The sequence below is a fragment of the Vibrio sp. 10N.286.55.E10 genome, assembly GCF_002872555.1.
GTDB lineage: Bacteria > Pseudomonadota > Gammaproteobacteria > Enterobacterales > Vibrionaceae > Vibrio > Vibrio crassostreae.
Map to the genome: position 1 here is coordinate 57,672 of NZ_MCSD01000020.1, position 57,671 is coordinate 115,342.

Annotated in this window: 45 protein-coding genes (2 of these 45 cut by a window edge); 24 read left to right on the forward strand and 21 right to left on the reverse strand. The window is 44.0% G+C overall.

Annotated elements, in window-relative coordinates; translation table 11 throughout:
* Positions 1 to 870: the 5' portion of a fumarate hydratase gene (locus BCV39_RS12830; RefSeq protein WP_009847029.1), read on the reverse strand. 648 nt of this gene lie to the left of the window's left edge; the window shows 870 of its 1,518 coding nt (coding positions 1-870); it begins with the start codon at positions 868 to 870; the stop codon falls past the left edge of the window.
* A 254-nt stretch (positions 871 to 1,124) separates the two neighbouring features.
* On the opposite strand from BCV39_RS12830, the gene pabB reads away from it, so the two are divergent.
* Positions 1,125 to 2,504 (forward strand): aminodeoxychorismate synthase component I, encoded by a 1,380-nt coding sequence (gene pabB, locus BCV39_RS12835; protein WP_102432742.1) that lies wholly within the window; start codon positions 1,125 to 1,127, stop codon positions 2,502 to 2,504.
* A 162-nt stretch (positions 2,505 to 2,666) separates the two neighbouring features.
* Here pabB and BCV39_RS12840 read toward each other — a convergent pair whose 3' ends face one another.
* The gene (locus tag BCV39_RS12840; protein ID WP_102432743.1) at positions 2,667 to 4,385 is read right to left on the reverse strand and encodes an ATP-binding protein; all 1,719 of its coding nucleotides are present in this window, start codon (positions 4,383 to 4,385) and stop codon (positions 2,667 to 2,669) included.
* Position 4,386: 1 nt separating this feature from the next.
* Positions 4,387 to 4,929 carry a heme NO-binding domain-containing protein gene (locus tag BCV39_RS12845; RefSeq protein ID WP_102432744.1) on the reverse strand — a complete coding sequence of 181 codons (543 nt, stop codon included), beginning with the start codon at positions 4,927 to 4,929 and terminating at the stop codon, positions 4,387 to 4,389.
* A 304-nt stretch (positions 4,930 to 5,233) separates the two neighbouring features.
* On the opposite strand from BCV39_RS12845, the gene BCV39_RS12850 reads away from it, so the two are divergent.
* From BCV39_RS12850 to BCV39_RS12860, 3 genes are all read left to right on the forward strand, one after another.
* Positions 5,234 to 5,833: a CoA pyrophosphatase gene (locus tag BCV39_RS12850; protein ID WP_081228700.1), complete on the forward strand. Its 600-nt coding sequence runs from the start codon at positions 5,234 to 5,236 to the stop codon at positions 5,831 to 5,833.
* A 309-nt stretch (positions 5,834 to 6,142) separates the two neighbouring features.
* On the forward strand, positions 6,143 to 7,396 hold the full coding sequence (locus BCV39_RS12855; RefSeq protein ID WP_048658418.1) for an aromatic amino acid transport family protein: 1,254 nt from the start codon (positions 6,143 to 6,145) through the stop codon (positions 7,394 to 7,396).
* Between the two features lie 120 nt (positions 7,397 to 7,516).
* Positions 7,517 to 8,878, forward strand: a complete 1,362-nt coding sequence (locus BCV39_RS12860) for an L-serine ammonia-lyase (RefSeq protein WP_048609201.1) — start codon at positions 7,517 to 7,519, stop codon at positions 8,876 to 8,878.
* A 119-nt stretch (positions 8,879 to 8,997) separates the two neighbouring features.
* Here BCV39_RS12860 and BCV39_RS12865 read toward each other — a convergent pair whose 3' ends face one another.
* Both BCV39_RS12865 and BCV39_RS23015 read right to left on the reverse strand, forming a co-directional pair.
* Positions 8,998 to 10,140 carry an aromatic amino acid transport family protein gene (locus tag BCV39_RS12865; protein WP_102432745.1) on the reverse strand — a complete coding sequence of 381 codons (1,143 nt, stop codon included), beginning with the start codon at positions 10,138 to 10,140 and terminating at the stop codon, positions 8,998 to 9,000.
* Between the two features lie 81 nt (positions 10,141 to 10,221).
* Positions 10,222 to 10,419, reverse strand: coding sequence for a hypothetical protein (locus BCV39_RS23015; RefSeq protein WP_123923953.1), 198 nt, complete (start codon positions 10,417 to 10,419; stop codon positions 10,222 to 10,224).
* 447 nt (positions 10,420 to 10,866) lie between these two features.
* On the opposite strand from BCV39_RS23015, the gene BCV39_RS12870 reads away from it, so the two are divergent.
* Positions 10,867 to 12,489: a methyl-accepting chemotaxis protein gene (locus BCV39_RS12870; protein WP_102432763.1), complete on the forward strand. Its 1,623-nt coding sequence runs from the start codon at positions 10,867 to 10,869 to the stop codon at positions 12,487 to 12,489.
* Between the two features lie 88 nt (positions 12,490 to 12,577).
* Here BCV39_RS12870 and BCV39_RS12875 read toward each other — a convergent pair whose 3' ends face one another.
* Positions 12,578 to 14,068 (reverse strand): SulP family inorganic anion transporter, encoded by a 1,491-nt coding sequence (locus tag BCV39_RS12875; protein WP_102432746.1) that lies wholly within the window; start codon positions 14,066 to 14,068, stop codon positions 12,578 to 12,580.
* Positions 14,069 to 14,626: 558 nt separating this feature from the next.
* Between BCV39_RS12875 and asnS the strand changes: the two genes are divergently transcribed.
* Complete coding sequence (asnS, locus tag BCV39_RS12880) at positions 14,627 to 16,027, forward strand: asparagine--tRNA ligase (protein ID WP_017060416.1); 1,401 nt, start codon at positions 14,627 to 14,629, stop codon at positions 16,025 to 16,027.
* A 151-nt stretch (positions 16,028 to 16,178) separates the two neighbouring features.
* Here asnS and BCV39_RS12885 read toward each other — a convergent pair whose 3' ends face one another.
* Together BCV39_RS12885 and BCV39_RS12890 are read right to left on the reverse strand one after the other, a co-directional pair.
* Entirely contained in the window at positions 16,179 to 16,385 is a 207-nt protein-coding gene (locus tag BCV39_RS12885; RefSeq protein ID WP_004734707.1) for a hypothetical protein, read from the reverse strand.
* 127 nt (positions 16,386 to 16,512) lie between these two features.
* Positions 16,513 to 17,916 carry a PLP-dependent aminotransferase family protein gene (locus BCV39_RS12890; protein ID WP_048658414.1) on the reverse strand — a complete coding sequence of 468 codons (1,404 nt, stop codon included), beginning with the start codon at positions 17,914 to 17,916 and terminating at the stop codon, positions 16,513 to 16,515.
* Between the two features lie 218 nt (positions 17,917 to 18,134).
* Between BCV39_RS12890 and BCV39_RS12895 the strand changes: the two genes are divergently transcribed.
* The 3 genes from BCV39_RS12895 (at position 18,135) to BCV39_RS12905 (ending at position 21,605) form a co-directional block, all read left to right on the forward strand.
* Positions 18,135 to 18,434 carry a hypothetical protein gene (locus tag BCV39_RS12895; RefSeq protein WP_017060414.1) on the forward strand — a complete coding sequence of 100 codons (300 nt, stop codon included), beginning with the start codon at positions 18,135 to 18,137 and terminating at the stop codon, positions 18,432 to 18,434.
* Between the two features lie 275 nt (positions 18,435 to 18,709).
* Complete coding sequence (locus tag BCV39_RS12900) at positions 18,710 to 20,212, forward strand: HD domain-containing phosphohydrolase (RefSeq protein WP_102432747.1); 1,503 nt, start codon at positions 18,710 to 18,712, stop codon at positions 20,210 to 20,212.
* Positions 20,213 to 20,414: 202 nt separating this feature from the next.
* Positions 20,415 to 21,605 (forward strand): amino acid aminotransferase, encoded by a 1,191-nt coding sequence (locus BCV39_RS12905; protein WP_102432748.1) that lies wholly within the window; start codon positions 20,415 to 20,417, stop codon positions 21,603 to 21,605.
* A 123-nt stretch (positions 21,606 to 21,728) separates the two neighbouring features.
* On the opposite strand, the gene BCV39_RS12910 is transcribed toward BCV39_RS12905, so the two are convergent.
* A complete protein-coding gene (locus BCV39_RS12910; protein WP_048664801.1) occupies positions 21,729 to 22,370 on the reverse strand; it encodes an outer membrane beta-barrel protein in 642 nt (213 codons plus the stop codon).
* Between the two features lie 150 nt (positions 22,371 to 22,520).
* Between BCV39_RS12910 and BCV39_RS12915 the strand changes: the two genes are divergently transcribed.
* Both BCV39_RS12915 and BCV39_RS12920 read left to right on the forward strand, forming a co-directional pair.
* The gene (locus tag BCV39_RS12915; RefSeq protein WP_048658410.1) at positions 22,521 to 24,410 is read left to right on the forward strand and encodes a DUF294 nucleotidyltransferase-like domain-containing protein; all 1,890 of its coding nucleotides are present in this window, start codon (positions 22,521 to 22,523) and stop codon (positions 24,408 to 24,410) included.
* Positions 24,411 to 24,415: 5 nt separating this feature from the next.
* Complete coding sequence (locus tag BCV39_RS12920) at positions 24,416 to 25,132, forward strand: 3'-5' exonuclease (RefSeq protein WP_048658409.1); 717 nt, start codon at positions 24,416 to 24,418, stop codon at positions 25,130 to 25,132.
* 79 nt (positions 25,133 to 25,211) lie between these two features.
* Here BCV39_RS12920 and BCV39_RS12925 read toward each other — a convergent pair whose 3' ends face one another.
* The gene (locus tag BCV39_RS12925; RefSeq protein ID WP_102432749.1) at positions 25,212 to 25,904 is read right to left on the reverse strand and encodes an MOSC domain-containing protein; all 693 of its coding nucleotides are present in this window, start codon (positions 25,902 to 25,904) and stop codon (positions 25,212 to 25,214) included.
* A gap of 136 nt (positions 25,905 to 26,040) precedes the next feature.
* Between BCV39_RS12925 and BCV39_RS12930 the strand changes: the two genes are divergently transcribed.
* Complete coding sequence (locus BCV39_RS12930; RefSeq protein ID WP_102432750.1) at positions 26,041 to 26,853, forward strand: helix-turn-helix transcriptional regulator; 813 nt, start codon at positions 26,041 to 26,043, stop codon at positions 26,851 to 26,853.
* Positions 26,854 to 26,939: 86 nt separating this feature from the next.
* Here BCV39_RS12930 and serC read toward each other — a convergent pair whose 3' ends face one another.
* The gene (gene serC / locus BCV39_RS12935; RefSeq protein ID WP_102432751.1) at positions 26,940 to 28,034 is read right to left on the reverse strand and encodes a 3-phosphoserine/phosphohydroxythreonine transaminase; all 1,095 of its coding nucleotides are present in this window, start codon (positions 28,032 to 28,034) and stop codon (positions 26,940 to 26,942) included.
* A 163-nt stretch (positions 28,035 to 28,197) separates the two neighbouring features.
* Positions 28,198 to 29,460, reverse strand: coding sequence for a DUF945 family protein (locus BCV39_RS12940; RefSeq protein ID WP_048658405.1), 1,263 nt, complete (start codon positions 29,458 to 29,460; stop codon positions 28,198 to 28,200).
* A gap of 183 nt (positions 29,461 to 29,643) precedes the next feature.
* Here BCV39_RS12940 and BCV39_RS12945 point away from each other — a divergent pair, with 183 nt between their 5' ends.
* The 3 genes from BCV39_RS12945 to BCV39_RS12955 all read left to right on the forward strand — a co-directional run bounded on the left by BCV39_RS12945 (position 29,644) and on the right by BCV39_RS12955 (position 32,907).
* On the forward strand, positions 29,644 to 31,587 hold the full coding sequence (locus BCV39_RS12945) for an ATP-binding protein (RefSeq protein ID WP_102432752.1): 1,944 nt from the start codon (positions 29,644 to 29,646) through the stop codon (positions 31,585 to 31,587).
* Positions 31,580 to 32,077: a response regulator gene (locus BCV39_RS12950; RefSeq protein WP_048664795.1), complete on the forward strand. Its 498-nt coding sequence runs from the start codon at positions 31,580 to 31,582 to the stop codon at positions 32,075 to 32,077. The genes BCV39_RS12945 and BCV39_RS12950 overlap by 8 nt, the downstream gene beginning before the upstream one ends.
* Positions 32,078 to 32,364: 287 nt before the next feature.
* On the forward strand, positions 32,365 to 32,907 hold the full coding sequence (locus BCV39_RS12955; protein ID WP_019822601.1) for a hypothetical protein: 543 nt from the start codon (positions 32,365 to 32,367) through the stop codon (positions 32,905 to 32,907).
* 131 nt (positions 32,908 to 33,038) lie between these two features.
* Here the strand turns inward: BCV39_RS12955 and BCV39_RS12960 are convergent, their stop codons facing one another.
* Positions 33,039 to 33,620, reverse strand: coding sequence for a TfoX/Sxy family DNA transformation protein (locus BCV39_RS12960; RefSeq protein ID WP_017060401.1), 582 nt, complete (start codon positions 33,618 to 33,620; stop codon positions 33,039 to 33,041).
* A gap of 358 nt (positions 33,621 to 33,978) precedes the next feature.
* Between BCV39_RS12960 and BCV39_RS12965 the strand changes: the two genes are divergently transcribed.
* The 5 genes from BCV39_RS12965 to BCV39_RS12985 all read left to right on the forward strand — a co-directional run bounded on the left by BCV39_RS12965 (position 33,979) and on the right by BCV39_RS12985 (position 39,538).
* A complete protein-coding gene (locus BCV39_RS12965; RefSeq protein WP_048664794.1) occupies positions 33,979 to 34,899 on the forward strand; it encodes an HDOD domain-containing protein in 921 nt (306 codons plus the stop codon).
* Positions 34,900 to 34,953: 54 nt separating this feature from the next.
* Positions 34,954 to 35,859, forward strand: a complete 906-nt coding sequence (locus BCV39_RS12970; RefSeq protein WP_102432753.1) for a lysine exporter LysO family protein — start codon at positions 34,954 to 34,956, stop codon at positions 35,857 to 35,859.
* A 174-nt stretch (positions 35,860 to 36,033) separates the two neighbouring features.
* Positions 36,034 to 36,561 carry a hypothetical protein gene (locus BCV39_RS12975; RefSeq protein WP_048658401.1) on the forward strand — a complete coding sequence of 176 codons (528 nt, stop codon included), beginning with the start codon at positions 36,034 to 36,036 and terminating at the stop codon, positions 36,559 to 36,561.
* Between the two features lie 119 nt (positions 36,562 to 36,680).
* Positions 36,681 to 38,324 carry a pyridoxal-dependent aspartate 1-decarboxylase PanP gene (gene panP / locus BCV39_RS12980; RefSeq protein ID WP_102432754.1) on the forward strand — a complete coding sequence of 548 codons (1,644 nt, stop codon included), beginning with the start codon at positions 36,681 to 36,683 and terminating at the stop codon, positions 38,322 to 38,324.
* 359 nt (positions 38,325 to 38,683) lie between these two features.
* Positions 38,684 to 39,538: a MurR/RpiR family transcriptional regulator gene (locus BCV39_RS12985; protein WP_004734686.1), complete on the forward strand. Its 855-nt coding sequence runs from the start codon at positions 38,684 to 38,686 to the stop codon at positions 39,536 to 39,538.
* 139 nt (positions 39,539 to 39,677) lie between these two features.
* Here BCV39_RS12985 and BCV39_RS12990 read toward each other — a convergent pair whose 3' ends face one another.
* On the reverse strand, positions 39,678 to 40,967 hold the full coding sequence (locus BCV39_RS12990) for an iron-containing alcohol dehydrogenase (protein ID WP_102432755.1): 1,290 nt from the start codon (positions 40,965 to 40,967) through the stop codon (positions 39,678 to 39,680).
* 406 nt (positions 40,968 to 41,373) lie between these two features.
* Here BCV39_RS12990 and BCV39_RS12995 point away from each other — a divergent pair, with 406 nt between their 5' ends.
* Together BCV39_RS12995 and BCV39_RS13000 are read left to right on the forward strand one after the other, a co-directional pair.
* Entirely contained in the window at positions 41,374 to 41,637 is a 264-nt protein-coding gene (locus tag BCV39_RS12995; RefSeq protein ID WP_009847069.1) for a GrxA family glutaredoxin, read from the forward strand.
* Positions 41,638 to 41,887: 250 nt separating this feature from the next.
* Positions 41,888 to 43,570 carry an aspartate:alanine antiporter gene (locus tag BCV39_RS13000; protein ID WP_017630384.1) on the forward strand — a complete coding sequence of 561 codons (1,683 nt, stop codon included), beginning with the start codon at positions 41,888 to 41,890 and terminating at the stop codon, positions 43,568 to 43,570.
* A 308-nt stretch (positions 43,571 to 43,878) separates the two neighbouring features.
* On the opposite strand, the gene fabV is transcribed toward BCV39_RS13000, so the two are convergent.
* From fabV to BCV39_RS13020, 4 genes are all read right to left on the reverse strand, one after another.
* Positions 43,879 to 45,081 carry an enoyl-ACP reductase FabV gene (gene fabV / locus BCV39_RS13005; protein ID WP_081228717.1) on the reverse strand — a complete coding sequence of 401 codons (1,203 nt, stop codon included), beginning with the start codon at positions 45,079 to 45,081 and terminating at the stop codon, positions 43,879 to 43,881.
* Positions 45,082 to 45,290: 209 nt separating this feature from the next.
* Complete coding sequence (locus BCV39_RS13010) at positions 45,291 to 47,573, reverse strand: acyl-CoA dehydrogenase (protein ID WP_102432756.1); 2,283 nt, start codon at positions 47,571 to 47,573, stop codon at positions 45,291 to 45,293.
* A 55-nt stretch (positions 47,574 to 47,628) separates the two neighbouring features.
* A complete protein-coding gene (locus BCV39_RS13015) occupies positions 47,629 to 48,258 on the reverse strand; it encodes a TetR/AcrR family transcriptional regulator (protein WP_017065403.1) in 630 nt (209 codons plus the stop codon).
* 446 nt (positions 48,259 to 48,704) lie between these two features.
* Positions 48,705 to 51,800 (reverse strand): VCBS domain-containing protein, encoded by a 3,096-nt coding sequence (locus tag BCV39_RS13020; protein ID WP_102432764.1) that lies wholly within the window; start codon positions 51,798 to 51,800, stop codon positions 48,705 to 48,707.
* A gap of 302 nt (positions 51,801 to 52,102) precedes the next feature.
* Here BCV39_RS13020 and BCV39_RS13025 point away from each other — a divergent pair, with 302 nt between their 5' ends.
* Entirely contained in the window at positions 52,103 to 53,410 is a 1,308-nt protein-coding gene (locus tag BCV39_RS13025) for a TolC family outer membrane protein (protein WP_102432757.1), read from the forward strand.
* Entirely contained in the window at positions 53,410 to 54,021 is a 612-nt protein-coding gene (locus BCV39_RS13030; protein ID WP_048658395.1) for an OmpA family protein, read from the forward strand. The genes BCV39_RS13025 and BCV39_RS13030 overlap by 1 nt, the downstream gene beginning before the upstream one ends.
* A gap of 191 nt (positions 54,022 to 54,212) precedes the next feature.
* Here the strand turns inward: BCV39_RS13030 and nhaA are convergent, their stop codons facing one another.
* From nhaA to BCV39_RS13045, 3 genes are all read right to left on the reverse strand, one after another.
* Positions 54,213 to 55,376 (reverse strand): Na+/H+ antiporter NhaA, encoded by a 1,164-nt coding sequence (gene nhaA / locus BCV39_RS13035; RefSeq protein ID WP_048664785.1) that lies wholly within the window; start codon positions 55,374 to 55,376, stop codon positions 54,213 to 54,215.
* 276 nt (positions 55,377 to 55,652) lie between these two features.
* Positions 55,653 to 56,801 (reverse strand): lipocalin-like domain-containing protein, encoded by a 1,149-nt coding sequence (locus BCV39_RS13040; RefSeq protein ID WP_102432758.1) that lies wholly within the window; start codon positions 56,799 to 56,801, stop codon positions 55,653 to 55,655.
* On the reverse strand, positions 56,791 to 57,671 hold the 3' portion of the coding sequence (locus BCV39_RS13045; RefSeq protein WP_102432759.1) for an ABC transporter permease. It continues 1,573 nt past the right edge of the window; the window shows 881 of its 2,454 coding nt (coding positions 1,574-2,454); its start codon lies off the right edge, out of view; its stop codon occupies positions 56,791 to 56,793. The genes BCV39_RS13040 and BCV39_RS13045 overlap by 11 nt, the downstream gene beginning before the upstream one ends.

Genomic DNA, 57,671 nt, shown 5'->3' on the forward strand with positions numbered 1-57,671 from the left:
GCCGCTGCCGTCTAATGTGAAATGTACGTGACGTGTTGCTGCACAGTTCGGGATCAAGCAGACAGGCTTAGAGGCTGCGTGCGTTGGCGCTGTTTTGATTTTCACGTCAACCACAGTTGTTAGACCGCCAAGACCTTGTGCGCCAATACCCAGTTTGTTTACACGGTTGAAGATATCTAAACGAAGCTCTTCTTCAGCGTTCTCTGGACCTTTGTCGATAAGCTCTTGAATATCGATGTGCTCCATCAGAGATTCTTTTGCTAGTACTGCTGCTTTCTCTGCCGTACCGCCAATACCTATGCCTAGCATGCCCGGTGGACACCAGCCCGCACCCATGGTTGGTAAGGTCTTCTCTACCCACTCTGCAATATCGTCAGAAGGGTTCAGCATAACCATCTTAGTTTTGTTCTCAGAACCACCGCCTTTCGCTGCGATTTGGATTTCAACTTTGTTGCCCGGAACCATATTAATGTGAACAACCGCTGGCGTGTTGTCTTTAGTATTAATACGCTTACCTGCAGGGTCCATTAGGACAGATGCACGCAATGGGTTATCTGGGTTGTTGTAAGCTTGACGAACGCCTTCATCAACCATCTGTTGTACTGTTTGATCCGTTTCCCACCTAACATCCATACCGATGTTCACGAAACAAGTAACAATACCCGTATCCTGACAAATTGGACGATGGCCTTCCGCAGACATACGCGAGTTGATAAGAATCTGAGCGATCGCATCTTTAGCTGCTTGGCTCTCTTCTTTCTCGTACGCTTTTTCTAGGGCTTGGACAAAGTCTAAAGGGTGATAATAAGAAATGTACTGAAGTGCGTCAGCGACACTGCTGATCACATCTTGCTTACGAATAACCGTCATTGCATGCCTCTTTATTGTTCTGGTTCCATGTGGGTTCACAGTTTGGCTATATATGCCAAATCGAATTAGGTGGTTTAGCTTTTTATTGTGTTGAGCTGTATTTAGTTGCTTTAGCAATCGCTTGCATAGCTTTAAACTAAACCACTTGGATTACTCCGTTCTAATCAAGAACCCATTTTATTTTCAATTTATGATACTCTTGCTTCCTCTCACACGCCATGCAGTGATCGAACTCTTTGTCACAAATTAAACAAATGAATAACAACGAATTTCGCTCTATCCAAATCAAGCCGCTTGAATATCAATCAACTTTAGCTAAACAGCTGTTTTCCCATATTGAAAACCTGCCGTGGGCAATGCTATTACGCTCCGCTTCAGAAAGCCACGTTGATAGTCGATACGATATTTTAGTTGCTCAACCCATCGCCACCTTCGAAACAATCGGTGCAAAAACCACCGTTAATGTTAATGAGACGTGCGAGGTTTCAGACTCCGATCCTTTCGAACTACTCGACCAATATCAGCAGCAATTATTGCCTGCGACTAAAGAGCACACTGAGTTGCCATTCGTTGGCGGCGCTTTAGGCTATTTTAGTTATGATTTAGGGCGCAGAGTCGAGACACTTCCATCACTCGCAACGCGTGATATTGAAGCACCTGACATGGCGGTTGGCTTGTATGAATGGGCTGTTATCGTTGATCACCAACTGAAAACGGCGTGTATTGTCGGTAACAATATCGATGAACATCATGATTGGCTGATGCAGAAAATGGGTCAATCACACCTAACACATGCGCCCTTTGGATTAACCACACCGTGGAAATCCAATATGAGCGAAGAGAGCTACGCCACCAAGTTCGATAGCGTTCAAGAATACCTGTTATCCGGGGACTGCTATCAGATCAACTTAGCTCAGCGCTTCAATGCTCAATACCAAGGCAGTGAATGGCTGGCTTATGACAAGTTAGAGCAGTACAACTCAGCACCCTTTTCGGGTTTCATCCGTTTGGCCGACTGCGCAATCATCAGTGTTTCGCCAGAGCGTTTCTTAGAACTCAAAGACAACGTCATTGAAACCAAGCCAATTAAAGGCACACGACCTCGTTCTGAGAACCCGATGATTGATGATGCTAACGCGCAAGATCTGGCAAGCGCCGATAAAGATCAGGCGGAAAACTTGATGATCGTCGACCTACTTCGTAATGACATTGGCCGAGTGGCAAAATCGGGCACAGTGCATGTACCAAAGTTGTTCGATATTGAGAGCTTCCCTGCCGTGCACCACTTGGTAAGCACGATACGAGCAGACCTTGATGAACAATATTCTGCGACTGACCTTCTGAGAGCGTGTTTCCCTGGCGGTTCGATTACTGGCGCACCAAAAGTTCGCGCGATGCAGATCATTGAAGAGTTAGAACCGCATCGACGTTCAGCGTACTGCGGCAGTATTGGCTACATCAGCCGAAATGGAAGAATGGATACCAGTATTACCATTCGTACATTAGTCGCCGAGAACAATACGCTTTATGCATGGGCTGGCGGTGGTGTGGTATTTGATAGTGATTGTGCTTCTGAATACCAAGAAACTCTGGATAAGCTGAGTCGAATTCTACCGGTACTTGAAGATTGCTAAACCTAGCGTCATTAACTGCGAGTTCCGCGATTTAATGACGAGTTCTGCGGCTTAACGCTCAGCAAAAACTCGATATAAAAAGAAACCGAAGGATCGCAAGATCACTTCGGTTTTTTAGTCTTTGAACTAGAGTGCATTGCTCACAACGCATTATTAGCGTGTTTAAGCGACCTTCACCGCAGAGACACCCCACTTCTTAAGCATCTCTTTAAGATCATTGGCGGTGTAAGGTTTACTCAAAATGTCATCCATTCCACACTGAATACAACGTTCCCGCTCTTCAAGTGTCGTTCCGGCGGTCAGTGCCACAATAGATTTAACGTAACCCTTCTCTCTTAGTTTCTCTGTCGCTTCAAAGCCGTCCATAACGGGCATTCTGCAATCCATGAATACAATGTCGTATTCATTGTCTGACGCGAGCTCAAACCCTTCGACACCATTACTTGCGATAGCCGGTTCAATCTCATGTTTACGAAGCATTTGCTGGATGATGATCTGGTTCATCTTAATATCATCAACCACCAACACTTTAAGTAGTGACAATTCCGCCTCAGACTCAAAGCCCTTGGTAACACTATCACTCTCAGCCGGAACATCGACAACTTGAAGAGGAATCGAGATGGTAAAAGTCGTGCCTGAGCCAACAACACTGGTCACGCTAATATCACCGTGCATCAAACCTACTAGCTTACGACAGATGGCGAGACCAAGCCCAGTCCCTTCGTAGTTTCGGCTACTTGAATTATCCGCTTGAGTAAAAGGTTCAAACAGCGTCTTATGAGAGGATTGAGCGATCCCAACTCCAGTGTCCTCTACGGAAAAAATAAATTGGTCTCTCAACCATTTAATCTCAACGCTCACATGTCCTTTATCCGTGAACTTGATGGCGTTTCCAATCAAGTTTACGAACAGTTGAGTAATACGCTCTAAGTCACCATAGAAATGGCTCGGTACACCTTTGTCTACATCAACATCAAACTTAAGCTGCTTTTCAAGTGCTCGATTGGTAAAGATACTATCGATAGTATTTCTCAAATCATGAAGCGCGAACTTCTTCGGTATTAACTCCAACATTCCCGCGTTGATTTTACTGTAATCCAATAGGTCATTAATGATGGTTCTGAGAAACTCTCCAGATTGACTTAAGTTGTTCACTATTTCACGTTGAGAACTATTCAGTTCGGTATCGCTAATCAATTCGGCACTACCTAGTAGGCCATTAAGCGGGGTTCTTAATTCATGGTTGATCATTGCGACAAAGTCACGCGTTGCTCTTTCAGATTCTTCTGCTCGTTTACGTGATTCAATGTTTCGATTGATAGCAAGCTGGTGGGTTAAGGCACTACAAATAAGGTCGGTAACTAACAACAGTTGGCTTTGGATGAATTCGAAATCTTGGTCTAATACCCTGACCTTCACAATTAACGCGCCGACTATGACCTTTTCAACCTCTAATGGTACGGTAAGGTGGTTGCCTTGCCAATGAGGCTCTTGAATATCTTGCTCTATCACCTCGACGGTTTCGTCACCATAGTCATAAGTGTGTAATTGAGGGAGCAGCTTGGGAGGCAAAATCAAACGACTGGCTTCAATCAGATAACTGTTGGTCACACTTGTCGTCAATTGTGACAACATGACGTCATCAAGATCATTACTCAGAAAAGCGCGTCCGAAATCAATCAACAGGTTGTCGATTTGTTCTTGGAATTCAATGCGACGTATGTTTGCATTGGAACGCTTCTCTAACTGACGCAGTGCAAGCTCGAGTTGGTGGTTGGCCTCAAAAAGTTCAAGGCTCTTTTGTTCCAACAAGGCTTCTGCTGCTTTTCGCGCAGCAATTTGGCGTTTAAGTTTTTTCTCTAGGGCTGAGGCCAGATCCATATCACTTTTCTACTTTGAGATTAAACCTAACCACGCTCTGGTCATCATTTTGTGGCGTCATCTCCACCGCAATAGATTCACCGTGGTATTCAGCGCACCCTTCGATAAGCCCTAAACAAACATGAGACATACATCTTGCGCTTTTGTAGTCAAAAACAAGTTGTGCTTCGGTCGTGGTGATAAAACTGAATTCAGGTGGCTCAGCATCTGGATAGAGCTTCTTCACTTCAACGTGAATGTAGCGCTCTACGTGCTGAATAAATTGAAAGGTGGTATTGCTGTGAGCAATGCTAGCTTTATTCGGCAATGAGGCTAATAAGTTCTTAAATACGGACTGCCCGAAAACGCGTTGCAAGCTTGCTGCATCTATATCGGTTTTTTTGCTCAGATTAATGATGAGTTTAACCAGATCTTTGTGGTCGTAACTTCCGACAGATGTGTAGATCCCTTCATCTTCTGACGTCTCTAGAACTTCTTCCAAAAGCTCTAACCCAAACTTGTCTTCAACAAGCTCTAAAAATTCGGTGAATATGATTCCTTTCATCTCATACCTTTTCTTCTATTTCTTTTTAGAATGGTTCACTAAGTCATTGTTATCAAATTCTTAAACACAAAATCTACGCTCCGTAACCCAATTTTATGACATGGGTAACGCTTACTCGCAGATGCGTACATATTGAATATAGCAAAAACCGGCATTTTAAGGATGTCAGTAACTACGTGGCCCTTAATTACGCCTAGTTAATAGCTAAACTAAAGGTAAGTAAATGAAGACACACTCAAAATTGGTAATCAGCCCACTGTTATGTCTATACTTAAAATCATAATAATCAATATATTGGCTTGATATGAATAAAGAAAACTTCCTTCAACAATTCCAACTAAACCCTACCGTTGGCTATCACCCAGAGTCAGTAGAGCGTGTTTCGCATATCAGTGGCGATCAATTACGTAAAGCGGCAGTGGTGGTAGGTTTAGTTGAAAGAGAAGATGGTTTACATGTCATTTTTACTAAAAGAGCCGCTCATTTAAAGCATCATCCTGGCCAAGTCAGTTTTCCTGGCGGTAAACATGAACTCTCTGACCCTTCTATGCAATTTACTGCACTTAGAGAGCTCCATGAAGAGGTAGGAATTCGATCGGATCAAGTTAAAATTGTTGGGCAATTACCCGCTTTGAGTACTATTAGTAAATTTTCTGTGACACCGATTGTTGCTCTGGTCGATCCTGACTATGAAGCCATCATCGATGAGAATGAAGTTGCCTCTATTTTTGAGGTGCCTGCCACCTATGTTTTAGACCAAGCCAAGTTACACAGCCACACTGTTAACTTCAAACAAATCAAGCATCGTGTTTTTGCGATGCCCTTCCAAGAGCACCTAATTTGGGGCGTTACGGCGCAAATTATCCAATCTCTGCAGCAGCATGTAGTGCAACAAATCACATAGCAACTACGTTTTGTTTAATCTCTGTTAACAAATCGCAAGCTTTGTATGGAACAGAATTATTAATGCAATTTTACGCAAACGTTTCCCTGGTATAAATCTGAACAACCCCGCCTTTCGCATAATAAAAACTAATACCTAGCATGAGCATAAATCACCTGTAGCACGCCAATTTCGTGATCAAAAATCCGTTTTTCGCATATCATGTGACACGCCGTTTCATTACATGATTTAGATCTATTTTTTGTAGAAGAAAATTCTGCAGAATTAGCCCCGACTTATTTCCTGTTCCCAAAAAATGAGTAATTTAACATGAACACAACAACTTCTTCGGCAAATGCCGTTAAAGATTCAAGCAAGTTTAACTATAAAGATTTTACCTGGTGTTTATCACTATTCGGTACAGCAGTTGGTGCTGGCGTACTATTTCTTCCAATCAAAGCTGGTGCGGGTGGTTTTTGGCCATTAGTTATCCTAGCTCTAATCGCGGCACCGATGACTTGGTTCGCACACAAATCTCTAGCTCGCTTCGTACTGTCAGCTAAAAACCCTGAAGCAGATATTACAGACACAGTTGAAGAGCACTTCGGTAAGACTGGCGCAAACATTATTACTTTTGCTTACTTCTTCGCTATCTACCCAATCGTTCTTATCTACGGTGTTGGTATCACAAACACGGTTGATTCTTTCCTAGTAAACCAAATGGGTATGGAATCTATTCCACGTCCTCTTCTTTCTGGTGCACTTATCCTTGCTATGACAGCAGGTGTTGTATTCGGTAAAGAGCTGATGCTTAAAGCAACGTCAGCGATGGTTTACCCACTAGTATTCATCCTACTAGCACTATCTTTCTACCTAGTTCCTGATTGGAACACTTCAATGATGGACGTAAGCCCAGAATGGTCAACAATGCCTTCTATTATCTGGCTTGCTATTCCAATCATCGTGTTCTCTTTCAACCACAGCCCAATCATTTCACAGTTCTCTAAAGAGCAACGTCGTGTATACGGTGAAGACGCAGTTAAGAAAACTGACCAAATCACTGGCGGCGCAGCAATGATGCTGATGGGCTTTGTAATGTTCTTCGTATTCTCTGTAGTACTTTCTCTATCTCCAGAGCAACTAGCAACAGCACAAGCACAGAACATCTCTGTTCTTTCTTACCTAGCTAACGTACATGAGTCTCCACTTATCTCTTACATGGGTCCTCTAGTAGCGTTCGCAGCGATTACTTCAAGCTACTTCGGTCACTTCCTAGGTGCTCACGAAGGTCTTGTTGGTCTAATCAAGTCTCGCTCTGGTTCTTCAATCTCTAAGATTGAGAAAGCTTCTCTAGCGTTCATCGTTGTTACAACTTGGATTGTTGCGGTAGTTAACCCAAGCATCCTAGGTATGATTGAAACAATGGGTGCTCCAATGATTGCAGCTATCCTGTTCCTAATGCCTGTATTCGCAATGAACAAAGTACCAGCAATGGCTAAGTACAAAACTTCAGCACCTGTACAAATCTTTACAGCTTTATGTGGTCTAGCGGCTATTAGTTCTGTAATCTACGGCGCTCTTTAATCTCAAGCCCTTTTTATAAGATGGCATCCATCTTATATCGCGAGATTAAACAAAAAATATAATGATAATAAATGAGCCTCCCTACTCCCCTTGGGAGGCTCTCTTTTTGAGGTAATCGCTATGATTAGTGTATTTGATATCTATAAAATCGGTGTTGGTCCATCGAGCTCACACACAGTTGGACCAATGAAAGCGGGTAAAGAGTTTATTGATGACCTACGTTCAATGGGAAAATTGCGCGACATCACTAAAATCACCGTGGACGTATATGGATCACTATCACTGACAGGGAAAGGTCACCACACAGATATCGCAATCATCATGGGTCTTGCTGGCAATACTCCTGAGCGTGTTGATATCGATTCTATTGCAGGCTTCATTGCTCGCGTAGAAGAAACTGAGCGCCTTCCTGTTGGCATGCACTGTCATACAGTATCGTTCCCACGCGATGGCGGTATGAACTTCCACACTAGCAACCTTTCTCTACACGAGAACGGCATGAGCATCCATGCATGGGTTGGTGACGAAGTTGCATACTCAAAAACGTACTACTCAATTGGCGGCGGTTTCATCGTTGACGAAGAAAACTTCGGCAAAGAAGAAGAAAACCCAATCAAAGCACCTTACGAATTCACTACAGCTGAAGAGCTGGTTAATCAGTGTAAAGAAAGCGGTCTTTCTATCAGTACACTGGTTATGAAAAACCAAGCAGCATTCCACTCAGACGAAGAGTCTCGCACTTACTTCGCTAACATCTGGAAAACGATGCGTGAGTGTATGGATCGCGGTATGAATACTGAAGGTATCCTGCCAGGTCCACTGCGTGTACCTCGTCGTGCAGCAGCACTTCGCCAACAGCTGATCACTTCAGAAAAAACAACTAACGATCCAATGACGGTTGTTGACTGGGTGAACATGTTTGCTTTCGCAGTAAACGAAGAAAACGCAGCGGGCGGTCGTGTAGTAACTGCACCAACAAACGGCGCATGTGGCATCATCCCTGCGGTATTGGCTTACTACGATAAGTTCATCCAAACAGTGACAGAGAAAGACTACATCCGTTACTTTGCAGCTTCTGGCGCGATCGGTGGTCTTTACAAGCGTAACGCTTCTATCTCTGGTGCCGAAGTTGGCTGTCAGGGTGAAGTTGGTGTGGCATGTTCTATGGCTGCTGCTGGTCTTGCTGAGCTTATGGGTGGTAGCCCTGAGCAAGTATGTATGGCTGCAGAAATCGGCATGGAGCACAACCTAGGTCTAACGTGTGACCCAGTAGCTGGCCAAGTACAAGTACCATGTATCGAGCGTAACGGTATTGCTGCAGTTAAAGCAATCAACTCGACTCGTATGGCACTTCGTCGTTCTTCTGCTCCTACTGTTTCTCTAGATAAAGTTATCGAAACAATGCTAGAAACAGGCAAAGACATGAACGCTAAATACCGTGAGACTTCTCAAGGTGGTTTGGCTGTTAAAGTTGTTTGTTAATCACTCTGAATTAATAAACCGATAATAAAAAAGGAACGCCGAGGCGTTCCTTTTTTGTACCTAAAGCTTTTGGAGCTAAAGCTTGGTGACTGATTGATTCACCCAACCAAATTGCTTTGCTAAATCACTTGCGAGATAAGCAAGAAGCAACCAAACAACAATGAGAAAAGCATCATCGGCTTGCCACCTTCCGCGCTGTATCTATCTTCGGCTACTTTCATAAAGCGTTGCTTGTGAACCATCACCAGAGGAACGAACACAGCTAAGAACACTAAGATGATACCTGCGTAGTTCAACACTTGTAGGAACTTGTCTGCAGCAAGCAATGAACCTGCCAACGGTAAGATAAAGCTAATACAGTACGTTACTGCAGTATTTTGGTTGAACATGTCTTTGTTCTGGTTGAACAACGCCATCGCCACACCAAAGAAAGAGGTCAACAACGCCAACCCAGTGAAGGTAGACAGAACGTTACCCACCCAAGGAGATTGAGCCTCAAACGCCGCCATCAAATCGGATACGTTCTTAAAGCTTCTGAATTGCTCTTCACTCAAGTTACCCACTACCGCAAACAACCAGCACAAGTAACACACTAATGGGATCAGAGAACCGACGATCACCATGTTACGCAGCTGTTTGTCTGTCGCTTCGTGGTTGTAAGAAACTAAAGTTGGAATCACAACCATAAAGCCAAAGCTTGTAAACAGGATTGCACTGGTTTTGATTAAATCAACGTGGTCATGGCTGGTTACCTGCATCAAGTTTTCTTGAGTCATGCTCGGTGCCAAGAACGCCATGGTTGCAAACAAACTTGCAAGCATCACGAAGAACAATGCGCGGTTGAGTTTATCAATCACACCAGTACCACTTGCGACTACAGCGCCAGCAAGCAAGGTAAACACTATTTGGCTGGTAGTAGCGGTAATTTCGACGCCAAAGTTAGACAGTAACTTACTCAGCAAGTCACCTGCGCCCAGAATGTAAGCCATTAATAGACAAATTAATAACGCGTATAGCAAACCGTTGGTAAGCAACTGGCCTTGTTTACCCAAGGTTTTTCGGGCAATAGAGTTTAATCCTAGACCGCCACCCGCTTTGATGGTCGCTTCTAGAAGTAATAATGCTGCGTAAGTCGTACCGAAGCAGATCAGTACCATCAGCAGTGTGCCATAAAGCAATCCAAATTGAGCTAATACCATTGGGATCGCGAGCATACCAGCACCGAGAGCGGTACCAGCGATAATTAGGGAGCTACCCATCATTTTAATATTCATTATTTTTAACTTATTTGTTTAGTTTTTATAGGTGTGAGTCTTCGTGCATCAAGTGGATGACAAAGGAATTCAGATAGAAATAAAGTTATAAAACGAATAACAATAGGAGCGATAAGCGGTAAAGAAGCGTGCAGAGACGTTGTCGAACAGGGCGTTCAAAGGGGAGCTTGTCTTAAGAGAGGTAAAACGAGAAGCGTGAGTGAGCGTTAGCTGATGTGGTGAACCTTCTGTAGGTTCAATAATCGGCGATGTAATCTTGAATTTCATGTATGTGTCCAATAATTGAGTCACATTCCATATTATTTGAAGCAGCGTCTCCGTTGCTGCCCTACCTCTAGCATTAGAGGTCTTTTTATCTTATCGAATGAGCCTCGAAACACAACGCTATAACCACACTTTTTGCTATTAAATTGAACAAAATAGCTATCTGGATATAAATTGACCACCAAACCTTCTAATACAATAATTTTCATTGATAAAAGACAAGCTGATAAATACATCTAGCCCATGGAACCCGAGACTCTCTCCTCTAACTAGAATCAAATTCACAACTCAACGTTATATTTTGACATAAGACATAACACAAACTTGCTACATCACAGAAACATAACCACAACCGGAGTATGGTCACACAATTCACTATACCCCATAGGTAGTAGGGTCTCTTACACGTACAGTATGCGCGTCATTATAATTAATAAAAACAAACACCTTATGCGCTCAACAATCACTTTTAAAATCCTAGTGGCCCTCGCCATCGTGTTCACTTTTTTGCTGGCAATATCGACCTATTTCCAATACTCGCAGCAAAAGCAACTGGTTAACTCGGTGTTGAGTGAACAGCTACACGACAAAGCAAGTAACTACTTCGATAGCCTCAATATGATGATGCTCACCGGCACCATGGCACAGAAAGAGACCCTGCGTCAGAAAGCATTGGCACAAGAAGGTATTGAAGACGTTCGTGTTCTTCGCGCCGACGCTGTGAGTAAACTCTACGGCCCGGGCAATGACAATCAAATACCTGTTGATGATATCGACAAGCGAACGCTAGCAGGTGAAACGGTTATCGAACCCTTTTCTGCCGATTGGGGTAAAGGCTTGGTTATTGCTCTACCCATGAAGTCGAGTGAAGATTACCGGGGTACCAATTGCGTCGCCTGTCATATGGCACCAGAAGGCGAAGTATTGGGGGCAATTCGCCTTGAATACAACCTTAATCATGTCAACTCGCTGATCAACACTCAAACCATGGCCGCTATTGGCATTATGACGGTGATCTCGTTTGCCGGATTTGTTCTTACGATGGGATTAATTCGCAAGATTATCGTGCGCCCTCTTCAACAGACTTCTCGCTTCATGACCCAAGTCAGCAGCGATAAAAACCTGTCCACTCGCCTGCCTGAACAAAGTAAGGATGAGATTGGCACGCTGGCTAACTCCATAAACTCGTTCATGGGCACCGTATCTGACAGCTTAGAAAAGGTACAGAATACTTCGCATAAACTGAATGCGTCTGCCAACCAACTGACTAGCGTCGCGCAAATTACCGAGCAAGCCGCCAGCGACCAGCAAAGCGAAACCGCAGAAGTGCAACACAATGTCGAAGGGATACAGGCGCAACAAGTCAATGTAGAACAAGCCACTTTAACCGCTTCAGAACTCATCAATCACACCGCCGATGTAGCGTGTAAGAGTGCCAACCAAGCACACGACGCAAGCAGTGAGATAAAGAACCTAGTCAGCAGTATAGAAGAAGTGAAGCACAAGATACTGACACTCAATGAGCAAACCGGAGAGGTCTCTTCAATCTTGAGTGTGATTCGTGGCATTGCCGACCAAACCAACCTTCTGGCATTGAATGCAGCGATTGAAGCGGCGCGAGCGGGAGAACAAGGGCGTGGGTTTGCGGTAGTTGCTGATGAAGTTCGTCATCTAGCATCAAGAACCGCCGAAGCAACAGGCAGCATTGAGTCAATCATTCATCAATTCCAGCAAGGCAGTGAAGAGTCTCTGACTTCGACCGATCGCGTTTGCGAACAAGCCCATCAAAGCTCCACCGATATCGACGCACTTTCAATAGAAATGAATGGGGTGGTTGAAGAGATGAAACAGGTGCTAGCTCACGCACAGAATATTCAGCAGCAAACGCAATCCACCACACAAGCGACTCAAGATGTTCAACAAAAGGTTGAAACCATCACTTCTCACGCCGACAACACATCGCAATCTGCGGCTGAAACCCGCGACATCAGCAATGACTTAGAAGAGCTGTCTGATCACCTTGAGTCACTGATTAATCAGTTTACTTTGTCGAGTACAAAGAAGAACCCATAGGTCGTCTACAACAAAAAAGCGCTCACAATGAGCGCTTTATCTTCCTAACAATGTCTAGTTCAGGCTTTCAAATAACCTTAGACAACGATTAGTGCGTAATGGAAACCGCGGTTAAGTCTTTATGCTTGTGGTACATCGCGTGTTTGAATATCAGATTCGCACTCACGGTATCCATTCCAGAAACCTCCACATAAGCCCCCTTTTTACGGAACTTGAACACAACCTTATCAAGCGCCTCAACCGAAGTGTTATCTAGGAACGAAGCATCCGATATATCGATCGTCACTAAAGAGGTCGCGTTGTCATAATCAAATAGATCGACAAACGCATCTGAAGAAGCAAAAAATACATGCCCTTTTACTCGGTGGATGGTGTGCATTTCGTTGGTCACCACTTCATCAGATATAAAGACCATCGACTTGCTAGCATGTGCATAAAACAGAGCCGATAACACCACGCCAACCGCCACCCCAATCGCTAAGTTATGAGTAAACACCACCACCGCCACGGTCACTAACATGGTTACATTAGTTGGAAGTGTGTGGTCTTTAAGCTCAACAATAGAACGCCACGAGAATGTGCCGATAGAAACCATGATCATCACAGACACTAAAGCTGCCATCGGTATCAGCTTCAACCAATCAGAAACAAACACCACCATTAATAACAAAACAACCCCGGCGATCATGCTGGACAATCGGGTTAAGCCGCCTGATTTGATGTTAATGATTGACTGGCCAATCATCGCACAACCCGCCATACCACCAAAAAGGGAGGCCACTATATTGGCAACCCCCTGCCCTTTACACTCATTGTTTTTATTACTTTCAGTATCTGTCAGGTCATCGACGATGGTCGCTGTCATCAAGGATTCCAATAAGCCAACCAAAGATAGAGCAATCGAATATGGAAGGATGGTTGCAAGCGTATCGAACGTGAATGGAATATTGGGAATTAAAAACACAGGCAGTGAATCAGGAAGCTTACCCATATCGCCAATCGTTCTCACATCTAATCCGAACAACAAACTAATGACTGTCAGGGCAACAATCGCGACTAATGGAGAAGGTATTGCACGACCAAACTTGGGGAAATAAGGAAGCAGATAAATGATCGCCAAACCCAAAGCGACTAATACATAAACGCTCGAAGGGACGTTGACCAATTCAGGGAGCTGGGCCATGAAGATTAGGATGGCGAGCGCGTTAACAAATCCAGTAATCACCGATTTGGAAACAAAGTTCATCAGGTTACCGAGCTTGAGATATCCCGCCGCGATTTGAATAACGCCTGCAAGAAATGAAGCAGCAAGCAAGTACTCCAATCCGTGCTCTCTCACTAAGGTGACCATTAACAGCGCCATTGCGCCTGTTGCTCCGGAAATCATTCCTGGGCGACTGCCAACCAAAGCGGTTACGACACAAATACAGAACGAAGCATATAGCCCTACTTTAGGGTCAACGCCTGCAATAATTGAAAATGCGATGGCTTCAGGGATCAATGCGAGTGCAACCACAACCCCAGATAATGAATCTCCTTTAACGTTTGATAACCAGTGTTTTTTTAAATAATTAAGCATGTAATTCTCTTTTACTTGTACAGCCAGTCCTGCCTTGTTGAGACATAATCTGATCGACTGTTTTTCTTGAATGAGCGAGCGCTCGAAAAGTGCGGGTGTAGAGAGAATGCAGGGGTTAAGGCGGCGTAATTAACACGTAGATATTAAACTCCTCTTGTTGCTTTAGTGGGAAATTAAGAAGGTGATCAAGTCCGATATGACTGAATCCGCGCCAATATAGAGCGAGTTTCAACACAATCACACTCCAATTATTGAAAACAAAGGTTTCGATTACGCCTTGTTCATTCGACGATTCACATTAGGCGGAACGTAAGGCGCACGCTAAGATCGAACAAAAAACACACCCTCAAACGTATTTATGGTCAGTAGACACAATATTTCTTTCACCAAGCAAGAATAAAGGTTGAAGCTGTCGGTATGACAGGTAATATGTTCAATCGATTTAAAAAGTTTATACAACTTAATGTTTCGGCTAATTATTGTGCAAATGTATGTTTATTTGCAGCAATGCCAGAGACTTTGAGTTGAATTTGTCCCTCAATGGAGAATGAAATCAACATGACTTACGCGCCTGTAACAGACGTACTTGGCGGCAAGCTAGCGGTAGACAGTGAAGTAACTGTTCGCGGCTGGATCCGTTCACGTCGTGATTCCAAAGCTGGAATCTCTTTCCTTGCCATTTATGACGGCTCTTGTTTCGACCCGATTCAGGCCGTGGTTCCTAATAATCTTAATAATTACGAAAACGAAGTATTAAAGCTAACAACTGGCTGCTCTGTTGAAGTAACAGGTAAGATTGTTGAGTCTCCTGCGAAAGGTCAAGACTTCGAACTAGCAGCAACTGACGTTAAAGTTGTGGGTTGGGTTGAAGATGCTGACACTTACCCAATGGCTAAGACACGTCACTCTATCGAATACCTTCGTGAAGTTGCTCACCTACGTCCACGTACAAACGTGATTGGCGCAGTAGCACGTGTACGTAACTGTCTATCTCAAGCGATTCACCGTTTCTACCACGAGCAAGGCTTCTTCTGGACTTCTGCTCCGCTTATCACTGCATCTGATGCAGAAGGCGCTGGTGAAATGTTCCGCGTTTCTACGCTAGACATGGAAAACCTACCACGTACTGAAAAAGGCGACGTAGACTTCAACGAAGATTTCTTCGGTAAAGAGACGTTCCTAACAGTATCTGGCCAACTTAATGCTGAAGCTTATGCTTGTGCACTAAGCAAGGTTTACACGTTCGGTCCTACGTTCCGTGCTGAAAACTCAAACACAAGCCGCCACCTAGCTGAGTTCTGGATGGTTGAGCCTGAAGTTGCGTTTGCAGACCTTAACGACGTAGCGAAACTGGCTGAAGACATGCTTAAGTACGTTTTCGCTGCTGTTCTTGAAGAGCGCCGCGACGACCTTGAGTTCTTTGCTTCTCGCATCGACAAGCAAGCAATTACTCGTCTAGAGCAATTCGTTGACGCTGACTTCGCACAAGTTGACTACACTGACGCAATCCAAATCCTACTAGATTCTGGTAAGAAATTTGAATTCGACGTTGAGTGGGGCATCGACATGTCTTCTGAGCATGAGCGTTACCTAGCTGAAGAGCACTTCAAAGCGCCTGTTATCGTTAAGAACTACCCGAAAGACATCAAAGCTTTCTACATGCGCTTAAACGACGACGGCAAAACAGTTGCAGCAATGGACGTACTTGCACCAGGCATCGGTGAAATCATCGGTGGTGCACAACGTGAAGAGCGTCTAGACATTCTAGACGAGCGTATGATTGCTATGGGTATCGACCCTGAGCACATGAGCTGGTACCGCGACCTACGTAAATACGGTACAGTGCCGCACGCTGGCTTTGGTCTTGGTTTCGAGCGTCTAGTATCTTACGTAACAGGTATGGGCAACGTTCGTGACGTGATTCCATTCCCACGTACGCCACGCTCTGCAAACTTCTAATTCGAAAATCTATTCGATTTATAAGTTAAGAACAAATAAAACCTCCGCAATTGCGGAGGTTTTTTTATGTTCTGAATAAAACAAGGCGACGGCTGCTTCTGCTTCTGCTTCTGCTTCTGCTTATCACCATCAGAGACTAGTTATTCAAAAACTAATCAACATCTTGGTCTATAGCGTATTTTATTGCGAGACCGCAGATTGCCATCATAACGAACGGGATAGCCGCAGTGGTGTATTCCGCCCATGCCATATCAGCGAACGCTTTTGCTAGCAGTACGTGGCCGAGAATAAGCAGAAGCGCACACACAATCGCGACGATAATCAACTTAACTTCATTTCCCATAGTCATTTTCAACATAACGGTATCTCCAATATTTGGTCTACCGTTATTGAACCATAACTCTCTGGTCAATTAGGCGTACAGTTACGCCACAAACAACCCGTACAGTTGGAATGATTGTCTTTTTTATGAGGGACTTAAGGTTTTACGAGTTCGTGAGTTGATGTGCAAGTTTACCAAGCAAGATAAGCGCTTGTTCTTTCTCTTCTGTCAATTCATAAGAGAAGTTCAATCGTATCGCGTTATCCACTCTGCCCTGCTCACTGAACAGATCGCCAGATGCGACGCTAATACCTTGCTCAATAGCCAGTTGATGAAATTGTTGGCTGTCGAATTTTTCAGAGAAACGAATCCATATAAAGTAGCCACCAGCTGGTTCTTCAATCTCGATTGAATGCGGGAAGTACTGCTTAATGACGTCTATAAATCGCTCTTTCCTGACTAACAGGTTTTTACGTAGTTTACGAAGGTGATTGTCGTAGCTTTCATGCGTTAAGAAATGGGCGACACCAAGTTGAACGGGAGCGCTACTCGATAACGTAGAAAGAAGCTGCAATTTTTGAATCGCATCGTTAAAACGCGTGTTCACAACCCAACCTACTCGATAGCCCGGACATAAGCTTTTTGAATACGACCCACACAGCAAAACAGAATCTGTCTTATCGAAAGCCTTTAGTGGTTTCGGTTTATGACCTTCGTAATAAAGGTCGCCATACACGTCATCTTCAATAACGTAGGTTTCGTGTTGTTCTGCAATCTCTACCACACGGCGCTTCGCCTGTTCCGACAAACTGGTTCCCGTCGGGTTCTGAAAAGTCGTCATCAGCCAACACGCTTTGACATTGTGGTTTTGTAGTGCGTTTTCAAACTGCTCTATATTCAACCCATTAATTGGGCAAACATCCACTTCGATAGGGTTAAGCCCTAGCCTTTCGACGGCCTGTAGAGCACCATAGAATGCGGGAGATTCTATCACTACGTTATCACCCGGCTTAGTGACCGTTTGCAGGCTCAAGTTGAGCGCTTCCATTGCACCTGACGTAATCACGATGTCTTGATGATTAACTGTAATGCCTTGCTGCAGATAACGCTGTGCGATTTGCCTTCTTAAAGACTCACTTCCAGGAGGCAGATTGTTAATCACACTGGCACCCGTCATCTTCCTGCCGGCACTGGCTAGATTTCGAGTCAAGGTAGGTAATGGGAAAAGATCGGGATCTGGAAATGCAGAACCGAAAGGAATCACACCCTCGGCTGAACTCGACTTCAAAAAATCAAATAAGCGGTCATTAATGGCTTTCTTTTCACGAACGAATGGCTCTACGTAATCAACGCCGTCCAGTCTCGGCGCCACAAAGTAGCCCGACTGAGGTTTAGCGATGATCCACCCTTCGCTTTCTAGCAACTGGTAGGCTTGTAAGACAGTACTATTACTGACGTTGTAATTACGACAACTCATGCGTACCGAAGGGATCTTCTCTCCGGATCGCCACGTATTGTTGGCTATCTGAGTCCGAATATCCTTTGCAAGCTCTTCATAACGCGCCATCTAATTGTACTACCTAGAGAAATTCTGTGAGCCGGTGATTTTATCACTTACGCCAACAACTATTGCTGCTATCCATATGATCGCACCTAATTTCCACAATAGTGTGAATTAGTTCACAGATAACTTTGTAAGCTTTGCTAAGTTTGTACCCAAGGTAGGAGCTAAGTTGGCTTTCTACCTCAATAATTTGATGTAACCCAAAAACATGCGAGATAACAATGAAAAAAATAGAAGCAGACCAATTAAGTTATAAAGGAGAGTCAAACGGTGTTCACAGTTGGACAACACCGAGCGGCCAGCCATATTACTGGCACCCAGATTGGCTCCATATTGCTGAAGATGCGACAGGCTCACATCCAAAGCAAAAGATCGATGTAGAACAAGACCAAGCACCAACAGAAAAACACGCAGTGTCTGCTATTCTGAAACACATCAACCAATGGGCTGCAGACAAACTAGCATCTCACCCTGAGATTGAAACAGGCTCTATTGAAGCTGAAATCAATCTGAAAAAGTAATTTGATTTAAAGTAGGTCGCGAACTCAATCACTCGCGACTTGAGTCAAATATACCGACTGAATAGCCTCGAACCTCGACCGAGGCTATTCAAGTATCTTCATAAAAATGCGATAATAACCCTCACCTAGCTAACAAATCTCTAACACAAACCAGTTTCTTGTATCAATCCACGAAAGCTATCGATAGAATTTCCGGTCTTATTCACGTCAGTTATACTAATCATTCGTAATTCTAAAGTCGTGAATCTAATAAGAATGAGAACAAAGGCTTTTCGATGGATACTTCAAATTACAATCAATCGCTAACGACTAAGTTATACGTCATTGCTGGCGTACTGTTTGGCACCTACGGCAGCCGGGTATGCCCTATGCTCGAGAGCTTAACGACGTTAGAGATTTTCACACAAGTCAGTATTGTGTTTGCCTTATTATGGATCGCGCGTCGTTATTTATTAGCGCAACATACATTAGTTAAACAAGGTCGATTCGCGCAGCTTGATACCCTTCTATTTTTTGCCGCAAGTGTCCCGTTCGCGCTCTACTACAACTTAAGCTACGAATTCACTATAGATAGCAATTTGAAGGTGTTGTTTGGCATGAGTCTATTCGGCTTCTTTACCGGAAGCATTCTCCAATTGAACGCTAAGCTCAGCCAAATGGATAAAATGGAAACGACTGGACAATTTGACTTCCAACTGGTTGGTGAAAGGAGTTCGCTGGTCAAGCAAATGATTGGTTTAGTTATCGTACTTCTGGTAACACTAACCACCATGCTAACTATGATTGCCGTCAAGGACATCTTTTGGCTAGAACATAACCCAGATCGCTTATTGGATGGCACAGGGAAGATCAGCGTGATCAAAGAGTTTATTTATTTGGCGGTGGTGCTGGGTGGATATGCGATTACCATCATGACGCTTTGGAGCAAACTAATTAAGCGCATTCTCCTAAGCCAAGAGTGTGCATTAAACAAGGTGACCAATGGCGAGCAAGGCGTTCGCTTACCTATTTTCGGCTACAACGAGCTTGGTTCAATGGCCTCAATGACCAACACTATGCTTGATAGCCTCGAAACCGCGCAAAACGAAGTTAAAACCACACGTGACGTTGCGATTGTTAGCCTATCTGCGCTTGCCGAATCGAGAGACAATGAAACGGGCGCACACATCCTTAGAACTCAAGAATACGTTAAGGTGCTCGCACAAGAACTCAGCAAATCAGAAACCCACTCAAGCTTGTTAACACCAAACTACATCGAGTTGCTCTACAAATCTGCGCCTTTGCACGACGTAGGCAAAGTCGGTGTGCCTGATAGCGTGTTATTGAAGCCGGGTAAATTGACGGACGAAGAGTTTGAGATAATGAAAGGTCACCCCGCGATTGGTGCTGAAGCGTTATCTATTGCAGAAAAGCAGTTGGGAAGTAGCTCTTTCTTAAGAGTCGCAAAGGAGATATCTCTGACTCACCACGAGAAGTGGAATGGCAGTGGTTATCCTAATCAGTTGTCTGGTGAAGATATCCCGTTATCTGGCCGTTTAATGGCATTGGCCGATGTTTATGATGCTCTCATTTCGAAGCGAGTCTATAAACCAGCCTTTACTCATGAGCAAGCTAAACAGATCATTTTAGAAGGCAATGGGACGCATTTTGATCCGCAAGTTGTCGACGCATTTCTAGCGGTTGAACAAGCGTTTGTTTCGATCGCTGCAACCTACAAAGATGGCAAAAATATCGCTAGTGAACTCGAACGCGAAAGCCTTGTTGCTCAGCCCGCATAATCTATTCAAAAACCACTAACTTCTTGCACCCTATAGGTTAATCCGTAGGGTGTTTTGTTATCAAATACCCTCTTTAGTCAATAAATCTGATTGAAATGGATTTTTTTTAGCCTTTCTGTTCACTTCGTATTGTCTTAAAAATTCCATACAGGTATAACTACCCATAGATACTATCCCCTCTCAATTGACATGGATGAAGATTATGTTTGAAAAAGTGTTAGCTGCTCCCGCCGATCCTATCCTCGGCCTTACTGAAGAGTTTAAAAAAGACTCTCGTGCAGAGAAAATCAACCTTGGTGTTGGCATCTACAAAAATGAAGATGGTCAAACGCCTGTACTTAAAACAGTAAAGAAAGCAGAAGCTGCACTTCTTGAAAACGAAAAAACCAAATCTTACCTAACGATTGAAGGTACCGCTGAATACGGTCTAGCGGTTCAGAAACTGCTTTTCGGTTCAGATGCAGAGATCGTAACGTCTCAACGAGCTAAAACAGCACAAGCGCCAGGTGGTACAGGTGCACTTCGCGTAGCGGGTGAATTCATTAAGCGCCAACTAGGTGATGTAAAAATCTGGATCAGTAACCCAACTTGGGCTAACCACAACGGTGTTTTCGCTGCTGCGGGTATCGAAACGGCTCAATACAGCTACTACAACGCTGAAACTAAAGACAAAGACTTCGCTGGCATGGTTGCTGACCTAGAGAAAGCTTCTGAAGGCGATATCGTTCTTCTTCACGGCTGCTGTCATAACCCAACAGGTATCGACCCAACAGCTGAAGAGTGGGAAGTACTGGCTAAGCTGGTTGCTGAAAAGAAACTACTTCCTCTATTCGACTTTGCTTACCAAGGTTTTGCGAAAGGCGTTGAAGAAGATGCTGCTGGCCTACGTGTTTTTGCTAAATACAACAAAGAAATCCTTGTTGCTAGCTCATTCTCTAAGAACTTCGGCTTGTACAACGAGCGTGTTGGTGCATTCACACTGGTTGCAGAATCTGCAGACGTAGCAACAACAGCATTCTCTCAAGTTAAAAGCATTATCCGCTCTATCTACTCTAACCCACCAGCGCACGGTAGTGCTGTCGTTACTCACATCCTTGGTGATGCTGATCTACGTGCTGAATGGGAAGCAGAAGTAGCAGAAATGCGTGACCGTATCCAAGAGATGCGTGAGCTATTCGTAACAACACTGAAATCTGAAGGTGTTGATGCAGACTTCACATTCATCGAACGTCAAAACGGCATGTTCTCTTTCTCTGGTCTAAGCAAAGAGCAAGTAACTCGCCTAAAAGACGAATTCGCAATCTACATTGTTGGTTCTGGACGTATCAGCGTTGCTGGTATGACTAAGTCAAACATGGGCCCTCTATGTAAAGGCATCGCTGCGGTTCTTTAATCGTAAAGTGAAACCTGTATTTGCAGACCAGAAACCTGCACTTACAGACCGATAAGTATGCAAAAGCCAGCGATTAAGCTGGCTTTTTTGTGTCTCGACTTTCAGTTTTAGATACTTTGTAAGTTAATACTCTAAGAAAAACTCCACGCCCAGCTCATTGGTTCGTTCGCTACGAATCTTACCTTCTCCATCTCGATGTTGGTACGAGCCACCAATCGCAAACTTGTTGGTCACGAGATAACGTAAACCTAAGTGATAAATCTCTTCATCAAACAGATCACTTCGATTCACTTGCACACTACCGTTGGCAATCCAACGTTTCGCAAAACCATAGTTAAGCTCAGCTTTTACCCCTTGGATGAACTCAGTATCTGAAGATTCAGTTCGGTTGGTGTCATTATCTTCAACCTTACCTTTAGTGATACCAAGCAGGTAGTAAGCCACTATATCTAAATCTTTCTTGATGCTGTAACGGTAACCAACACCCGGCATAAGTGTATCAATTCGAGTCGTGGTGTCGTCAGGGTGAATGAAGCGTGCACTGTAGTCGCCCAGCAACAACCAATCATCAGTCATCGCGTAACTGACGCCTAATCCATACGACGAGGCATTGTTATTACTGCCTGCATCTTCATTTAAACTGCCCGAATGCGCCGTGGCATAAACGTGGTCATAATCAAGAATATCCACCGCGTTAGTGTCCGCCCACAAACTTGGAGAAAACGCTAAAACCGCAGAGACAAAACTAAGCTTCCACTTCGACATTCCTATCATCCTTAAACTGTCACTCCATTAATTGAAAGGTTAGTCTATCCATAAGACTTTAAAAAGGTTTTAGCTCACAGATTGATTTGTGACGGCAAAATATTATCAAATGTTGTACCATGAAACCATACAAACCAATGGATGATCATTATGGATGCTGAGTTATTAGAGATTCAAAACTTTCTGGCACAATACCCCCCTTTCACAGAACTCCCTGAAGAGATGTTGGCGAAAGTGACCAGTAGCGTGGAAATTTCTTATTACCGCCAAGATACCCCTATCATTCACTTTGGTGACCAAATTCATGATCTTTATATGGTTCGAAGCGGCGAAGTCGAAGTCTATCGTCGTAAAGGTGAACTATATAACCGCCTTGATGAAGGCCATCTCTTTGGTCAAATGGGCCTACTGACCAACAACAAGGTGCGTTTCCCAGTCAAAGCGACTGAAGACACCCTGCTCTACTGCATTCCTGAACCTATCTTCCAAGAGCTTTACGACAACTACGATTCATTCGCCGACTTTGTCGAAGTAGAAGATAATGCGCGACTGCGCCAAGCCAATTCAGACAGCAACGACGCTAACGACCTGACCACATCAAAGGTAAAAACGCTGCTCACCAGCGAAGCGCCAATGATCGAAAAAACGCGCACCATTCAACAAGCCGCGACCATGATGGCAGAAGACAACGTCTCGTCCCTACTGATTATCGATCCAGATATCGTTGAAGATGATGAAGATGACTCAACACCCGTGATCGGCATCATCACCGACCGAGATTTATGTACGCGTGTTCTCGCCGAAGGTCTCGATCCATCGGATGAAGTGTCCAGCGTGATGACACCCGAGGTTATCTCACTCGATCACAACGCCTATGTATATGAAGCCATGATGACCATGCTTCGCTACAACGTGCACCACTTACCTGTGCTTAAAGATAAGAAGCCTATCGGTATTATCGAAGCGACTGATATTGTCCGTTACGAATCTCAAAACTCGCTGTTGCTTGTAAGTAGTATCTTCCAGCAACAAAGCATTGAAGATCTAAAGGTGCTTTCTGAGCAAGTGAAAGACAGCTTTGTACGCTTAGTTAACGAAGACGCCAACGCCCACATGGTGGGTACTGCAATGTCGGTAATTGGCCGTAGCTTTAAGCAACGTATTATCGAACTGGGTGAAGAGAAATTGGGTAAGGCGCCTATTCCTTACTGTTTCCTCGCACTTGGCTCGATGGGGCGTGATGAGCAGCTGCTCGTTACTGACCAAGATAACGCCATTATTCTTGATGATACTTACGACGAGAAAAAACACGGTAAATACTTTGAAGAGCTATCGACCTTCATTTGTGATGGCTTAGACCAATGTGGCTATGTGTACTGTACTGGCGACATCATGGCGACTAACCCAACGTGGCGTATGACTCGTCGCCAGTGGGAAGAGTGCTTTGCCGATTGGATTGATGATCCAAACCCGAAAGCACTGTTGAATGCTTCAATCTTCTTCGACTTAGATGGCGTTTATGGTCGTCTGAAATGGGCTGAGCAATTGAACAGCTTTATTGTTCGACGCGCACGCAAGAACAACCGCTTCTTGGCGTGTCTTGCACGTAACGCACTCAACCGCACACCGCCGCTCGGTTTCTTCAAAGATTTCGTGATGGAGAAAGATGGCCGTCACAACAACTCAATCAACCTTAAGCGTCGTGGTACTGCGCCTCTCGCCGATTTGATTCGTGTTCACTCGTTGGCGGTTGGCTCTCGCTCTAAGAACTCATTCGAACGTTTGGATGACATTATCGACGCAGGTATTCTGCCAAAAGGCCGAGCTCAAGATTTGAAAGATGCGATGGAGTTTATCTCTCTAGTTCGTATTCGTCACCAAGCACACGATGTCGACAACAACATCGAGCCTGATAACAACATCGAGCCTGAGAACCTGTCTGACTTCGAGCGACGTAACCTAAAGGATGCATTCCAAATATTAAGTAATGCGCAAAACTTCCTTAAGTTCCGTTATCAAGCCAGCAACAAGTTTAAGTAGGGCCTATGAACAAACTATTCAGATCACCTGCGGTCGATTGGCCATTTAAGTTTGCTCAGAAGCTAGAACGAGCGAAAGACGAGCGCTTAAAGCACTTTTATAGCCAGCCTCTTCCAGCGCCTGATACGCCACTTTCAGAAGTGATGTTCTTGGCTGTCGACTTTGAGACAACGGGATTAAACCCAAACAAAGACGGCATTATTACTATTGGTTTAGTGCCATTTACGCTCAATCGCATCTACTTGCGACAAGCCAAACACTGGACGCTGAGACCAAAACAAAAGTTAGAAGAAGAATCTGTCGTTATTCATGGTATCACTCACAATGACATCATTGATGCGCCAGACCTTAGCGAAGTATTGGGCGAGATCTTAGAATCAATGGCGGGACATATCCCGGTGGTTCACTATCGTCGAATCGAGCGTGACTTCTTGGACAATGCATTGAAGGTGCGACTCGGAGAAGGCATTGAGTTCCCAGTTCTCGATACGCTCGAGATTGAATCCCAGATCCAGAACAAACTGGCCGGTGGCCTATGGAATAAGCTAAAAGGCAAAAAACCAGCATCAGTGAGGCTTGGGCAGAGCCGTCGTCGATACCACCTACCCGACTACACGCCGCATCATGCATTAACTGACGCGATCGCGACCGCTGAGCTTCTCCAAGCGCAGATTGCTCATCACTTTGACGCAGAGATGCCTTTGAAGAATTTCTGGCTCTAATTGAGTTTCGTAAGCTAAACATAAACACAAAGCCCACTAACTTCCATTAGTGGGCTTTGTTATTTTTTATCATCTAAGTTTATGCTGCTGTTGGCCCAACCAATCGCATTTCCCAATCTTCAACTTCACCCGTTTCTAGGCGTCGTTCAACCAACTTGCCCCAAGATTCTACGAGTGGCAGTTCAGCCATCTGGCTCAGTTCTTCTCGATCCAGGCTTCCCGTAAAAACGGCACTCATAATGCGCGCGAGCGACCAGTCTGGGTATGGTCTTTCACACAGAGTAATATCGTCGCCTTCACCAATGTCACCTTCCTCTAATACACGGAAGTACCAACCCGTTCGAAGCGTGTCTTGCAACCTTCTCGCCATGTCATTTTGGTCGAATCGTACGTTAAGCTTCCAACAAGGCATGCGTCCCTGTGAGACTTCCAACAATGTTGAGCCGATACGAATCTTATCTTTCAAGCAAATCGATTCTTCGGTTATGCCCATTGAGCTAATGTTCTCACCAAAGGCGCCTGCAGATTGGAAGATCGCTTTGTCGCCCAGTTCTTGTTTCCAAATTGGGTAGTGCTCACTTGGATAGATATGAAGCGCTTTTTGAATGCCACCATGAAAGCGAGGGTCGCCTTGTTCATCATTTGTGAAACCTAGCTCTGTGGCGTGCTGACGCTCTGAGAAAACCTGCTTATCAATGGCACTTTTTGCTCCATGTGCAAAAGTTACGGTCTTACCTGCCAAGACACTGTTTACTACGCCTAACTTCTTCATATCCCTTCCTTCTTATTGGACACTTTCTTACTGAGCTGCGTGAGATAAAACGACATCGCACTCGACTTCATTCACTATGCCAAGCATGATAGCCTAACAAGCCAATGTCAGAGTAGAGATGTAAGGACAATTAACAATGCCAACCCGCCAAATAGATTCTCACTCCGATGTCATGACCTCCAATGAGATGATGGTCGCTAATCCTAATTCACCAGCGTTAGTGAAGACCATCGATATGCCCAAGGGCTACGTCGATACAATGCACAAACATACGTGGCATCAAGTGATCTTCCCACTCAAAGGCCTATTGCAAACGAAAACCGAGCACTACCAGCATCTTGTCCCGCACACTTCTGCGCTGTTGGTACCCGCGGGTATTCAACATGAATCCATCGCATTGAGCCATACGACGTTTGTCGGTATTTACCTTAATCCAGCCTTTGGTATTAAGTATGAGCCTCATGTGCGAACCATTACCCTGACGCCGTTTTTGAATGAGTTATTGCAGGAAATTCGCAGACAATGCGAAGGATTAGTGAGTGATGAAGAGGTATCGCGATTGCTCTCGGTATTGCACGATCAGATCATGAAAGACAACGTTCAGACCTATCAATTGTTGCTACCCGAAGACCGACGTTTGAAGCTTATATTTGAAGCGCTGACAGAGGCACCAACGTTGGACTTTTCGTTGAAGGAATGGGGAGAGAAAGTCGGTGCATCGGAGCGAACGTTATCGCGCTTGTTCTCAAAAGAGTTCAACACGTCATTTCAGTTGTGGAGACAACAAATCCGACTGATTTATTCGTTATCTTTGCTTGATGAAGAGCTCTCGATCCAACGTATTGCTGACCAAGTTGGCTATCAAAACGACTCGTCTTACATTAAAGCCTTCAAGGCGTCTTTTGATGTAACGCCACAACAGTTTCGTTTTAATGGTCGAAGAAGGTAATTAGGTCTCTATATTTTCACCTTCTATGGGAAACAAAAAGAGGAGCCTAAGCTCCTCTTTTCATTGGTAAACATCGAACTCGCTTATTAAGCGTATTTCTCTTCGAAGTCTTTCATGAAGCTAACTAGCGCCTGAACGCCTTCCAAAGACATTGCGTTGTAAAGTGAAGCTCTCATTCCACCTACTGCTCTATGGCCTTTTAGTGATTTCAGACCTACAGCATCAGCCAACTCTAAAAACTTACCATCTAACTCAGGTTTCGCCAGTTGGAACGGCACGTTCATTCTAGAACGGTTTGCAGTGTGAACATCGTTTTTGTAGAAAGCTGAACTATCGATGGCGCCGTAAAGCAACGCTGCTTTCTCTTTATTCACCAATTCCATCGCTTCAACGCCACCTTGAGCTTTCAGCCACTTGAACACAAGGCCTGATAGGTACCAAGCGTACGTTGGCGGTGTGTTGAACATTGAGTCTTTTTCAGCAAGTACTTTGTAGTTGAGAATACTCGGCAACACATCGTTTGCGAGTTCAAGTAGGTCATCGCGCACGATGGCAATACAGATACCAGCCGGGCCGATATTCTTTTGCGCACCCGCATAGATAACACCGTACTGAGACACATCAATCTTACGAGACAGAATGTTAGATGACATATCCGCTACGATTGGCTTATCTGTTTGAGGAAGCTCGCTGATTTCAATGCCATCGATGGTTTCGTTTGGACAGAAATGTACATACGCTGCTTCTGGGTCAATTTTCCAATCTTTAGCCGAAACAACAGCCGCTTTGCCATCAACTGACGTCTTCGCGTTGAATACATCAATTTCGCAATATTTGCTCGCTTCAGTCACTGCGCTTTCTGCCCAGTAACCCGCATCGATGTAAGTCGCTTTTGTCGCGTCACCTAAAAGGTTTAGAGGAACAGCAGCGAATTGAGCACGAGCGCCCCCCTGACAAAAAAGAACTTTGTAGTTGTCTGGGATGTTCAGAAGATCACGTAAGTCCTGTTCGGATTCGTCAGCAACTTGAATAAATTCCTTACTGCGATGGCTGATTTCCATCACGGAAGTCCCTAAACCATTCCAATCAATGAAGTCCGCTTGAGCTTGTTTCATTACTGGTTTAGGCAGCGCAGCTGGGCCTGCACTGAAGTTGAATACGTTATCTAATGTAAGTTCCATGGGGATGATTGCTCCTGCTAAATAATAACTATGCAAGTAATACCATGTTTTACCCAACATAAAAACAACAAAAGAGGTCTTAAGACCTCTTTTGTTTTGTACCGTATAAAATGTTTAAGCTTAACCTGCTAAATCACCCTATCAGTATTCAAGCTTGCTCTGTTTATTGAACAAAAACCGGCATAAGTAGAGCGATTAATGGAATTTCTTGTCCATTTTCGAACACTAGGTTTCCATTTTCTAAGTCAGCGCTGATTTCATAACCACTTTCTGTTTCCTTGATCATTTCCATCACAAGCAATTCATCGATTCCTTCACGGATGAATGGGTACTCTTCAACAAGCTCATTTGAAAAGCTAGAGTGAACGTTGCCCGTTAATGCAGGCATGATCATCGAAGGGTTGCTGCTGATATTTTCTGTCCCTTCCGGTACGCTCACCAACCACTTAGATTCGAATTGGCCCTTACCCAGTTCTAGCGACATGTTGTTCATTGAAAGATCAAAGCCTTTAGCAAACAGGATATCGATAAATGGAATGATCTCTGCGACGTCTTCTTGCGTCAACACTGGATTAGTTTGGTAAATCTCAAAGACTTTCTCGAACGATTCGCTATCTAATTTCGATATTTCAAAATCAACGTTTAAGTTGTTCAACTGACCTTCATTAGTCTCGATATTTGCGATATCCAATTTGAGATTGCTGCGCAGACGCTTAGTCGCTTCATCTAGGTGCGATTCAAAATCGTACTTAGAGTTTTCAATGGTCATGAAAGGCTGCATTGCAGAATCTGAAACCAAGAAGCTATCGATAGTAAAATTCTGGGTTCCTAACCAGTAGCCTTTCGCTTGTTGGCCTGAACCTACACCTTTCAAGTTAGACAGCGTTACCTCTTCACCGGTTTCGAAATCAATTTGAACAGAAGGAATAGAAAGCTCGTAATCAACCTGCCCTAAAACAGTAGCATGTCCAGAAAGATTCGATTTAGTGATAGATACCGAAGTACCATTCTCATCAGAGCCTTGATGATTGAACTGGCTTAACTCGAAGTTGAAATCCGTGTTGCCGTTCAGCTCAGTGCTAGTCGTCAGAGTTAGAGGCAGAATATCGGTATTTTCAAACGTCGACAGAGCATTTAGGCTCACCAAGCCATGGCTAACCGCACTATTAATAACAAACTCACTCGGCAGCCCATCAATCGCAAGTTGCTCTTTCAGGTTTTCATCCGTCACAGTTACACGAGTGGTTACGTTGGAAGAGAGGTAACCTCTATCGTATTCCACGATCTCAGCTTGAATGCTTGAATTGTTAAGCTTTGCAACGCCATCAGTAATCGCATTTTGTCCAATCTGCCCTACCGCTAACGGCCAACAAAGCGCCAATGAGATTGCTCCGCCAATTGCACCAATTTTTCTTAACTGTTCCATGAGTTCTCTTTCTACACGAGTCTATTTTTTTTAGTCTAACCCATCAGTAGCAAACAAGAAACATTGAGTTAAATCAGTCTATTGCTCGATACTTCGATTGCCTCAACAAATTAACGGTTAGCTCTCATCCTTATTCAGCGGTTCTTGCTAGGCTAGAAGCGTCGCTACTATTAAGGTTAAGCTGTGAATCAATACGCTGTTATCTGTTTGGACAATAATCCGGTTAGCATTGAAAGAATACGTTCGGAGCTGGCTCCGTTGGCTTCTGTATTCGATATTTATACTGCCGAGAACATAGAAGACGCACATCACGCATTAGAAGATATCCATGATCACCACCAAACTGTTGCCTTGGTGATCACTCATCATCATTCTCAATTTAATGGTGTGCAATTTCTAATTGAACTTGAACAGCTGCCCCATAGTAATACCGCAAGAACGATATTAGTCAGCGCTTCGTCAGACATTCAATCCATTCTCACCGCAGTGAATGAAGGTCGACTCAATCACTGCCTAACCAAACCAGTTCAAGATCAGGTTCTATTCAAGTCAGCGCAAAAAGAGCTAACGTCTTTTGTCATTCAATACGACTCAGAAAACCTACTCTCTTACAGTGATGCATTGGATCAACAGCGCTTACTCAGAGCACACATCGAGCAAAAGATTCATTCGTTCCAGTCTGGTTTCATTCATGATTACCATCAGCTTTCTGATAATGCTCTTGCCGAGCGTGTCGTCAGTGCATTGCAGGAGGTATTCTCTAAAGATGACAAATCCAAGGCCATTCGAGATTACTCGCCAGAACACTTATTAACGGTTGAAGGTGAAGACAATCGCTTCCTATGGTTAATCATTGAAGGTGAAGTGGCACTCTACAAAAAGGATGAATTGGGGCAACAAAGAGAGGTAGTGCGTCACTCTAAAGGAAACATTGTTGGTGGGATGTCATTCGTAACAGGCGAGCCTTCATTCTCTACTGGTATCACTCTTACCCAAACGCGAGTGATTAAGCTGGATAAGGACAGTTTTGCGCAGGTAATGCATTCCAACAATACCTTGCTGCCGCTATTCACCAATCTACTGCTCCGTCATTTCAATCGACGTTTGCAACGTAGCATCACCAATAAGATCAAACTTCAGCAAACACTCGAGTCACTGGAATCAGCCCACCAGCAATTGATCGAAAAAGAAAAGATGGCGATGTTAGGTCAGCTGGTAGCTGGCGTTGCTCACGAACTGAATAATCCGATTGCAGCTATATTGCGTAGTATTGAAACTCTATCTGAACACCTAGACCAGATACTTGAGAACTCGTCACTCCCTGAATCAAACAAAGGGACTGACGTATTAGCGCATTCAAAACTAGCGAAGCCGCTATCCACGGCACAAGAAAGACAGCTGGTAAAACACCTTACATCGACCATCGATGATCGTGCTCTGGCCAAAAAAGCGGTGAGGCTCAACCTAAGCCAAGACGCTGCGGTTTTAGATACCTTAAAAGACTCCCCTGTCGCAGGCAAAGAGCTGCTCAATGACTTAGAGCATTACCATTATGTGGGGAACTCTATCCGCTCAATTCAAGTGTGCAGCAAGCGTATTGCCGATATGGTCAAAAGCCTAAAAAGCTATGCCCGAGAAGATGAAGAAGTTCGCCACTACACAGATATCCACGAAGGGCTTGAAGATACTTTAGTGATCTTTGAAAACAGACTCAAACATCACCAACTCGAGAAGCATTACGACACCAACTTACCGCCTTTATTGTGCCAGTCACTCTCTCTGCAACAAGTGTGGACCAATCTTCTTTCCAATGCGCTCGATGCCCTTTCTGAACGAGGCAAAGTGTCCATTACTACCTCTCAACATACAAAAGGTGACGACACGTTTCTTGTGGTGCAAATCTCCGATACTGGCCACGGCATTGCCAAAGAAGACATCAACACCATTTTCAACCCAAATTTCACGACCAAAAAAGAAGGTAACTTTGGTTTAGGGATTGGGCTATCCATTTCTCAACAAATCGTTTCGGCTCATCAAGGATTTATTTTGGTGGAGTCAGAGGTAGGCAGTCATACAAACATGCAAGTGTGGCTTCCATTCAAACAAGAAGGAGCACCTCATGAATAAGTACCTAATTTTATGTGTCGATGATGAACCTGAAGTTCTCAATAGTGTCCTTCAGGACTTGGCGATATTTGAAGAGAACTTTCTGGTTGAAGGTGCTGAATCGGTCGATGAAGCCATGCAAGTAATCAAAGAAATGGGACAAGATGGTATTAAGCTCGCGTTAATCTTGTGCGACCACATCATGCCAGAAAAAACCGGCATCGATTTTCTGATCGAACTCAACCAACACGACGCGACCAAGCCAACGCGTAAACTGCTACTCACAGGGCAAGCTGGGCTTGAAGATACCGTCACGGCCATTAACAACGCTGCACTTGATTTCTATATTTCAAAACCTTGGCAAGGCGACCAACTGAGAGACACGATTACTCAACAATTGACTGACTATGTCATTGCCAACGACAAACAATTGCTTAACTGGACTTCCATCTTAGATACCGAGCGTATACTGACTTCCATGGCGGATAAACGCACCAGTTTTGGTGAATAGCACTAATTGGTGAATAGATACTGAGAAAAGCGGCATCCGATATAAGAACCGTCCGAATACATACAAATTTTGGATAATTCGTTCGTCTATTTTTCTCATTCGCTCTAAAACATGAGATCTCCGTTACAGACTGATCCTTAATTTGCTTGTTTTTTAACTAAATGAGTAAGGTTTTACATTTTAAAGGATTACTTTTCCGTGAGTTAGATTAAACTGTCTCAATGTTTATGGTTTGCCGATTTGTCTCAAACCAAAGGAATTAACACTAATATAGGTTTACGGTCGTTATGCGCAAAATTCTACTTACTACCGCTATGCTATTGGCTTCTGGTCAAGCACTAGCTGTTGATGAACAACCACAGGTAATGAGCAACTTTAACTATGATTACTTTGAAGCACGCATCGGTGCTAGCCCAGTAACATTTGGTGGTGCGTTCAGTAAGTCAATTCACCCGAACGCTCATGCTGTAGCACGTATCGATTCAGAATTTGAAGGCGATTACGACTCAGCTGTAGGTCTTGGTTTCCACGCTCCATTAAACAACTGGGCAGACCTAACAGGTGAAATGCTAGCTCGTATCGTTCAGCCAGAGAACTCAAGCTCTACTGATATCGGTATGGAAATCAACGTTGGTGTTCGCCAATGGCTTGGTCCACAACTAGAAGTTGGTGGTAAAGGTGGTTACGTTTCTATCGATGACAACGATGATTGGACAGGTTCTGTTTACGCGCGTTTCCACTCTACAGAGCTTTTCTCTCTAGGTGCTGAAGCTCGTATTAACGACTTCTACGGTGACCAACTTATGTTCACTGCTCGTTTCAAGTACTAGTACTTAACGTTAAAGCCCAAACAGATAAGCTCTTAGCCTCTCAAACTTGGTAAGACAAAAACAAAAAAACCGAGGACATTCCTCGGTTTTTATTTATTAGCAGTAATCTTAAGCATATGAGGCAAACTTCTTTAGTGGCAGCTCTTTAGTAATTGCTGCTTGCGTGGCTCTTGTAATAGTTTCCAGTGAATACCATCAATTGCACCCGCAAATTTCCAAAGTAGTTTTAGGTCAACATCGTTTCCGTACGCTTCGCGAACCTTATTAAACACTTCAGGCGCGCCCAACTGCATAAACATTGAAACATCATCCACACCCGCCTTTTTAACCATGCGTTCTAACGTAAGTTGCATGTTTGGTAGGTCTCTTAATCTGCGGCTAGCTGATGATTTCTTGAAGCTACGTTGCTGAATTGAGTTATCGATTGAAGTACGAATAATACTATCCAATTCAGGATGTTCACATGTAAACAGATCCGTAATATCGTAGTAATTTACGGTAGCTGTTGTCTGTTTTTTTACATGACGATACTTTTCACAATCAAGATCGGTCAGTTTTTTATCTAATGATTTTCCACCTCTAATGAATAAACAACCTTCACTCAATAAAGCGAACATAGCGTCATTTTGAAAGAGGCCAATACCTCCGAACATAGAACGTTTTTGATGCTCACCAAATTGATTCACGTAATTAATAAATGCTGTCTCGGTCATATCCGTTGATCCTTAATCAAATTACCCCGATTAGGTTGATCACCAGACAAGCAGCTTGTTATGCGAAAAATTTTAAATCTATTTTGTTATTCTATAGGTGAATATTATGGTTTCGTTTTTCACCTTTAAATAAATCATACTTCGAAAAGAAAAATAAGTCTGGACATAGTTCACATCAATCAATTGAGTATTCTGGTTTTTCATGATTGACGTCACAGTAAACTATCAAACCATGCTTGAATTTGGACACCTAGTGATACACCGGTTCAAATTATTAAAGGTTATGTGGACGGATGAGTATTGCCTCGCAGCATCGTGGCTTGTAAAATGGCAGGACATACATGTTTTTACTTTTTATATGAATCATTTATCGTTTTTCTGGCTACCACAAAATAAGACTCTTCTCTTAAAGGGTCTAGAATCAGAGTTTGCCCAACTTGTTGGCCATTCTATCTCAGCGGGAAAAATAACACTTCCTCCTATCCCTAACGTTGTACTGAAAATTCAAAAGCTCTGTACCCTTGAGTCAACCGGGATTGCCGAAGTTGCCGAGTGCCTACTCGAAGATCCAGGCCTCACTGCTATCGTCATTCGTGTGGCTAACTCTGTCGTCTTTAACCGACGTAATATTACTTGTGTTGATATCATGACAGCCGTGTCCCGCCTTGGCATATTAAGAGTTCGTGACATCGTGACAGCTCAAGCCATAGAGCAACTCAAACATTCAGTGAACCTAAGCAGAGAATGTAATGAGTTATTGGTTAATAGCGCTTCTGTATCCAAAGAACTGGGCGCCACCATGGTATTGGTGACCAACGGCTTCAAAGAGCTCTCTCCTATTGAATACCGCTACCTTGAACATGAAAAATCACTGCTTGTTGGATTGCTGGCTGATATTGGCTTGTTCTGTTTGGTTAGCGAATACCACCTCTACCTCGAAAATGGCAATTACCTAGACCACGACATTGCTCTACAAATATTCCAAGGCCAATGTTCTGCTACCAGTAAATTGGTGCTTAACCGTTGGGGCTTTGACAGCGACTTTATTGATGTATGCAGCAATACCATCAACAACCACGAACAACGTGAAGTGTCTTACTTAGATATTGCTCGAATCGCTAACCACCTGCTGATGTTCAGAAACAAGGATGAGAACATCGATGATCACGAAGTTGAGCTTAACGTGACAGGTGCAGAGGTGCTTTATAAATTAAGCAACTTGAGCAAACATGATTTTAATGCAAAGCTAAGCGACGTGATCAATACTAGCGGCTTCTAAGTTACTGTTAAGTGACAAGTAAATGTAATATGAAGTAAATGCAATGGGGAAAGCATGTTTACAGGGATGATCTTTATAATTGCGCCACTCGTCGTGGGGTATCTTTTTTCAATTTCGAACGCTCAGACGCTAGACTTCATCAACCGCTCAACATCGCGGTTGATCTACGTGATTCTGGCGTTAATGGGACTCAGCTTAGCCGCTCTCGATAACTTAGGCAGTAATCTACAGACAATCCTTCTTTACACCGCCACTTTCTTCGTCTGCTTAAGCGTTTGTAACCTGATGGCGCTGCCCGCTATTGATAAGTTACTGCCACTCAAGACTGACAGCAGTAACAAAAAGCTTCCCCTCTCTTCTATGGCAATGGAGTCTGCCAAGCTGATCCTAGTGGTGGGTTCAGGCCTTATCGCTGGCTTAGTACTGCCTATTGGCCTCGATTGGGTTGATACCGCAAGCGAATGGATTCTGTTTGTTCTTCTCTTCTTTATCGGTATTCAACTGCGTAATAGCGGGCTGACACTTCGTCAGATCCTGCTCAACAAACACGGCATGGTTATCGCAATCACGATCATCACGACCTCAATGTTAGGCGGTGTGATCGCTGCTTACATCCTTGATATCCCTCTTTTCAAAGCCCTAGCTATGTCTTCTGGATTTGGCTGGTACTCGCTGGCAGGTATCTTGATGGGTGACGCCTTTGGCCCTGTCTATGGCGGCGCATCGTTCATGCTTGAGCTATTAAGAGAGTTGGTTGCTTTGGTACTGATTCCAGTGCTGATCCGCAGCTATCCATGTACCTCTATTGGTTATGCTGGTGCTACTGCGATGGACTTCACCTTACCGGTTATTCAAACAACAGGCGGCGTTCGATGTGTGCCTATCGCTATCGTCAGTGGCTTTATCCTAAGCTTGCTTGTTCCGATATTGATGTTGTTCTTTGTATCTCTTGCTAACTAGATCGCAGGAATAGCGTTTGTTTTAGATTAGAATGCAACTCGAATACCAATGCCCAAGACACCGATACAGTTACCGAAATAAAAAGACACTAAGTGTCATTGCTCAACAAATAATGATCACGGTAATCTGTAACGACAAAGTTATAAAAAGAATAAACTTACAAAAGGAACCACTATGAAACGCCTTTGCGTCGCATTACTGCTAGCTTCAACTTCTACCTTCTCTTTTGCAGCAGATTCAATGTCTGAGACAAACCAATGCCAAGCAAAAAAATATGATGCGTACATTGATGCATCTTTGAATTGGTATGCCGACCTTGCTGCATTAACCTCTGAACAATATCCAGAGCTAACAGAAGTCAGTGAGTGGTTCCTAGAAGGCCGTAAACACCACTTTGAGCTTAACCGTGCAGCGGTAAACTACTACCTTGTGAACGATTCAAGTAAAGTAGCAACTGAACAACCGGTGGAAGCTTGGCTGCAACTTGAGCAACACGACATTAAAACGTTATCAACACGTGATGATGAACTTGGCAAAATCGCGAAAACAACGTTCGACGACCGCCAATCAACGCCTCATGCTCAAAACTACGAGCTACGTTCTGCGTTTGCAGAGCTGCTTAGTCACCCTAAGCAAATCGACACAGCGCTGCAGCGTTACAATCAGTCGATTAGTAAACTTGAAGCGATTAAGTGTAAATAACCCTTGGTTTAATGCGCTTTTATGAGAAGTTGGATTTCATAATTAAGACGGGACATTGTTCCCGTTTTCGTTTAGATTGTCCCGCTCGCGTCAATATAAAAAAAAATAACTCGCTTGCTATGGTTACGGAACAAAAAACAGCAGATGTTAGCTTCGACAGTCTTTTACGTATCTTCACGGTACCGGAAGGCCCAGATTCAACACTCACTCAAATTGAAGACAAACTTTCACGAAACCTGAATCAATTCTTACGTGAACACATTGTGGCTGAAGAAAAGCCACTGCGTGAAATTGAGAAAGATTTTTCAAATGCTCATATCCCAGAGCAACCTGAGTTTGTTTCTGAACATACTGAGCATCTCCTCGATTCTCTCGTGTCTCATTCGGTTCATACGTCTTCGCCAAGTTTTATTGGTCACATGACGTCTGCCCTGCCGTACTTTCTGATGCCGCTTTCTAAAATCATGATTGCGTTGAATCAGAATCTAGTAAAAATCGAGACTTCCAAAGCTTTCACTCCCCTAGAGCGTCAAGTTCTGGGCATGTTACATCGCCTGATTTATCAAGATAGCGACCAGTTTTATTCTCGTTGGATGCACAGTGCAAACCACTCTTTAGGTGCGTTTTGTTCTGGTGGTACCATCGCGAACATTACCGCGCTGTGGGTTGCACGCAACAATGCCCTAAAAGCCCAAGGTTCGTTCAAAGGTGTGGAAAAAGAAGGCTTGTTTAAAGCCATGAAGCACTACGACTACGAAGGTCTAGCCATCTTAGTCTCTGAACGTGGTCACTACTCTTTGAAAAAAGCCGCAGATGTCCTTGGCATTGGTCAAGAAGGTCTAGTGTCTGTTAAAACGGATAACGACAACCGCATTTGCACTGACGATCTAAGACTCAAAATCGAGCAGCTTAAGCAGAACAAGATTAAGCCTTTCGCCGTGATCGGTGTGGCTGGTACAACCGAAACCGGTAATATCGACCCGTTAAGGGACATTGCAGAGGTGTGTGCCGAAACAGATTGTCATTTCCACGTTGATGCAGCTTGGGGCGGTGCGACCTTGATGTCTAACAATCACCGTCACCTACTTGATGGTATTGAGCTAGCCGATTCAGTCACCATTGACGCACACAAACAGCTTTATATCCCTATGGGTGCGGGCATGGTTCTGTTTAAGAAGCCAGATGCGATGACAGCGATTGAACATCACGCTCAATACATACTTCGTAAAGGCTCAAAAGATTTAGGCAGTCATACTCTTGAAGGCTCTCGTTCAGGCATGGCAATGCTGGTTTACGCCGCAATGCACATCATTAGCCGTCCAGGCTATGAACTACTGATCGATCAGAGCATCAACAAAGCGCGCTACTTCGCCGACCTAATTAAAGATCAGAGCGACTTCGAACTGGTTTCTGAACCTGAGCTTTGCCTACTGACCTATCGCTACGTTCCTGAAGCTGTAAAGGCAGCATTGCTTAAGGCTGATCCTGAACAACGCGTAGAGCTAAATGAACTTCTTAACGAACTCACTAAGCTTATTCAGAAAAAACAGCGTGAAACGGGTAAGTCGTTCGTATCTCGTACTCGCTTAAACCCTGAAGCGTGGGCACATCAGCCAATCATCGTTTTCCGCGTGGTGTTAGCAAACCCACTAACGGGCAATGATATTCTCTCTTCAGTGCTTGAAGAACAGCGTGAGATCTCTAAACTAGCACCTAACTTGATGGGCAAAATCACCAAACTGGTTACGCAAATCAACGCATAGTCATTCAATTTTAGTTGCATCAAATTGAAAATTTCTTTCTTTTTGATGTAACTAAGCTGTCAGTTCATACTCAATTTGCATTCTTTTTGCTCAAACCCTCTTCCAGTTCTGTAGTTTTCTAAAATTTTGTTGAGGTTTGTCATATTCTTAAGCATTCATGCCGTGTTTTTGTATTAGTAAATAGTATGTTGGGTTTATACTGACTCTATGGTGCTAGTTAGCTTGATATCTATTTGATGCAGCAGTATTTACGATACCCAATCTAAGTTTGGTTTTGTACTTATTGATATTTGTTTCAGCCATACCCCCTGGTAAAAGATATTAACTAGCAAGTTGTTCTCTATACCCTTGTGAACACTATGAATACATTAGAAAAAATACAAAAAAACCTGGAAAATTTCAGCAAGTCTGAGCGTAAGGTAGCCGAAGTAATCATGGCTTCCCCTCAAACTGCAATTCATTCTAGCATTGCTACCTTAGCTAAAATGGCTGACGTGAGTGAGCCTACAGTTAACCGCTTCTGTCGTCGTTTAGACACAAAGGGCTTTCCTGACTTCAAACTTCACCTAGCTCAAAGCTTGGCGAACGGTACACCTTACGTGAACCGTAATGTTGAAGAAGATGATGGTCCGGATGCTTATACGCATAAGATTTTCGAATCAACTATGGCTTGTCTAGACGTTGCTAAAAACAGTCTAGATGCGATGCAAGTAAACCGTGCGGTTGACTTGCTGACTCAAGCAAAACGCATTTCATTCTTCGGACTAGGTGCCTCTTCTGCTGTCGCCAAAGACGCTCAAAACAAGTTTATTCGTTTTAATATCCCAATCACGTGTTTCGAAGACATCGTGATGCAGCGAATGAGCTGCATTAACTGCAGTGATAATGACGTTATTGTTCTTATCTCTCACACTGGTCGCACTAAGAGCCAAGTAGAGATTGCAAACCTAGCGCGTGAAAACGGCGCAACGGTTATCGCTATCACAGCAAAAGACTCTCCACTAGATAAAGCAAGTTCGCTTTCTATCTCATTGGATGTACCGGAAGACACAGACGTTTATATGCCAATGGCAAGCCGAGTTGTTCAAATGACGGTTATTGATGTGTTAGCGACAGGCTTTACGCTTCGTCGTGGTTCTGGTTTCAGAGAGAACCTGAAGCGCGTTAAAGAGTCTCTTCGTGATTCACGTTACGAGAAATACTCTCAGTTCTAACCTTCTAGGGTTCGAGAAAAGAGCCTCTAAGGTAAGAACAAAAAGATAGCTATTAAAAAACGGAGCCTAAAAGCTCCGTTTTTATTTGTCTGTTTAAAATAGTTTATATTGATTTATATAGTAGACAGATCGAAGGCCGTTAAATAGTCCAACTGTTGCCTTTCTCTACCACGCTGTTCTCGGACGCATAAGAGTTGATAATGGTAAAGTTAGACTCTACTGCAGATTCTTCAAATTGGTTCATTGAAGCCGCCTCATGATCCCCTTCTCCACAACTGCACTCCTCGCAAACCTGTTTCAGAATATGCACTAGCCTCTCTTGGTTTAACGGCAAAGGGTTTCCTTTGATAGCCACTGACTTGAGCGCATCGGCAGACACCTCATCAAACTGAGCTTCACAGACGCCAAATTCCTGCAAATTGGGTAACTTAAGCGTATCCAGCACTTCAGATAACCAAGAAATCGCCTCTTCTTCTTTTGCTTCGGAGTTACCTATCACTATCTGAGCGATTCGCTGATAACGCGCTAAAATGTCTAATCTTTTCTCTTCTCTCGCAACCGCAATATTTTCCAGCATCACGAACGGAGCTAAGCGCGCGGTAATTACACTGTGAGGCGCTGAAATCTTGCCTCCTAATGCAGAAGCTAAACCATGGGCAGCACCAAGCTTGGCGTTTGTTATCGCCATACCACCAAGCATAGAAGCAAAAGCAAGATCAGAACGTGCTTGAGGCTCGTCATAAACACACGCCCGAACCACAGAACTACTCAACTTGCGCAGCCCTTCTTCACAGATCATATCGGTTAACGGGTTGGGTTCACCACACACGTAGGCTTCCATTAGATGAGTAAATGCATCCATCGCACCTCGTCCAGATAGATACAGATTAGTTCCATGAGTTAGGGTTGGGTCGACAATCGCAACGTCAGCCAGCATGTCTGGGCTTCTAAGGCTTACTTTCACTTGGTCTTGCCCTGATTTCAGCACCGCGTTTTTAGTGACCTCCGCGCCGGTGCTCGCAGTGGTTGGAATAGCAATAAATGGCAGAGGTTTAGTTTTAAGAGGTACATTACGCCCGACGACTTCAACATAGTCGTATAAATTGCCTTGATTAGGTAAAACCGCAGCTAACGCTTTTCCCATATCGATGGCACTGCCTCCACCCATCGCGACTACCATATCTGGCTTAAATCGACGGGCAGAAATAGCGGCCTCTTCGACCATTTTAATATTAGGTTCTCCGGAAACGGCAATGTGTTGATAACGCATACTCTGCGCATCGAGATAGTCAGTAACAACTGAAGTGCGCTCTAATGTATTGCCTGTAACCAATAGCACGCTATAGCCGTATTGATTAAAGAGAGACAATGAAGCGGAAAGTGCTCCATCACCAAAGATGATCTTTGTAGATGTCATAAATTGAAACATGGTGCCTCCTGCGCCTATGACTGAACAAAACTGCGAACTCTTGGTTGTTGGAATTTAATCTTTGTATCGTGCATCAGTATTAAGATGCCTCGTTCTGTATGAGCTTTTTTTGACGAGGTGCAACTTGTCGCATTAAAGATGGATTAAAGTCGTATTCTTAGGGGTAATTCACACTCTTAAATTAAGGGTAATCAATCTAGATACCTATCAGAAATCAACATGGATCCTTTTTGTGACCATTATTTGCTCTGATAGACAAAACCTATTGTATTAAGAGGTAATTCCATCTTTATTTCCCCATGGCATTGAGGCATAGTTGGTTTTAAGAAATTTTGAGTGGCATTCACTAAAGAATAGTTAACATAATCGAGTTAACGAGCCTCATCCCGTATTTAGGAGAAATTAAATGTTTGTAGTTATTTTTGGTCGCCCTGCTTGCCCATTCTGTGTTCGTGCAAAAGAGCATGCTGAAACTCTTAAAGCTAAACGCGATGACTTCAACTACCGTTACGTTGACATCCACGCTGAAGGCATCAGCAAAGCTGACCTAGAAAAGACTGTTGGTAAGCCTGTAGACACAGTGCCACAAATCTTCATCGACCAAGACCACATCGGCGGCTGCACAGAATTTGAAGCATACGCAAAAGAAAACCTAGGTCTTTTCGACTAAGCTAAGATTTCTCTCAAGAGATCCAAGGCTATAGCCTTAAACAACTGACCAATTTATGCGTTGGACTGTACGATTTATAGAAAGCCCGCTCATTGTAGCGGGCTTTTTTTATGACTAGTTTTCATACGGAATAAGAATAAGGTCAAAATCAAGTAAATTAGCAAAATATCGCTTATAATTTATTTATATTTAGATACAATTCACCTCTCAAACTTACCCTGTGTTTCACGCCAATTATTGAGCGACCACTGTGAATATCGACGTTGTTTTTCTGTTAGAACAAAACCCCATTCTCCTCATCTTTGTTGTTTTATCGATTGGATTAGCCATTGGTAAAATTCGTTTCGGTAGTCTCCAACTCGGCAATTCAATCGGTGTTCTGATTACTTCCCTCGTTATGGGACATCTTGGCTTCTCTTTTAATGCAGATGCACTCACCATTGGCTTCATGCTGTTTATTTACTGTGTTGGCATTGAAGCGGGTCCAAACTTCTTCGGTATCTTCTTCAGAGACGGTAAGCACTACCTCATTCTGAGCCTTGTGGTACTTTCTACAGCGATTGCCCTAACCTATTTCAGTAGTCATTACCTTGGTTTAGGCTTTGGCTTGTCTGCCGGCATGATGGCGGGTGCGCTTACAGCAACACCAATTTTGGTAGGCGCACAAGACGCGCTCAACTCAGGCTTAGCAGAAGTACCAAGAAACATGGATTTGAGCCTGATTATCGAAAACCTATCGGTGGGTTACGCGATGGCTTACTTGGTTGGCTTAATCAGCATGATCATGTTCGCTCGCCTGATTCCAAAGCTGCAAAAAGTAAACCTGCACGACTCAGCTGAACAGATTGCTCAAGAACGCGGTTTAGGTGCTTCTGGTCAACGTAAGGTTTACCTTCCTATCATTCGTGCTTATCGTGTGGGACCAGAGCTTATCTCTTGGACTGACGGTAAGAACCTGCGTGAATTGGGTATCTATCGCCAAACAGGTTGTTACATCGAGCGTATTCGTCGTAATGGTATTCTTGCCCACCCAGATGGTGATGCTATTCTGCAAGAAGGCGATGAGATCGCATTGGTTGGTTTCCCAGATAGCCACGCTCGTCTAGACCCAAGCTTCCGTAACGGGAAAGAGGTTTTCGACCGTAACTTACTCGATCTACGCATAGTGGAAGAAGAGATTGTCGTTAAAAGTGACAGTATCGCAGGTAAACGCCTTTCAGACTTAAACCTGTCTGAGTACGGCTGTTTTCTTAACCGCGTAGTACGTGCTCAGATTGAAATGCCGATGGACTTAAACATTGTGCTTTCTAAAGGTGATGTACTGCAAGTGAGTGGCGAAAAGAGCCGTGTCCACGGCCTAGCAGAGAAAATTGGTTTCATCTCAATTCACAGTCAAATGGCAGATTTGATGGCCTTCTGTAGCTTCTTCATTCTGGGTATTTTGTTTGGTTTGATCACCATGACATTCGGTCAGGTTTCATTTGGACTAGGTAACGCAGTTGGCCTGCTTCTATCGGGTATCATGCTGGGCTTCTTACGAGCAAACCACCCTACTTTCGGTTATGTACCTCAGGGTGCGTTGAATATGGTCAAAGACCTCGGCTTGATGTTCTTTATGGTCGGTATCGGATTAAGCGCCGGTGGTAAGATATTCGAGCACTTAACCCAAGTCGGCCCTCAGGTCATTGGTATTGCTCTCGTAGTGAGTGTGCTGCCTGTATTCTTCGCTTACTTGGTTGGTGCTTATGTTTTGAAGATGAACCGAGCGCTGCTGTTTGGTGCAATCATTGGTGCGCGAACCTGTGCTCCAGCAATGGACATCGTAAACGACCACGCTCGCTCAACCATTCCAGCACTAGGTTATGCGGGTACTTACGCGATAGCCAATATATTGATGACCCTAGCAGGTACTTTCATCATCATAATTAGCTAGCGCCTACTGCATTAAAAGCAGCCAAGCTTAGATATTTCGAATGCACTAATTCATCTTTGGATTAGTGCATTTTTTGTTAGTTCTTCTCTTCCGCTTGCTCTTAAATCTCTTCGCATCCCGATACTCGCATCTCGTATCTGCTCTTAAATTTCTTCGTATCTCGCTTCTCGTATCCCGTATCCGCTCTTCAAACTCTTCGAATACCGCCACTCGTATTCTGCATCTGCTCTTAATTTCTTCACTCAAATAACAGACAAAAAAATAGGCGCTCAATGAGCGCCTATTTCATTTTGATTCGATTGTTTGAGTTAGATGTCAGCTACATCAAATTCAACAGCTGGGTTAACCTCAGCTTCGTAATCAACACCTTCAACACCGAAACCGAATAGCTTCAAGAACTCTTCTTTGTACTCTACGTAGTCAGTCAGTTCTTTTAGGTTCTCAGTTGTGATTTGAGGCCATAGGTTACGACAATGCTCTTGAATGTCGTCACGAAGTTCTAGGTCGTCTAGACGTAGACGGTTCACTTCATCGACTTCTGCTGCGCTGCCATCTTCTTTGTATAGACGTTGGCTGAACATACGGAAGATCTGTTCCATACAACCTTCATGAATACCTTCTTCACGCATCTTCTTGAACACCATAGCGATGTAAAGAGGCATAACAGGGATTGCAGAGCTTGCTTGAGTCACAACAGACTTAAGAACAGCAACGTTTGCAGTACCGCCAGTTTGACCTAGTTTCTCGTTAAGCGCTGACGCTGCACGGTCTAGATCCATCTTAGCTTTACCTAACGCGCCATCCCAGTAGATTGGCCACGTTAGCTCTGTACCGATGTAGCTGTAAGCAACTGTCTTACAACCATCAGCTAGAACACCGGCTTCAGATAGAGCGTTGATCCAAAGTTCCCAATCTTCACCGCCCATTACAGTAACAGTGTCTTTGATCTCTTCTTCAGATGCAGGCTCAACACTTGCTTCGATGATCATGTCTTTGTTTGTATCAACAGCTGTTGATGTGTACGTTTCACCGATAGGTTTCAGAGCTGAACGAATAACTTCGCCAGTCTCTGGCATTTTACGCACTGGAGACGCCAGTGAGTACACAACCATATCGATTTGACCTAGATCTTCTTTGATCAGGTCAATCGTTTTCTGTTTCGCTTCGTTAGAGAAAGCATCGCCGTTCAGGCTTTTTGAATACAGGCCTTCTTCTTTAGCTAGCTTGTCGAACGCTGCTGAGTTGTAAAAACCAGCTGTGCCCGGCTTTTTCTCAGTACCGGCTTTCTCGAAGAAAACACCGATAGTTGAAGCGCCGCCACCAAATGCAGCCGCAATACGTGAAGACAAGCCGTAGCCACTTGAAGAGCCAACAACTAGTACACGTTTAGGTGCGTTTGCGATTGGGCCTTGAGCTTTTGTGTAAGCAATTTGTTCTTTTACATTAGCTTCACAACCGACTGGATGTGTTGTAGTACAGATGAATCCGCGAATTCGAGGTTTGATGATCATATTCAACTTCCTTAAAAAATCAGGTTAAGGATAAAAGTTTCGTACGCAAATGGCATCTAATTTCTGTAAAAATGTGGTGAAAATGCAAGTGGTTGGAGCACTCAGCGAATATTTGCTGACTAAGTCACCATTTGTTAACGCGTCTATTGCGACTTCTACGACAAAAACAAAAAAGGCACCTTATTAGGTGCCTTTTATCATTTCTTTATCTAAGCAACGCTATTTAGCTTAGGTTTTAACTCTTTTCGCGTCAAAGTTTCACTGAAGTCATGACTAAAGTGATCAACTTGAATCGCTGCGTAGCGTAGTTTGTCTGCTGCAATGATTTGGTCAACTTCATCTTGAGTAAGAACATCTGCCGCCAGAGCTTGAGCAAGTTTATCTTGCAATAAGCCTTTACGAGCTACTTTGCCCTCTTTCACTGCTTTGAAGATCTTACGTTCAAGAGGCTTAATGCTGTACATCGCATTGAACGCATTCTCCATTAGGCCAACGCTATCCTCTTCTTCTTTACCGATGTAGCAAAGGTGAGTCAGACGTTCACGGTGTGCACCCGGAGTCATCAAGCTTTCCGCCAGTTGTACCGTTAGGTTGTCACTTGGTTTTTCAAAGTGGTTACCTACAGGGAACACTAGACCTTTAAGTACTTTACCAACCATCTTGTTCGGGAAATTTCTGTACGCTTCTTGTAGCGATTTCGCCGCGTTATGGAAACAGTGTTGAACCGCGTAGTGTACGTAGTCTAGGTCAGCTTGTTGACGACCTTCGTCTTCATACTTTTTAAGTGCAGCAGAAGCCATGTAAAGGTAACTTAGACCATCACCTAAACGTGCAGAGATAAGCTCTTTACGTTTCAGTTCGCCACCTAGCGTCAGCATTGCGAAATCCGCACTTACTGCAAGCGCACGGCTCAAACGAGTCAGGTCTTGGTAGTACGGCTTTGTTGGACCGCTCATATCGGCTTTAATGAACTTAGAGCCAGTCAGTGCTGCGCCAAACGCGCCGAACGTGTTCTTAGTCGCGTGACCAATATGCTTGAACAACAAATTATCGAAGTCCTTCGCACCTTGCTTCTCGTCTGGGTTTGCAGCCGCTTCCATCTCGCTTAGTACGTATGGGTGACAGCGTGTCGCACCTTGCCCGAAGATCATCAGGTTACGAGTTAAGATGTTCGCACCTTCTACTGTGATAGCAACTGGAATACCTAGGTAAGGCGCAGCCAAGTAGTTCATTGGACCATCTTGAATTGCACGACCTGAGTGGATATCCATTGAGTCATTCAGAATAGTACGCGCCATCTCTGTCATATGATATTTCGCGATAGCCGTTACGATACCCGGCTTCTCCTTCATATCAAGTGAAGTAGTTGTCAGTGTACGAGTTGCTTCTAGTAGATATGTTAAGCCACCAATACGGCCTAAACTCTCTGCAACACCTTCAAATTTACCAATCGACATGCCAAACTGCTTACGAACATAAGCATACGCGCCAGTTGTTTTCGCAGTTAGGTGACCCATCGCTGTACCTAGGGCTGGTAGTGAAATACCACGACCTGCAGACAGACACTCCACCAGCATACGCCAGCCTTTACCTGCGTAATCTGCACCGCCAATTAGCCATTCCATAGGGATGAATACATCATGACCGCGTGTCGGACCATTCATGAATGCAAGGCCAAGTGGATCATGACGCTCACCAATCACAACACCTTCGTGGTCAGCAGGGATTAGCGCACAAGTGATGCCGATGTCTTCTTTGTCGCCAAGTAGTTTCTCAGGATCGTGCAGTTTGAAAGCCAAACCAAGTACCGTCGCCACTGGCGCTAGCGTGATGTAACGCTTGTTCCAGCTCAGCTTAATACCTAGCGTCTCTTTACCTTCATGAATACCCATACATACTGTACCAACATCAGGAATACCGCCTGCATCAGAACCCGCTTCTGGGCCTGTAAGTGCGAAACATGGGATATCGGTACCGTCAGCAAGACGAGGTAGCCAGTAGTCTTTTTGATCTTGAGTTCCGTAGTGAGAAAGCAGCTCACCAGGACCAAGAGAGTTTGGAACCATTACTGAAACCGCAGTACTGATACTACGCGTCGCAATCTTAGTTACGATAGTTGAGTTAGCGTGTGCTGAGAATTCACGACCGCCGTACTCTTTCGCAATAATAAGAGAAAAGAAACGCTCTTTACGTAAGAAGTTCCACACTTCTTCAGGAAGGTCTCGGTCTTCTTTTACAATTTGGTGGTCATCAAGCATAGCCAGCAAAGTTTCAAGCTCATTATCCATGAACGATTGCTCTTCTGCTGTCAGCTGAGGTTTAGGGTATTGGTGCAGCTTAGTGAAATCTGGTTTGCCAGAAAACAGCTCTCCGTCCCACCACACGCTACCTGCTTCCATCGCTTCTTTCTCGGTGCTAGATAGTGGTGGTAGTACTTTTTTAAAGAGTTTAAAAGCTGGGTCACTTACCCATTTTTGTCTTAGAGAGCTCATAGTTCAGATCCTTTTGTTCACTATATTGGTTGTGAATGTTTCGCTTTTTATTGTTTTATTCTTCTGCTGACATGCCAGCGGCTAAATATGGAATAAGAATATCGACCACTGCCTTAGCATCTATCTTTCTGTCATAGTCATTCTCTGCAATTTCTACCAGAGCCTGACTTGATGCCATGGTGAATACACAAGTCCCTAGGGTGAAGTGTAATCGCCAAAATAACTGTTCTTGAGTGAGGTTCGGATTCGCCTTCATTACTGACGTTGTAAACAAAGAAAGTACTTCGCTATAACGGGTAGTAATGAACCAACGCAAGTGTCCTTGCACATCCGTATAGCCTCTGCCGATAAGTAACATGAACCGGCTTGTACCATTTGGCCTAACATCATTAAGTGCTCTTAGTGGCTGTCTCAAAGACTCAAACACGTCACTCATAGAATACGTTTCGTTCAAGTTTAAGTTCACTAATGCATCTTGCAGTGCTGGCATAAATGCTTCTAAGTAACGATTGAGTACCGCACGAACCAGAGTCTTCTTATCGCCAAAGTGATAGTTCACTGAAGCTAAGTTGACATTCGCTTTACTCGTAATCGTGCGTAAAGAGGTGTCATTAAAACCGTGCTCAGCAAATAAGCCTTCAGCCACATCTAAGATTTTGTCTTTGGTTGTACTTCTTGGTGCCATTTCAATCACTCGTATTAAACAACTGTTTGAAATATACGCTTAGTACATTTATTTAACAAGCAAGCAACATCACATTTTCACAAATTGGTCGTACCAGTTAGTAAAACTCAGCACTAACCGATTGAATCGCTGTGTGTTTACAAAAAAAGAAAAAAATAATGAATTTTCTTGGAACTGAAATGGAAATGGAGGGTCATAAATTAGGTAGAAAACAGCGTATTTAGAAGTTTAACAGGCCGTCAAACTTGTTCTTCTCACTGCTTTCTTAATTACTGCATTTTCCTTATTAACTCCTATACTTGTATCCGCCCAAACCACGTTGGTTTGGGCTTTTTTTTGTGTGTTATTCCGATACCTTTTCTTTGGCTGGTATTCGATACAAAAAAGCCCCCGAAAAATCGAGGGCTTTGCTTACATTGAGTGCTAGAACCTTTCACTTTATCTAATTAAGCTGCGTCATTTTTTATCAGCTCTCCCAGCACTGCTAGGTCATTACCTAGATCAACCGAACCACCCAGTTCAGTCGCAATCCCCTCAACAACGATAGTTTGAACATCATCCCCTCCATTGATTGGAATGGACAACGCGATATCTTCTCCGTCGACAGAGACCTCTATCGCATCAAGTAACTCTGCCATTTGAGTCTCGTCTTGAGGATCTTCGACCAAATCATTGAGATCAATCAGGTCCCCAGAACCAGCAGTATAAAGCTCGAAATCTTTAATAATATCAGTACCGTTGTCGAGCGCGGAGTCTAGCCAAGTGAAGATATTATCTCCGCTATCTCCAATCAGCAGATCGTTACCTGACTGTGCATACAAGGGTTCATTACTCGCCGCACTAACAACGTTATATTGCTGCGGATCTTCGATATCTATAGTGACTGTCTCTACCGTGCTTTCTGCACCATTAGAATCGACTGCGACGTAATCAAACTGCGGGTCTTCGGTTACTGCCTCGTTACCTTGGACATAGCGTAACTCCCAACTGCCCCCTGTCGATGACAGCTCCATCCCAACAATCGGGTTGTCTGGTGAAGAATAACTAAAATCATACAGAATTTGGCTATTCCCCGTATCCCCTGGATCTTTTTGATATTGCTCCGTCTGAGTCGTGCCATCAGCAAAGGTATAGAGCACTTCAACATAAACATTACTATCAGTGTTAAATGAACCACCCAAACCATCTAAACCAAAATCAACAACCTCTAATGGATTATTAGTAAAGTCGAGGACCAAGGTCTCCTGGCTGTTCATACCTCTACCATCAGTATCACCAATACCAAAACCAACATGAGATTGTTCGCCTTGATACTGTTTCAACGGTTTATCATTGTTATCTTCGATCGTTACTGTAATCGTATTACCGTTATCTAGCGTAATAAGTCTCTCTGTTGGTGAAACTTCTTCCCCCCAATTATAGAAACCATCAACAAGATCTGGCATATCCTCAGGATCACCACTGAAGCCCATTTCAAACATCTCTCCAGGTCCAGCAACAAAACTGATATTGTTCGGAACAAACAACACACCGTTATCAACATCAGACTGAACGATTTCTCTCGTGACGCCATTTTCGTCGGTATACAAAAGGCTGCCGTTGGTTGGCAAGCTTTCTATCCTAATATTAAGTGGAATGTCATCATGGTCATCTTCTATATCTGAGATGTAATCAGGCATACCACCATCTTCAGAATCGAAAAGGATTGGTATGACCGCGTCCTCATCATTGACGACCGTAAAGCTCGTCGCTTCAGGTGCATCATTGACACCATTGATTGTTATCTCGATAACATGTTCAACACCATCGATAGCGGTTACGACATATCGCTCTATAACTACGTCATCATCGTTCAAGTATTGAACCGCATCGTTATCAACGACATAACTCCATGCCCCCTCCGGAGTAATCGTTAACATACCCAGAGCAAGAGCATAAGTAGACCCAATCGGGGTAAACACACCATTAGGTTTAAAGGCTGGCATGTCACTCGTGTCGACATCAGTAATCGTTAAAGTACCTGAAGCTGAAAGTTCGTTGGTATCAGGATCAACATCGACATCTTCCGTCACCTCACCCATATCAGAGTCACCTTCACCAACGGTGATCTCAGACGGATCATCGGCACCGTTAATGGTGATGGTCACTTCACTGGTGGTTCCGTCTATAGCAGTAACCGTGTAAACCTCGGTAACGAACTCATCGTCATCAAGATATTGCACATCATCGTTGTCTACGACATACGTCCATGCTCCATCATCGGTTATGGTCAACATACCCAATGCGGTCTCATTGGTCGAACCTTCCGGATTAAACGTACCATTAGGTTGAAAAGCAGCGACATCGTTAGCATCGACATCAGTTATTGTCAGTGTTCCCGTCGCCATCAAGTCATTACTCTCAGGATCAACATCGACATCTTCCGTCACCTCACCCATGTCAGAATCACCTTCACCAACGGTTATCTCAGATGGATCATCGGCACCGTTGATGGTGATGGTCACTTCGCTCGTGGTACCGTCACTTGCTGTCACGGTATAAACCTCGGTTACGAACTCATCGTCATCCAAGTACTGAACATCATCGTTGTTAACTACGTAAGTCCACGCACCGTCGGGGTCGATGCTCAATATGCCTAGCTGTGAGTCGTTTGTTGAACCTACGAGGTTAAACTCACCATCAGCTGAAAAGGTGGGAGTGTCGCTGTCTACATCTGTAATCACGATCTGCCCAGACGTCACCAATTGATTGGTGATGTCATCTACATCGATGTCCTCGGTCACACTGCCTGAGTCATCAGTGGCTACAGCCGCATCATCAGTACCGATTATCGTTACAGTGATGACTTGTTCGCCTCCATCGGAGGTTTGTACTGTTGTCGTGTCTTGAATTTGTTCGCCATCGGCAAGCTCATCATAAGGACTGTTGGCCACGAAAGTCCAAGTACCATCTTCGTTTACAACAAAGGTACCGAGATCATTATCTCCAACAACCTCTTTGCCAATAAAGGTAACGTCCGGATCATCGCTGATTAAGGCGCCGCCGGTCTCAATTGGTTCATCCTGCTCAAACTCAATAGCGTTAGTGTCACCTGAAATAAGCGCAAAAGCGATGATATCAAAAAGAGCAATACTTTGAGTTTCTGACAATCCTTGAGACTCAAACCCTTCAGTTTCAAAATTCGTGGCGGCTTGAGTTTCAGCTCCAGTACGTTCAATCCTACCGCTGTTGGTCAAACTCGAGCCTTCTTCACCAGCAGCAGTATCAAACTCATCTCCTAGTTCTGTTGGATCAAATCCTTCTTCAATAGCACGCTGAACTTGAGCGATCGCATCATCAGTGTCTAGCACATTTTGTTGGCCCTGGTTATCTACAAAACGTGCAGAAACACTTGGCACACTCTCTTCACTAGTATCAAAACTGATAATTACGTCGCTAGCGGATGGTTGTTCGCCCGGAGACAAACGTCTAACTTGACCTTGAGCGTCGAGCACTACACTCCCGCTAACAAGGCCTAGTATATTTAGGTTGATGTTTCCCATATCCATATTCCCACTTCATACCCAGAACACACCAAACGCGGATTCAATCCCACTCTGCGCTGTGGCTATTTCCTACAATAAATTTAGTAGTGGCACTATTGATAATCAACTCACTAAAGTAGTTCAGATAAAGCGCTTTGAAAATTAGTCAATAGCAATAGCGACTTACATTCAAAAAAAAACCAACAAACTTCGCATTTTTTTGCAAATGTCCTAAGCTTCGTTTAATACCCTTCTCTCAATTCAGCGGTAAACGTAGGTTGGGAAACGGATGAGACATTGAAAGTAGAAGGAGAGCTACTTTGAAATTGTTTAAATTATCCATCATGTGCTGCTTAGTCACTGCAACACAGCTCACCGCTCAAACTCTGGAACAGTCTGTAGCTATTACTTTGGCAACGAATCCAGAGATAAAAAGCATCTTTAATGAATATGTGAGCGTGAAAAAACGTAATGATGCCTCTGGAGGCGCATACAAGCCCAGCATCGATCTTGATGCTGGTATTGGATACGAAGGTATAAACCCTGCACCAAATAACGGCCCCGATACCGATCTAACAAGAAAGGAAGCGACGATTTCCCTCACTCAATTGCTGTGGGATGGTTCCGCGACACTGTACGACATTGATCGTACTGCCGCAGAAGCCGAGTCGGTACGTTTGCAATTGATCGCGGATGCCGAAGACAAAGCGCTTGAGGTAACACAAATTTATCTAGACGCAGTAAAAGCCACTGAAGTGCTGGCACTGTCAGAAAGTAACCTTTCAATACACAAGAAAATCTATAAAGATATAAAGAAACGAGCGAATTCAGGCATAGGTTCAACAGCGGATGTATCTCAGGTAGAAGCTAGGATTGCAAAAGCTCATGGTAACTTGTTGGCCGCACAGAATAATTTAATCGATACACACACCCAATTTAGACGAGTGGTTGGTCAAGAACCTTTAGGCTTGATTTACCCAAGAGCCGATATTTCTCAAATTCCTTTGTCGTTAACGGACGCCATTGTTGATGCATTAGACCAACACCCAGTGATCAAAGTTGCAAACGCAGATGTCGATTCAGCCCACTTCCAATACAAACAGTCAAAGGGCGTGAACTACCCTACCTTCTCTATTGAAGCATCTCAGTCATGGCGTGATGATGCAGGTGGCGATGAAGGCTCAAGTCAAGAGACCCTCGCGATGCTACGCATGCGATATAACTTGTACAACGGCGGAACAGACAGTGCTAATTCAGAAGCTGCGGCATACCAATTGAACAAAGCCAAAGACCTGAGAGATCGCGCTTATCGACAAGTGGAAGAAGGTCTTCGCCTCTCATGGAGTGCATTGGATCTAACGTTACAACAAAAGAACTTTCTATCCGACCATGTTGATTCAGCTTCGGAAACTGTTATCGCATATGAAAAACAATACCGAATAGGCAAACGTACTCTGCTTGACTTACTCAACACTGAGAACGAACTATTTGAAGCCCGTAAAGATTACCTAGATGCCCACTATTCAGAGCAGTACGCTAAGTACCGTGTGATGAACGCGACAGGTTCTTTATTGAATGCTCTACTGGTCGACATTCCAGAAGAGTGGACTACGCCCGTGGAGTATTAATGATGAAAATACCTTACTTATTACTTCCCGTGTTAACGATGACTTTACTTGCCTGTTCGAACCAGCAGGAAGAGGCCTATATCGAGACACCTGAAGCTGAGCAGATTGCAGACCTGCAAGACGATGATAAAGATGGTGTGGTAAACGCTCGTGATATCTGCCCTGGTACGCCTGAAACGTCACAAGTCGACAATGATGGTTGTGGAGAAACGATTCGTGCGGAAGAAGTCAGACAGCTAAAAATACTCTTTGCTCATGACTCATTTGAAGTAAATCCAATCTTCTCAGACCAGATCAGCACGATGGCAGAGTTTCTTGCAACCTACAAAAGTGCATCGATTGAAATACAAGGCTATGCGAGTAAAGTGGGTTCCAACGAGTACAACTTAGACCTTTCAAAAAAACGAGCAAACAATGTTCAAGACGAGTTACTGTCGAATGGTATCGAACCAGAGCGTGTGAGAATTGTCGGCTATGGTGAAGAACGATTAGAAAACGATGGTGATGACCCTACTTCACACGCACTGAACCGTAAGGTAACAGCGACAGTAGTAGGGTTAAGTGAGCAGATCGTAGAAGAATGGACCATTTTTACCACGCTAGAAAAATAGCGTGACATTGTCACTGAAGGTGTAACGTGGGTTATCTTACAAAGACTGCTTAGCGACAAGATCAATAAAGCCGTGATAGGGTTGCCTATCACGGCTTTTTGTTTTTTGTAACCACTGAATCTCGGGAATGACTCAGTGGTTCTTCTTGCTACTCAGGAATCGGCTCGATAGTTAACCGAACCAATTACCGGTTAAAGTTTTACTTCTTGGTGCTTAGTTTTCGGCAGAGAAATACTTAGCAGGAAGTAACCTAAGATAGCTGCTGTCGTAGATCCCATCAGGATGCCTAATCGAGCTAGCGTATCAAAATCTGCGTTCGTTGGACCAAATGCCAATGAAGAGATGAAGATAGACATCGTAAAGCCAATACCACACAGCACAGACACTGCGAAGATGTTCATGAAGTTCACACCTTCAGGAAGCTTAGCTACGCCCGTTTTCACAGCACCCCAGCTGAATAGGAAGATACCCAGTGGCTTACCAACCAATAGACCCATAGCAATACCAAGCGGTAGCATGCCTGTAAGGTTTGAAATTGAGATGCCTTCCAGTGAGATACCTGCGTTTGCAAATGCGAAGATTGGCAAAATTGCAAAAGCTACATATGGGTGCAAAGCATGCTCTAGGTGTTTCAGCGGAGAATGTTCTCCCTTATTGCCTTTTAGTGGGATAGCAAAACCAATTACTACACCAGCTAATGTTGCGTGAACACCAGATTTCAATACAGCGAACCACAGGATCGCACCAACAATTAAGTACACACTCAGCTTAGTTACATGCTTGTTATTTAGCATGAACAACACACCAGTCGCGATGAAGCCAACCGTCAGTGCAAGCGTTGATAGGTCACCTGAGTAGAACAGTGCAATGATAACAACAACACCTAGGTCATCGATAATTGCCAATGCTAGTAAGAATACCTTCAGGCTTACCGGTACACGGTTACCAAGAAGAGCCATGATACCCAGTGCGAATGCGATATCTGTTGCAGCCGGGATAGCCCAACCTTGAAGCGCTTCAGGGTTACTTGAGTTAAATAGCACGTAAATAAGTGCAGGAGCTAACATACCACCCACAGCTGCGATAGCTGGGAAAATTGCTGTCTCTTTAGACTTTAATGCGCCTTCCAAAAGTTCGCGCTTAACTTCTAAGCCGATTAGAAGGAAGAAGACAGCCATTAAGCCATCGTTAATCCAGTGAGACACAGACATACCAAGAACGTAACTGTGAAGTACACCTTGGTACATTTCGTTCAGTGGTGAGTTTGCTACAAACATTGCGATCGCCGCAGCGATTACTAGGATGATGCCGCCAGCAGATTCCATTTTAAAGAAGTCACGGATGACGTCGGTCATGATTTCGCCCTTATATTTATTATTTAAATAAACGAATAACAAAGAATAACCACGAGTTTATATCCAAGTCTAATTGATAGATAATCACTTCTTCGGATGTTTAACTTCGGTTTTTCCTACAAATACTAAACAATACGTCGTATATTCCATAATGTTGTTCTGCGCCATGAATTAAGTATAGATGAGATCATCGAACCTGTATGCACAATTCATTGGGGTTGGATAAAAGTCGCAGACATAAAAAAAAGGCTATCAAATGATAGCCTTAGGTGTTTTTTAGTAGCCAGTTAATTGCATAAAGCCTGTCGCTTCATGGCTCCCGCTCGCCATAATCGGCCCTTCCCAATATGGTATAACAAAAGGAAGCCACATATCCCTGCGTATAATACGCGTCGTGAGGTTGATATCATGCTTAGGGACATTAATAATCCACTGTAGAGGCATCCGTCTTCTATTCATCAACGTTGTATTTTGCAATGGTTGAATTGAAATATCGGATTCCGTCAATTGGTAAACTTTGCCAGAGCGCGTTGCTAATGTACCAAATACGTAAGGCAACTGTTGGTTATGACGATAACGGTTAATACTCAACGCAGTGCCGTCATCGAGATTAAACACAAACCAATCCCAACCTTGTTGACCCACTCCAAGTAAGCCACTACCCCACTCTTTATGTACCCACGCAGTTCCCTCCACTTCCTTGGTAACGCCGTCTAAGTTCAACACACCACTCAAAGATAAAAATGGAGCGCTGAAGTTATAAGACGCGACAGGTAATAAGTCGTGTTTTTTCTGATAGCCATTATCGCCGTTGAGTACATATGGCCCTTTTGCAATAGTGTCGAGCTCAAGTCCAAAAGTGTCAGTTTGCACTTGAAGACGGCCTGGAAATGGTGTGTTGCCGAGTGCACGCCAGTTCCAGTTATCAATCCAAAGTCTGAATGGACGGTTAGTCATCCCCGCTTGGCCAATGCCGCCACGAGCCATGCGCTGTTCTTTCCATACTTTGGACTTAGAAGAGACCACTACATTTGAGATATAGACTTGAGGGCTTTGCCACCCAGGAGTTTCACGTTCGTCCGTTGCAATACGGAAAAAGCTCCACTGTACCGAATAGTCTTTGCCATCATCGCCTTTCAAAGACGCAAAGTAATGCCACCACTCATGTTGAAACTCTGGGTGGAACTTAAAATCTTGTGGTAGCGAAACATTGCGGTCTGGTAACACTGGCTCAAACACATTGAAATGTTCACTAACCAATACCGAGTTAACTTCATTCTCACCCTTTTCACCGGGATCGATGAAATAGGAGTAATAGCCCCAAACACTTAAAAAGATGCTGAAGAAACTGATTAATAGAAGAGAAGACAGGATTCGATGTCTTAACTTAGTTGAGCTATTCCGTAAAAACATACTAAAGCGCATCCCTCAGTGACTTCATCGGAGTGTTCCGAACCATTCTCATCACTGGTAAAGCACCAGCGAGCATCAATGCTGCCATGGCCCACGCAAATGTCTGCAAATAATCCCAAGGAATCACTTGTAACTCGAGTGACCACCCAAAAGACTGCTTTATCACGATATCAACAATTAAGCTCGCTAGCGCCAAGCCAAGCGGAATCGCAATCAAGGAGGAAATAAGCCCAAATACAAACAGCTGCAAGCTACCTGTCAGAATCAACTCTTTCGCCGAGACACCCAAACAGCGCTGCAAGGATATATGTCTTTGTCGAGACACTTCACCCGCTACGGTAGCAAAGAAGATACCGAAGACTGCAATAACCAAGGTGATGTTGCCTAATGTATCTGCAATCGCGAACGTTCTATCGAACACACGCATCGCTTGACTGTGAATATTGTTGTTATCGAATACACGCTCAGAGCCAAGCCTGAATACGCTTTCTAATCGGCTGCGAAGGCCTACCGAATTAACATCATCTTTGAGTATTACGCCAAGGCCTACATTACCCCGCCCTGCAAACCCATACAGCCAGTTTCGATGTGACATCATGACTTGATGGTAAGGGTTACCATAATCGTAATAAACTCCAACAACCTGCCAACCAGAGCCGAGGCTATCATAGAGGTCAATGTAGTCGCCAGGGCGAATCCCCAACTTGAGAGACATCGATTCGCTGATCAACACACCTTTAGAGTGGTGTAAGTGGTACCAGTAATTCGGAATACCTAATTTGATTGTCAGCGCTTCTAGTTCGCCTTCAGAAGGACCCGTACTGACAACCTGAATACTGCCGACTGGAGAAGCAACATCTTTCTCCCAACGCCACCAAACCG

Excerpts from the sequence above, each read along its gene's own strand:
- pabB (WP_102432742.1), top strand. The coding sequence starts at position 1,125 with ATGAATAACAACGAATTTCGCTCTATCCAAATCAAGCCGCTTGAATAT.
- BCV39_RS12840 (WP_102432743.1), bottom strand. The coding sequence starts at position 4,385 with ATGGATCTGGCCTCAGCCCTAGAGAAAAAACTTAAACGCCAAATTGCT.
- BCV39_RS12845 (WP_102432744.1), bottom strand. The coding sequence starts at position 4,929 with ATGAAAGGAATCATATTCACCGAATTTTTAGAGCTTGTTGAAGACAAG.
- BCV39_RS12850 (WP_081228700.1), top strand. The coding sequence starts at position 5,234 with ATGAATAAAGAAAACTTCCTTCAACAATTCCAACTAAACCCTACCGTT.
- BCV39_RS12855 (WP_048658418.1), top strand. The coding sequence starts at position 6,143 with ATGAACACAACAACTTCTTCGGCAAATGCCGTTAAAGATTCAAGCAAG.
- BCV39_RS12860 (WP_048609201.1), top strand. The coding sequence starts at position 7,517 with ATGATTAGTGTATTTGATATCTATAAAATCGGTGTTGGTCCATCGAGC.
- BCV39_RS12865 (WP_102432745.1), bottom strand. The coding sequence starts at position 10,140 with ATGATGGGTAGCTCCCTAATTATCGCTGGTACCGCTCTCGGTGCTGGT.
- BCV39_RS23015 (WP_123923953.1), bottom strand. The coding sequence starts at position 10,419 with ATGAAATTCAAGATTACATCGCCGATTATTGAACCTACAGAAGGTTCA.
- BCV39_RS12870 (WP_102432763.1), top strand. The coding sequence starts at position 10,867 with ATGCGCTCAACAATCACTTTTAAAATCCTAGTGGCCCTCGCCATCGTG.
- BCV39_RS12875 (WP_102432746.1), bottom strand. The coding sequence starts at position 14,068 with ATGCTTAATTATTTAAAAAAACACTGGTTATCAAACGTTAAAGGAGAT.
- asnS (WP_017060416.1), top strand. The coding sequence starts at position 14,627 with ATGACTTACGCGCCTGTAACAGACGTACTTGGCGGCAAGCTAGCGGTA.
- BCV39_RS12885 (WP_004734707.1), bottom strand. The coding sequence starts at position 16,385 with ATGTTGAAAATGACTATGGGAAATGAAGTTAAGTTGATTATCGTCGCG.
- BCV39_RS12890 (WP_048658414.1), bottom strand. The coding sequence starts at position 17,916 with ATGGCGCGTTATGAAGAGCTTGCAAAGGATATTCGGACTCAGATAGCC.
- BCV39_RS12895 (WP_017060414.1), top strand. The coding sequence starts at position 18,135 with ATGAAAAAAATAGAAGCAGACCAATTAAGTTATAAAGGAGAGTCAAAC.
- BCV39_RS12900 (WP_102432747.1), top strand. The coding sequence starts at position 18,710 with ATGGATACTTCAAATTACAATCAATCGCTAACGACTAAGTTATACGTC.
- BCV39_RS12905 (WP_102432748.1), top strand. The coding sequence starts at position 20,415 with ATGTTTGAAAAAGTGTTAGCTGCTCCCGCCGATCCTATCCTCGGCCTT.
- BCV39_RS12910 (WP_048664801.1), bottom strand. The coding sequence starts at position 22,370 with ATGTCGAAGTGGAAGCTTAGTTTTGTCTCTGCGGTTTTAGCGTTTTCT.
- BCV39_RS12915 (WP_048658410.1), top strand. The coding sequence starts at position 22,521 with ATGGATGCTGAGTTATTAGAGATTCAAAACTTTCTGGCACAATACCCC.
- BCV39_RS12920 (WP_048658409.1), top strand. The coding sequence starts at position 24,416 with ATGAACAAACTATTCAGATCACCTGCGGTCGATTGGCCATTTAAGTTT.
- BCV39_RS12925 (WP_102432749.1), bottom strand. The coding sequence starts at position 25,904 with ATGAAGAAGTTAGGCGTAGTAAACAGTGTCTTGGCAGGTAAGACCGTA.
- BCV39_RS12930 (WP_102432750.1), top strand. The coding sequence starts at position 26,041 with ATGCCAACCCGCCAAATAGATTCTCACTCCGATGTCATGACCTCCAAT.
- serC (WP_102432751.1), bottom strand. The coding sequence starts at position 28,034 with ATGGAACTTACATTAGATAACGTATTCAACTTCAGTGCAGGCCCAGCT.
- BCV39_RS12940 (WP_048658405.1), bottom strand. The coding sequence starts at position 29,460 with ATGGAACAGTTAAGAAAAATTGGTGCAATTGGCGGAGCAATCTCATTG.
- BCV39_RS12950 (WP_048664795.1), top strand. The coding sequence starts at position 31,580 with ATGAATAAGTACCTAATTTTATGTGTCGATGATGAACCTGAAGTTCTC.
- BCV39_RS12955 (WP_019822601.1), top strand. The coding sequence starts at position 32,365 with ATGCGCAAAATTCTACTTACTACCGCTATGCTATTGGCTTCTGGTCAA.
- BCV39_RS12960 (WP_017060401.1), bottom strand. The coding sequence starts at position 33,620 with ATGACCGAGACAGCATTTATTAATTACGTGAATCAATTTGGTGAGCAT.
- BCV39_RS12965 (WP_048664794.1), top strand. The coding sequence starts at position 33,979 with ATGAATCATTTATCGTTTTTCTGGCTACCACAAAATAAGACTCTTCTC.
- BCV39_RS12970 (WP_102432753.1), top strand. The coding sequence starts at position 34,954 with ATGTTTACAGGGATGATCTTTATAATTGCGCCACTCGTCGTGGGGTAT.
- BCV39_RS12975 (WP_048658401.1), top strand. The coding sequence starts at position 36,034 with ATGAAACGCCTTTGCGTCGCATTACTGCTAGCTTCAACTTCTACCTTC.
- panP (WP_102432754.1), top strand. The coding sequence starts at position 36,681 with ATGGTTACGGAACAAAAAACAGCAGATGTTAGCTTCGACAGTCTTTTA.
- BCV39_RS12985 (WP_004734686.1), top strand. The coding sequence starts at position 38,684 with ATGAATACATTAGAAAAAATACAAAAAAACCTGGAAAATTTCAGCAAG.
- BCV39_RS12990 (WP_102432755.1), bottom strand. The coding sequence starts at position 40,967 with ATGTTTCAATTTATGACATCTACAAAGATCATCTTTGGTGATGGAGCA.
- BCV39_RS12995 (WP_009847069.1), top strand. The coding sequence starts at position 41,374 with ATGTTTGTAGTTATTTTTGGTCGCCCTGCTTGCCCATTCTGTGTTCGT.
- fabV (WP_081228717.1), bottom strand. The coding sequence starts at position 45,081 with ATGATCATCAAACCTCGAATTCGCGGATTCATCTGTACTACAACACAT.
- BCV39_RS13010 (WP_102432756.1), bottom strand. The coding sequence starts at position 47,573 with ATGAGCTCTCTAAGACAAAAATGGGTAAGTGACCCAGCTTTTAAACTC.
- BCV39_RS13015 (WP_017065403.1), bottom strand. The coding sequence starts at position 48,258 with ATGGCACCAAGAAGTACAACCAAAGACAAAATCTTAGATGTGGCTGAA.
- BCV39_RS13020 (WP_102432764.1), bottom strand. The coding sequence starts at position 51,800 with ATGGGAAACATCAACCTAAATATACTAGGCCTTGTTAGCGGGAGTGTA.
- BCV39_RS13030 (WP_048658395.1), top strand. The coding sequence starts at position 53,410 with ATGATGAAAATACCTTACTTATTACTTCCCGTGTTAACGATGACTTTA.
- nhaA (WP_048664785.1), bottom strand. The coding sequence starts at position 55,376 with ATGACCGACGTCATCCGTGACTTCTTTAAAATGGAATCTGCTGGCGGC.
- BCV39_RS13040 (WP_102432758.1), bottom strand. The coding sequence starts at position 56,801 with ATGCGCTTTAGTATGTTTTTACGGAATAGCTCAACTAAGTTAAGACAT.